45 protein-coding genes and 1 riboswitch (1 of these 46 running past the window's edge) are annotated in these 57,671 nt (G+C 66.4%); of the genes, 23 read left to right on the top strand and 22 right to left on the bottom strand.

What is annotated here, in order from left to right; translation table 11 throughout:
• The 3 genes in view from xylA to ACODS4_RS17540 are tightly spaced (at most 37 nt apart) and all read right to left on the bottom strand, a layout consistent with a single transcriptional unit that may run on beyond the window.
• Positions 1–590, bottom strand: partial view of a xylose isomerase gene (gene xylA / locus ACODS4_RS17550; RefSeq protein WP_488865906.1) — the beginning only. The gene continues 730 nt to the left of window position 1, outside the view; the window shows 590 of its 1,320 coding nt (coding positions 1–590); the start codon lies at positions 588–590; its stop codon lies off the left edge, out of view.
• Positions 587–2,044: a xylulokinase gene (gene xylB / locus ACODS4_RS17545; RefSeq protein WP_488865904.1), complete on the bottom strand. Its 1,458-nt coding sequence runs from the start codon at positions 2,042–2,044 to the stop codon at positions 587–589. Before xylB ends, xylA begins: the two co-directional genes overlap by 4 nt.
• Positions 2,045–2,081: 37 nt before the next feature.
• Positions 2,082–3,125 (bottom strand): LacI family DNA-binding transcriptional regulator, encoded by a 1,044-nt coding sequence (locus ACODS4_RS17540; RefSeq protein ID WP_488865902.1) that lies wholly within the window; start codon positions 3,123–3,125, stop codon positions 2,082–2,084.
• Positions 3,126–3,380: 255 nt separating this feature from the next.
• Between ACODS4_RS17540 and ACODS4_RS17535 the strand changes: the two genes are divergently transcribed.
• Positions 3,381–4,550, top strand: a complete 1,170-nt coding sequence (locus ACODS4_RS17535; protein WP_488865900.1) for an NnrS family protein — start codon at positions 3,381–3,383, stop codon at positions 4,548–4,550.
• A 20-nt stretch (positions 4,551–4,570) separates the two neighbouring features.
• On the opposite strand, the gene ACODS4_RS17530 is transcribed toward ACODS4_RS17535, so the two are convergent.
• From ACODS4_RS17530 to ACODS4_RS17510, 5 genes are all read right to left on the bottom strand, one after another.
• Complete coding sequence (locus ACODS4_RS17530; RefSeq protein WP_488865898.1) at positions 4,571–7,267, bottom strand: hybrid sensor histidine kinase/response regulator; 2,697 nt, start codon at positions 7,265–7,267, stop codon at positions 4,571–4,573.
• Entirely contained in the window at positions 7,264–8,112 is an 849-nt protein-coding gene (locus ACODS4_RS17525; protein WP_488865896.1) for a phosphate/phosphite/phosphonate ABC transporter substrate-binding protein, read from the bottom strand. The genes ACODS4_RS17530 and ACODS4_RS17525 overlap by 4 nt, the downstream gene beginning before the upstream one ends.
• 401 nt (positions 8,113–8,513) lie before the next feature.
• On the bottom strand, positions 8,514–11,588 hold the full coding sequence (locus tag ACODS4_RS17520) for a multidrug efflux RND transporter permease subunit (protein WP_488865894.1): 3,075 nt from the start codon (positions 11,586–11,588) through the stop codon (positions 8,514–8,516).
• A 10-nt stretch (positions 11,589–11,598) separates the two neighbouring features.
• Positions 11,599–12,831: an efflux RND transporter periplasmic adaptor subunit gene (locus ACODS4_RS17515; protein ID WP_488865892.1), complete on the bottom strand. Its 1,233-nt coding sequence runs from the start codon at positions 12,829–12,831 to the stop codon at positions 11,599–11,601.
• A gap of 2 nt (positions 12,832–12,833) precedes the next feature.
• Positions 12,834–13,568, bottom strand: coding sequence for a TetR/AcrR family transcriptional regulator (locus ACODS4_RS17510; RefSeq protein WP_488865890.1), 735 nt, complete (start codon positions 13,566–13,568; stop codon positions 12,834–12,836).
• Between the two features lie 279 nt (positions 13,569–13,847).
• Between ACODS4_RS17510 and ACODS4_RS17505 the strand changes: the two genes are divergently transcribed.
• The 3 genes from ACODS4_RS17505 to ACODS4_RS17495 all read left to right on the top strand — a co-directional run bounded on the left by ACODS4_RS17505 (position 13,848) and on the right by ACODS4_RS17495 (position 17,441).
• The gene (locus ACODS4_RS17505; protein ID WP_488865888.1) at positions 13,848–15,035 is read left to right on the top strand and encodes a urate hydroxylase PuuD; all 1,188 of its coding nucleotides are present in this window, start codon (positions 13,848–13,850) and stop codon (positions 15,033–15,035) included.
• Positions 15,036–15,068: 33 nt separating this feature from the next.
• The gene (gene guaD / locus ACODS4_RS17500; protein ID WP_488865886.1) at positions 15,069–16,430 is read left to right on the top strand and encodes a guanine deaminase; all 1,362 of its coding nucleotides are present in this window, start codon (positions 15,069–15,071) and stop codon (positions 16,428–16,430) included.
• 226 nt (positions 16,431–16,656) lie between these two features.
• A riboswitch (yybP-ykoY riboswitch) is annotated at positions 16,657–16,778 on the top strand.
• A 126-nt stretch (positions 16,779–16,904) separates the two neighbouring features.
• Positions 16,905–17,441, top strand: a complete 537-nt coding sequence (locus tag ACODS4_RS17495; protein WP_488866073.1) for a manganese efflux pump MntP — start codon at positions 16,905–16,907, stop codon at positions 17,439–17,441.
• A gap of 70 nt (positions 17,442–17,511) precedes the next feature.
• Here ACODS4_RS17495 and ACODS4_RS17490 read toward each other — a convergent pair whose 3' ends face one another.
• Both ACODS4_RS17490 and ACODS4_RS17485 read right to left on the bottom strand, forming a co-directional pair.
• Positions 17,512–20,637 (bottom strand): efflux RND transporter permease subunit, encoded by a 3,126-nt coding sequence (locus ACODS4_RS17490; RefSeq protein ID WP_488865884.1) that lies wholly within the window; start codon positions 20,635–20,637, stop codon positions 17,512–17,514.
• A complete protein-coding gene (locus tag ACODS4_RS17485; RefSeq protein WP_488865882.1) occupies positions 20,634–21,749 on the bottom strand; it encodes an efflux RND transporter periplasmic adaptor subunit in 1,116 nt (371 codons plus the stop codon). Before ACODS4_RS17485 ends, ACODS4_RS17490 begins: the two co-directional genes overlap by 4 nt.
• A 95-nt stretch (positions 21,750–21,844) precedes the next feature.
• Here ACODS4_RS17485 and ACODS4_RS17480 point away from each other — a divergent pair, with 95 nt between their 5' ends.
• From ACODS4_RS17480 to tssG, 13 genes are all read left to right on the top strand, one after another.
• On the top strand, positions 21,845–22,522 hold the full coding sequence (locus tag ACODS4_RS17480; protein WP_488865880.1) for a TetR/AcrR family transcriptional regulator: 678 nt from the start codon (positions 21,845–21,847) through the stop codon (positions 22,520–22,522).
• An 83-nt stretch (positions 22,523–22,605) separates the two neighbouring features.
• On the top strand, positions 22,606–23,157 hold the full coding sequence (locus ACODS4_RS17475) for a helix-turn-helix domain-containing protein (protein ID WP_488865878.1): 552 nt from the start codon (positions 22,606–22,608) through the stop codon (positions 23,155–23,157).
• A gap of 197 nt (positions 23,158–23,354) precedes the next feature.
• Positions 23,355–23,870, top strand: a complete 516-nt coding sequence (locus tag ACODS4_RS17470) for a hypothetical protein (protein ID WP_488865876.1) — start codon at positions 23,355–23,357, stop codon at positions 23,868–23,870.
• A gap of 69 nt (positions 23,871–23,939) precedes the next feature.
• Positions 23,940–25,301, top strand: a complete 1,362-nt coding sequence (gene tssK, locus ACODS4_RS17465; protein ID WP_488865874.1) for a type VI secretion system baseplate subunit TssK — start codon at positions 23,940–23,942, stop codon at positions 25,299–25,301.
• A 26-nt stretch (positions 25,302–25,327) separates the two neighbouring features.
• Positions 25,328–26,164, top strand: coding sequence for a DotU family type IV/VI secretion system protein (locus tag ACODS4_RS17460; protein WP_488865872.1), 837 nt, complete (start codon positions 25,328–25,330; stop codon positions 26,162–26,164).
• A gap of 3 nt (positions 26,165–26,167) precedes the next feature.
• Positions 26,168–30,418 carry a type VI secretion protein IcmF/TssM N-terminal domain-containing protein gene (locus ACODS4_RS17455; protein ID WP_488865870.1) on the top strand — a complete coding sequence of 1,417 codons (4,251 nt, stop codon included), beginning with the start codon at positions 26,168–26,170 and terminating at the stop codon, positions 30,416–30,418.
• Positions 30,415–31,581 carry a type VI secretion system protein TssA gene (gene tssA / locus ACODS4_RS17450; RefSeq protein WP_488865868.1) on the top strand — a complete coding sequence of 389 codons (1,167 nt, stop codon included), beginning with the start codon at positions 30,415–30,417 and terminating at the stop codon, positions 31,579–31,581. The genes ACODS4_RS17455 and tssA overlap by 4 nt, the downstream gene beginning before the upstream one ends.
• Positions 31,582–31,709: 128 nt before the next feature.
• On the top strand, positions 31,710–32,261 hold the full coding sequence (gene tssB, locus ACODS4_RS17445) for a type VI secretion system contractile sheath small subunit (protein ID WP_488865866.1): 552 nt from the start codon (positions 31,710–31,712) through the stop codon (positions 32,259–32,261).
• Positions 32,262–32,348: 87 nt separating this feature from the next.
• Positions 32,349–33,836, top strand: a complete 1,488-nt coding sequence (gene tssC, locus ACODS4_RS17440) for a type VI secretion system contractile sheath large subunit (RefSeq protein WP_488865864.1) — start codon at positions 32,349–32,351, stop codon at positions 33,834–33,836.
• A 115-nt stretch (positions 33,837–33,951) separates the two neighbouring features.
• The gene (locus ACODS4_RS17435) at positions 33,952–34,452 is read left to right on the top strand and encodes an Hcp family type VI secretion system effector (RefSeq protein WP_488865862.1); all 501 of its coding nucleotides are present in this window, start codon (positions 33,952–33,954) and stop codon (positions 34,450–34,452) included.
• Between the two features lie 9 nt (positions 34,453–34,461).
• Positions 34,462–34,929: a type VI secretion system baseplate subunit TssE gene (gene tssE / locus ACODS4_RS17430; RefSeq protein ID WP_488865860.1), complete on the top strand. Its 468-nt coding sequence runs from the start codon at positions 34,462–34,464 to the stop codon at positions 34,927–34,929.
• Positions 34,919–36,742 carry a type VI secretion system baseplate subunit TssF gene (gene tssF, locus ACODS4_RS17425; protein WP_488865858.1) on the top strand — a complete coding sequence of 608 codons (1,824 nt, stop codon included), beginning with the start codon at positions 34,919–34,921 and terminating at the stop codon, positions 36,740–36,742. Before tssE ends, tssF begins: the two co-directional genes overlap by 11 nt.
• Positions 36,706–37,827 (top strand): type VI secretion system baseplate subunit TssG, encoded by a 1,122-nt coding sequence (tssG, locus tag ACODS4_RS17420; RefSeq protein WP_488865856.1) that lies wholly within the window; start codon positions 36,706–36,708, stop codon positions 37,825–37,827. The genes tssF and tssG overlap by 37 nt, the downstream gene beginning before the upstream one ends.
• 6 nt (positions 37,828–37,833) lie before the next feature.
• On the opposite strand, the gene ACODS4_RS17415 is transcribed toward tssG, so the two are convergent.
• Positions 37,834–39,570 (bottom strand): ABC transporter ATP-binding protein/permease, encoded by a 1,737-nt coding sequence (locus tag ACODS4_RS17415; protein ID WP_488865854.1) that lies wholly within the window; start codon positions 39,568–39,570, stop codon positions 37,834–37,836.
• Between the two features lie 99 nt (positions 39,571–39,669).
• On the bottom strand, positions 39,670–40,599 hold the full coding sequence (yddG, locus tag ACODS4_RS17410; protein WP_488865852.1) for an aromatic amino acid exporter YddG: 930 nt from the start codon (positions 40,597–40,599) through the stop codon (positions 39,670–39,672).
• A gap of 127 nt (positions 40,600–40,726) precedes the next feature.
• Between yddG and ACODS4_RS17405 the strand changes: the two genes are divergently transcribed.
• Positions 40,727–41,698, top strand: coding sequence for a glutathione S-transferase family protein (locus ACODS4_RS17405; protein WP_488865850.1), 972 nt, complete (start codon positions 40,727–40,729; stop codon positions 41,696–41,698).
• Here ACODS4_RS17405 and ACODS4_RS17400 read toward each other — a convergent pair.
• Together ACODS4_RS17400 and ACODS4_RS17395 are read right to left on the bottom strand one after the other, a co-directional pair.
• The gene (locus ACODS4_RS17400; RefSeq protein WP_488865848.1) at positions 41,686–42,060 is read right to left on the bottom strand and encodes a hypothetical protein; all 375 of its coding nucleotides are present in this window, start codon (positions 42,058–42,060) and stop codon (positions 41,686–41,688) included. The genes ACODS4_RS17405 and ACODS4_RS17400 overlap by 13 nt on opposite strands.
• A 98-nt stretch (positions 42,061–42,158) precedes the next feature.
• Positions 42,159–42,542: a response regulator gene (locus tag ACODS4_RS17395; RefSeq protein ID WP_488865847.1), complete on the bottom strand. Its 384-nt coding sequence runs from the start codon at positions 42,540–42,542 to the stop codon at positions 42,159–42,161.
• A gap of 212 nt (positions 42,543–42,754) precedes the next feature.
• Here ACODS4_RS17395 and ACODS4_RS17390 point away from each other — a divergent pair, with 212 nt between their 5' ends.
• Positions 42,755–44,734 carry a PP2C family protein-serine/threonine phosphatase gene (locus ACODS4_RS17390; protein WP_488865845.1) on the top strand — a complete coding sequence of 660 codons (1,980 nt, stop codon included), beginning with the start codon at positions 42,755–42,757 and terminating at the stop codon, positions 44,732–44,734.
• 104 nt (positions 44,735–44,838) lie between these two features.
• Positions 44,839–45,930 (top strand): bifunctional DNA-binding transcriptional regulator/O6-methylguanine-DNA methyltransferase Ada, encoded by a 1,092-nt coding sequence (gene ada / locus ACODS4_RS17385; protein WP_488865843.1) that lies wholly within the window; start codon positions 44,839–44,841, stop codon positions 45,928–45,930.
• Positions 45,931–45,933: 3 nt separating this feature from the next.
• On the opposite strand, the gene ACODS4_RS17380 is transcribed toward ada, so the two are convergent.
• The 8 genes from ACODS4_RS17380 to hpxZ all read right to left on the bottom strand — a co-directional run bounded on the left by ACODS4_RS17380 (position 45,934) and on the right by hpxZ (position 53,738).
• Positions 45,934–46,605, bottom strand: coding sequence for a cysteine hydrolase family protein (locus ACODS4_RS17380; protein WP_488865841.1), 672 nt, complete (start codon positions 46,603–46,605; stop codon positions 45,934–45,936).
• Positions 46,606–46,637: 32 nt separating this feature from the next.
• Entirely contained in the window at positions 46,638–48,179 is a 1,542-nt protein-coding gene (locus ACODS4_RS17375) for an ABC transporter ATP-binding protein (RefSeq protein WP_488865839.1), read from the bottom strand.
• Positions 48,176–48,859, bottom strand: a complete 684-nt coding sequence (gene biuH / locus ACODS4_RS17370) for a biuret amidohydrolase (protein WP_488865837.1) — start codon at positions 48,857–48,859, stop codon at positions 48,176–48,178. The genes ACODS4_RS17375 and biuH overlap by 4 nt, the downstream gene beginning before the upstream one ends.
• A 53-nt stretch (positions 48,860–48,912) precedes the next feature.
• Complete coding sequence (locus ACODS4_RS17365; RefSeq protein ID WP_488865835.1) at positions 48,913–49,839, bottom strand: ABC transporter permease; 927 nt, start codon at positions 49,837–49,839, stop codon at positions 48,913–48,915.
• Position 49,840: 1 nt separating this feature from the next.
• A complete protein-coding gene (locus tag ACODS4_RS17360; RefSeq protein ID WP_488865833.1) occupies positions 49,841–50,923 on the bottom strand; it encodes an ABC transporter permease in 1,083 nt (360 codons plus the stop codon).
• 58 nt (positions 50,924–50,981) lie between these two features.
• On the bottom strand, positions 50,982–52,109 hold the full coding sequence (locus ACODS4_RS17355; RefSeq protein WP_488865832.1) for a BMP family ABC transporter substrate-binding protein: 1,128 nt from the start codon (positions 52,107–52,109) through the stop codon (positions 50,982–50,984).
• A 354-nt stretch (positions 52,110–52,463) separates the two neighbouring features.
• A complete protein-coding gene (locus ACODS4_RS17350; RefSeq protein ID WP_488865830.1) occupies positions 52,464–53,183 on the bottom strand; it encodes a GntR family transcriptional regulator in 720 nt (239 codons plus the stop codon).
• A gap of 117 nt (positions 53,184–53,300) precedes the next feature.
• Complete coding sequence (hpxZ, locus tag ACODS4_RS17345) at positions 53,301–53,738, bottom strand: oxalurate catabolism protein HpxZ (RefSeq protein ID WP_488865828.1); 438 nt, start codon at positions 53,736–53,738, stop codon at positions 53,301–53,303.
• 184 nt (positions 53,739–53,922) lie between these two features.
• Here hpxZ and ACODS4_RS17340 point away from each other — a divergent pair, with 184 nt between their 5' ends.
• The 3 genes from ACODS4_RS17340 to atzF are packed head-to-tail and all read left to right on the top strand — an operon-like array spanning position 53,923 to position 57,410.
• Positions 53,923–54,144, top strand: a complete 222-nt coding sequence (locus tag ACODS4_RS17340; RefSeq protein WP_488865826.1) for a DUF4089 domain-containing protein — start codon at positions 53,923–53,925, stop codon at positions 54,142–54,144.
• Complete coding sequence (locus tag ACODS4_RS17335; RefSeq protein ID WP_488865824.1) at positions 54,141–55,553, top strand: AtzE family amidohydrolase; 1,413 nt, start codon at positions 54,141–54,143, stop codon at positions 55,551–55,553. The genes ACODS4_RS17340 and ACODS4_RS17335 overlap by 4 nt, the downstream gene beginning before the upstream one ends.
• A gap of 39 nt (positions 55,554–55,592) precedes the next feature.
• Entirely contained in the window at positions 55,593–57,410 is a 1,818-nt protein-coding gene (atzF, locus tag ACODS4_RS17330; RefSeq protein WP_488865822.1) for an allophanate hydrolase, read from the top strand.
• Positions 57,411–57,671: the final 261 nt, after the last annotated feature.

Genomic DNA, 57,671 nt, shown 5'->3' with positions numbered 1-57,671 from the left:
TCATAGCCCTCCCGTCCGCCCCACAGCACGTAATTTTCCCCGCCCAGCGCGTGTGTGGCCTCCAGCGCGGCGCGGACCTGACCGGCGGCGTGAACGAACACCGCCGGGTCGGGGTTGGTCGCCGCCCCGGCCATGTAACGCCGGTGCGAGAACAGGTTGGCGGTGCCCCACAGCAGGCGGACCTTGGTCTCCTCCATCTTGCGATGGAACAGGTCGGTGATCGCCTTCAGATTGTCGGTGGTTTCGGCCAGGGTCGCGCCTTCCGGCGCGGCGTCCAGATCGTGGAAGGTGAAAAAGGGGATGTCGAGCAGCCGGAACATCTCGAACGCGGCGTCGGCCTTGGCGCGGGCGGCTTCCATCGGATCGGCCATGTGCATCCAGGGCCGCAGGAAGGTTTCCCCGCCGAACGGGTCGCCGCCGGGCCAGCAGAAGCTGTGCCAATAGCAGGCGGCGAAGCGCAGATGGTCTTCCATCCGCTTGCCCAGCACGACGCGGTCCTTGTCGTACCAGCGGTAGGCCAGCGGGTCGCGGCTGTCGGGGCCTTGATAGGTGATCGGCGCCAGATCGCCGAAGAAGGGGGCGGACGTCACGAAGCGTACTCCTTGGCAAGCGGATAAAGCCGGCGCCAGCGTTCCCAGGCCGAAGCGTAGGCGGCGGCGCGGGCCGGATCGGGGGTGAAGGATTCCAGACGGCGGGGTTTGCGGCAGACGACGCCCGGCGCTTCGCCGGTCGCCGCCATCCGCCCGAGATGCGCCGCGCCCAGCGCGGCCCCGACCTCGCCGTCCTCAATGCGGTGAACGGTGACGCCCAGGACGTCGGCGCAGATTCGCGCCCACAGGCGGGAGCGTGAGCCGCCGCCCGCCAGATCGATGGAGGCGGGGGCGGTCCCCGTGGCGTTCAGCGCCATCAGATTGTCGCGCGCGGCGAAGGCGACGCCCTCCAGCACCGCCTGAACGAGGGCGTTCCGTTCGGTGTCGGCCCCCAGACCGGCGAACAGGCCGCGCACGGTCGGGTCGTTGTGGGGGGTGCGCTCGCCCGACAGATAGGGCAGGAAGGCGACAGGGGAGGGGCCGGACACCGCGTCGCCCAACGGCGCCAGCAACTCAGCCTCGGGCGCGCCAAGAACGGAGGACGCCCAGGCGAGCGAGGCCGCCGCCGACAGCATCACCCCCATCTGGTGCCAAACCCCCGGCAGCGCGTGGCAAAAGGCGTGGACCGCCGAGGCCGGGTTGGGCAGATAGCGGTCGGTCGTCGCCCACACCACGCCCGACGTGCCAAGGCTGAGAAAGGCGTCGCCCGGCGCCGTGGCGGCCAGCCCGACCGCGCTCGCCGCGCAATCCCCGGCGCCACCGGCGATCACCGGCTGCGTCTTCATCCCCCAGCGGCGGGCCAGATCGGCGGGCAGCCGCCCGACCGCGTCGGAACCCTCGGCCAGATCGGGCATGTGGGCGCGGGTCAGCTTGCCCGCCGCCAGCAGATCGTCGGACCAACCGCGCCCGGCGACGTCGAGCCACAAGGTGCCGGAGGCGTCGGACATGTCCTCCACCATCGCGCCGCACAGACGCCAGCGGACATAGGCCTTGGGCAGCAGCACCTTGTCCACCGCCGCGAAAACCTCCGGCTCATGCTCCGCTGCCCACAGCAGTTTAGGCGATGTGAAGCCGGGCATGGCGATGTTGCCGCTGACCGCGCGGAAGTCGGGCAAGGCTTGCTCCAACGCGGCGCATTGGGCGAAGGACCGCCCGTCGTTCCACAGGATCGCCGGGCGCAGCACGTTGCCCGCCCGGTCGAGCAGTGTGGCGCCGTGCATCTGGCCGGAAAAGCCGACGCCGACGACCTCGGCCACCGCGTCGGGCCAACCGGCGGCCAACTCGTCCACCGCCGCGACGGCGCCCGTCACCCATTGTTCGGGATCCTGTTCGGACCACAGCGGGTGCGGGCGCAACACCGTGCAGGGGCGGGACGCGCTGGCGACGACGGCCCCGTCGGCGTTCACCAGAACCGCCTTGACGCTGGATGTGCCGATGTCGATGCCAAGAAACATGAGGCTTGCGGCCTTTCGTGCCGGAGAGAGGGGGTGGTTAAGGCAGATTGTCGCGCAGAATGACCTCGACGCGGATTTGCTCCTGCGCCGGAAGGATGGGGCGGTCGGACACCAGGGCGCGCAGCACCCGCGCCATGGACCGCGCCTCATGCCCCGGATCCTGAACGACCAGGGCGGCGAAGGTTCCGTCGAGCAGCAGGCGGCGGCTGTCCGGGGTCAACTCATGCCCGACGCACAGGATGCGGCGGGCGGCCCCGGCGTCGGTCAGCGCCGCGCCGATGCCCGCCGCCCCTTCGCCGGTGTTGTAGAGCGCGACCAGATCGGGGGCGTCGGCCAACAGGCGGGCGACCAGCGCCCGGTTTTGCTGGGGATCGTCGCGCCCCTCGACCGGCGGCAGCAGCGACAGGCCGGGATGCTCCTCGGCGATCACCTGCCCGAAGCCGAACAGCCGTTCGGCGTGGTCGCGCAGCGCGGCGGATCCGGTGACGACGCCGACGCGCCCGCTCCGCCCGCCCAGGAAACGCCCGATCAGCGACCCCGCCGTGCGCCCCGCCGCGATGTTGTCGATGCCGACGTAATGCGCCCGGCGCGAGGACGGCACGTCCGACACCAGCGTCACCACCGCCATGCCCGATTCCACCAGATCGTCGATGGCGGCGCGGATGCGGGGATGGTCGAGCGCGACCACCGCCGCCCCTTCAAACCGTCCGGTCAGGGCGGCGAGTTCGGCGGCCAGCGTGTCGGCGTCGAACACGTTGGTTTCGATGATCTCCACCGCGATTCGCCGGGCGCGGAACCACGCGGCTTGGGCGCGGATGTTGTCGGCGATGTCCGCCATGAATCGGTTGTCGCCGCGCGGCAGCAGCACGGCGAAGCGGCAGGGGCGGCTGCGCGCCAACTCCGCCGCCGCCGCCAGCGGATGGAAATTCAGCCGCTCAATCGCGTCGTTCACCTTGCGCGTGGTTTTGTCGCTGACCCCCGGTCGCCCGTTGATGACGCGATCCACCGTGGCGAGGCTGACCCCCGCCGCCGCCGCCACATCCTTCAAGGTGGCGTTTGATTGAAAATCTTGACTGTTCATGACGCGGATCATTCCGCAAAATTTTGATGTGCGCAACTCAAAAAATTGATCGATAAAAATCATTAAAAACCATATACTTGAGTGTTCATAGATGGAATGTCGTAGGTCATCTATGACGTGCGTCCATCAGACTCGGGGCGGGTCGGTTGGGCGCCGCCGCGCGCCTGGCTTGACGTTCGTCGCTTGACGTTCGTCAAGGCGCGGTTGGCGCAACGGGCCGCAGAGTGGCGCGACCTTGATTGGAAAGTGACCGCGATGCCCCGTCCGCCCATCCTGTTCCACTATGGCTTCCGCCCCTTTTTTCTGCTGTCCGGTCTGGCCGCCTGCGGGTTGCTGGCGGCGTGGCTGGGCGTTCTGTTGACCGGGGAGTGGCCCGACGGACCGATGGGGGCGAGCGGCTGGCACGCGCATGAGATGCTGTTCGGCATGATCGCCGCCGCCATCGCCGGTTTCCTGCTGACCGCCGTGCCAAGCTGGACCGGAACCCGCGCGGCGTCCGGTTGGCCGCTGATCGGCTTGAGCGGCTTGTGGTTGGCCGGGCGGGTCGCGCTGTTCCCCTGGACCGGCGCGCCGCCCCTGTTGGCCGCGCTGCTGGATTTGGCTTTTTTCCCGGTTCTGGCGGTGGTGTTGGCCGGTCCCTTGATGCGGGCGGGGAAGGCGCGCAACAGCGCCTTTCTGCTGCTGCTCGCCCTGCTGTTCACCGCCAACCTGCTGATTCATCTGGAATGGCTGGAATGGGTCGAAGATGGCGTCGATCTGGGGCTGACGCTGGGGTTGGGCGTGGTCTTGATGATGGCGACGGTGATCGGCGGGCGGATCCTGCCCGCCTTCACCCGCAACGGCTTGGGCAAGACGGGCGGGGACGTCACCTCCTGGCCGTGGGTGGAGCGGGCGACGCTGGGGTTGACCCTGGCGCTGATTCCGGTGGGGATGTTCGACGCCGACGGCGGTCTGTTCGGTGGGCTGGCTCTGGCGGCTGCGCTGGCGCACGCTTGGCGGCTGGTCGGGTGGCGCGGCTGGCGGGCGTGGCGGCAACCGATTCTGTGGGCGCTGCATCTGGGCTATTTGTGGATTCCGGTGGCGCTGCTGTTGAAGGCGCTGCACGCGCTGGTCGGGATTCCGGCGGCGGCGGGCGTGCATGCCTTGACCATCGGCGCCTTCGCCACGCTGATTCTGGCGGTGATGAGCCGGGCCTCGCTGGGCCACACCGGGCGGCGGATCGTGGCGGCGCCGCTGACGGTGATGGCCTACGCCCTGCTGACGTTGGCGGCGGCGGCCCGCACGGCGTCGCCCTTGCTGCCGGTGGATTGGGTGTGGCCCAGTCTGCAAGGAGCCGGGCTGGCGTGGTTGGCCGCTTTCGTTCTGTATCTGGTGGTTTACGCGCCGATCCTGCTGGCCCCGCGCGCGGACGGTCAACCGGGGTGAGCGACCGTTCCGATCAACGTTCAGGCGGTTGACCGGACCGCTGTTTTCATGGCGACCAGCGAGCGGTCGAACAGGTCGGACAGCCGGTCAACCGTGTCGAGCACGGCGGCGGAGGGGGCGTTTTCAAGCTCTTTGGCCAGATTGCCAACCGCCGCCGCGCCGAGATTCAGCGCCATGCCTTTGAGAGTGTGGGCGCTGCGGTTGTGCGGTTCACCCGCGCGGGCTTGGGCGATCATCGCGTCGATGGTGATTCGGCCATTCTCGGCAAAGCCGGACAGGGAGCTTTCCCAATCCTCCGGCTCCAGAACCTCCATCAGGATGTCGATCTGCTCGTGATCGAGAAGAGCATCGTCAGTGGATGGCGCGGGCGCGACGGTCGGGGGCATGATCGCATCGTCTTTCGCAAGAGACGCGGCGGGAGGACGCTGGGTGGTCCCCGCCAACACCATGGTCATTTCAGCAAACAGAGTGATCGGGCGCAAGGGCTTGGTCACGAAGCCGTTCATTCCCGCCGACAGGCATTCCGGGCGCGAACTGCCCGACGCGTGGGCGGTCAAGGCGATGATCGGCGTCTGGCCGTGTGGGGCGGGCAGGTCGCGGATGCGACGGGTGGCGGTCAGACCGTCCATGCCCGGCATCTGGATGTCCATCAGGATCAGGTCAAAATCCTGCTCGCGCGCCAGACGGACGGCGTCGCTTCCATTGGCGGCCAACGCCACCGTGTGGCCGGAACGCTCCAGAATGCCGCGCACGATGTCGCGGTTCACGTCGATGTCGTCAACGGCCAACACGCGCAGCGGCGGCAGGGCGGCGTTGCGGGCGGCTTCGGTCACGCTGGGTTCCACCAACCGCAAGGCTGACGGATCGCCGATCCGGGCGACGATGGAAAAGCGGAAGACGCTGCCCCGTCCCGGCGCGGTTTCAACCCCGATGACGCCGCCCATCATGATGCACAGGTCGCGACAGATCGCCAGCCCAAGGCCGGTGCCGCCGTAACGCCGGGTGATGGAGTTGTCGGCCTGGGTGAAACGGTCGAACAGCGAGGGGACGGCCTCCGGCGCGATGCCGATGCCGCTGTCCTCCACCTCGAACTCCAGCAGGAAGCGCCCATTGTCGCGATCCTCGCCCCGTCGGGCGCGCACGGACACGGATCCCTCTTCGGTGAACTTCACCGCGTTGCCGACCAGATTGAACAGGATCTGGCGCAGCCGGGCCGGGTCGGTGACGATCACCTCGGGGACCGACGGCATCATGCGGGCGTTGAGGGTGACGCCCTTTTCGGCGGCGCGCGGGCGCAACACGTCGAGCACGCTTTCCACCAGTTGGGCGGGCGCGCAATCGGCCTCCTCCAGCTCAATCCGGCGGGCCTCCAATTTGGACAGGTCGAGAATGTCGTCCAGCAACCGCAGCAGACTTTCCGCCGACCGGCGGGCGACGTCGGCCAGTCGTTTGTCGTCCGGTCCCAGATTGCTGTCGCCCAACAGGGTTAGATTGCCCAACACGCCGTTCATCGGGGTCCGCAGCTCGTGGCTGACGGTGGCGAGGAATTCGGTTTTGGAACGGCTGGCGGCCTCGGCCTTGTCCTTGGCCTCGATCAGTTGTTGGGCGGCCAGACGGGGTTCGGTGACGTCGACGCACAGCCACAGCTTGCCGATGGTCGCCCCCCCGCCGTTGCGCACCGGGACGTTGTGCCAACGGACGATGCGCCCGTCCGTCAAGGTCATCTCGCGCCGCTCGTCATCGTCGATGGCGGAGAGATCCAACGCGTCGGCGTCGCGTGGGGCGTTTCCGCCGTCGCTCAACGCGTCGCTCAGCTTGGCGCCGACGGGCGTGCCGCCGATGGCGAACAGCACGGCGAAGGCTGGGTTGGCGTAGACGATTCGTCCGTCGCTCCCGGCGAACAACACGCCGAAATCCATGGCCGACAGCAGGGCCGACAAGCGCGCCCGTTCCTGCTCAACGTCGCGGGCCAGCGATTCCTGTTCATCCAGCGCGATGGTCAGTTGTTCGACCCGTTCGCCAATGGCGCGCGACATGGTGTTGAAGGCGGCCCCCAACCGTCCGATGTCGTCGTTTCCTTCCAGCAGGGCCGCCGGGGCGTAATCGCCCGCCGCCACCCGTTCGCTGGCGCGGGTCAAGGACGACAGATGCCGGGTCAGCCACAGACCCAGCAAAGTCAGCAGGCCCGCCGACAGCAGGATTTCCGACAGGGCGATGGCGACGCCCTGGAGCAGCAGGTCTTTGCGCGCCGCGACGATGTGTTGGAGTTCCAGGCCGAACTGGACGCTGCCCAACCGTTGCCCGGCCAAGGCCACCGGCGCCGACACGTCGTAGCGGGCCGCGCCGTCCTTTGGCTCCAGCGTCAGGGTCTTTTCCGGCGCCGGCAACGCCCGGTCGCGCGGCCAGCCGCTGATGGCGACCAGCTTGCCGCCGCTGTCTTTGACCGCCAGATACTCGACCCCGCCGCCCGACCGGCTTTCGTCCAGCACCGCCTGAAGCGTGGCGTAATCGCGCTGGGCCAAGGGGGCCACCAGGGCGGCGTTGAGAACCGGCGTCACCTGATCGGCGTGCAACTGCGCCTGTTCGGTCAGGCTGCTGTAGAGAAGGCGGACGCTGTTGGCGACCAGCAGCGTCAGCATCACCGTTTCAACCGCCATGGCGGCGGCCAGCATGCGCCCACGCAGGGTCTTCCAAGGCGCCAGACGGGACAGGATCATGGTTTGGCCTTAAGAACGCGGCGCACCTCGTCGGCCAGCGGCTCCATCGCGGCCAGTTCGGCGTCGGAAACCTCACGATAACCGCCCAACGCGTTGGTGTCGAAATAGGCTTTTCCCTCAGTGGTCGCGCCAAACGCCAACAGCGCGTCGTGGATTTTGTCGAACAGCGCCGCCTTGCGCGCGTTCAGCAAATAGACCCGCCCGGCCATCGCCGGGCTTTCGGCGATGGTCGTCAGCTTGGCCTGAACCTCGGGCGCAAGTTTGTGACGGTTGGCCAAGGACATGAAACCAGCGGTCGCTTCACCGGACAGCACCAGTTGCGCCAGGCTGTCGGCGGCGCTGACATAACGGATCTGGACGTTGGGCACGGCCTTGTCCTTCAGCCAATGTTGCCCCCACAGCGTCACCAGAGACGACGGGCTTAGCCCCAGAACGGTGGAGTCACGCAGTGATTCGGCGGTGTCGCGCCCGCTGCCCGCAGCGGCGATGACCACGCCACGGAAATCGGCGGCGTAGGTCAGCAGCGGGCGATAACCGGCGTCGCTCGTCAGCAATTGCGCCTGATGGCCGGTGGTGACGGCCATGTCGTAATCCTGTTCCAACGCTCGCTTGGCGAAAGCCGTGAAGTCTGGGGCGGTGATGATTTCCACCGGCTGCCCGACGGCGGCCTCCACGGCTTGGCGGACAGGCTGATACTGTTCGATGATGACCCGCGCGCTGGTGTGCGGAGCGATGCCGATGCGGAAGGGCGTGGCGTCCTGCGACCAGGCGGCGGCAGAGGCAAGCAGCGTGGCCAGCATGCCAATCACAGCCAGGGCGACGGGGAGAAATGGGCGCATGGGCATCGACAGGGCGCTTTCCTGCAAAAGGGAACCCGACTTGCGCGCTGCGGATGGCCGTTGCTGATGGCAACCCCTGGGCGCAACGCGCCAAGCTCATAGCATGACATTTATTGTGGAGATAGCGACAATGGAATTTTAAACGCTCTTCCTCAATCGTGGAAAGGATTGGTCGATTTCGTTGAAACAAATATTTTCGGGTCTCTTCAAAAATGTCCAATAAGAGGGAAAAATATCGGGAAATTCGGCGGATCATTTCTGAAAAACATTTCGTGCGCTTTTGCTGTCCACCCGTGATGTGGTTTCCGGCCAGAGGGCCGTCAAATTTCCAAAAGCGTGGCTGCGCAAAAAAAGCCCTTCTCCCGATTGGGGAGAAGGGCTTTTGAGGGAAACGCCGAATCTTTGCGTTACGACAGGGCGGTGAGTTCCGCCGCGCGTTGGGTTCGCGTGGCCGCGTGGTGGTCCTTGGCCAGCACGGTGTAGACGGCGGGCAGCACGAACAGGGTGAACAGGGTGCCGATCATCATGCCGGCCACGATGACGAGACCGATGGAGAAGCGGCTGGCGGCGCCCGCCCCGGCGGCGGTCAGCAGCGGCACCAGACCCACCACCATCGCCGCCGTCGTCATCAAGATCGGACGCAGGCGGACGCGGGCGGCGTGTTCGATGGCGGTGCGGCGGTCCACCCCCTCGTTGATCTGCATTTCGCGGGCGAATTCCACCAGCAGAATGCCGTGCTTGCTGATGAGGCCGATCAGCGTCACCAGACCAACCTGGGTGTAGATGTTCATGGTGGCGAGGCCGAAGAACAACGGCAGCAACGCGCCGCAGATCGACATCGGCACCGAAATCAAAATCACCAGTGGGTCGCGCAGCGACTCAAATTGCGCGGCCAGAACCAGATAAATGACGATCAACGCGAAGGCGAACGTCACCATCAATTGGTTGCCTTCGGTCACATACTGGCGCGATTCCGACAGATAGGCGTGGTTGAACCCGGCGGGAAGCTGGGCGCGCGCCTGCTCTTCCAGGAAATCCACCGCTTGGCCGATGGTGACGCCGGGCATCGGCACGGCGGAGAAGGTGGCCGAGGGCAACTGGTTGTACTTGTTCAGCGCGTTGGGTTCGGTCGCCGTTTCGATCGACACCACGGTGGAAATCGGAATTTGCGCGCCCGATCCGGTGGCGACGTAGAATTTGCCGAGATCCTCCGGGGTCAGACGCTGGGCGCGCGGCACCTGAGGGATCACTTCGTAAGAGCGGCCATTCAGGTTGAAGCGGTTGACGTAGTTGCCGCCGACCATCACCGCCAGCGTGTCGGAAACCGACTTCATCGACAGGCCAAGATCCGCCGCCTTGGCGCGGTCGATCTTCAGTCGGATCACCGGGCTGTCATATTGCAGATCGCTGTCGGTGACGATGAACATGCCGCTTTTGTTGGCTGCCTCCTTGATGCGCTCGATCGCGTCGAAGATGGTGCGGTAATCGCCGGAACTGGAAATCACCATCTGCACCGGCAGACCGCCGGTCGAGCCGGGCAGGGCGGGCGGGGACACCAGGAAGACGTTGACGCCGGTGATCTTGTTCAACTCGGCCTGCGCCAGCGGCTGCAATTGTTTGGCCGTGCGGGTCCGCTCGTCCCATGGCTTCAGGATCATGCCCGCGAAGCCCTGCGTCAGCGTCGGCAGGCCGGTCAGGATGAAGCGGGTGTCGGTCTCAGGGAACGCCTTGAAGGCGTCGTCCAGTTCTTTGCCGAAGCTGTCGACGTAATCCAGATTGGCGTATTGCGGCGCCTTGGAAATGCCGAACAGGATGCCCTGATCCTCTTCCGGAGCCAGTTCGCTCATGGTGTTGGCGAAGAGATAGCCGACGCTCAGCAGAACGCCGAACGCGAACAGCAGCGTCGCCGCACGGTAGTTCAACATGCCGTCCAGACGGCGGACATACCAACCCGACAACCGGTCAAAGCTGCGGTCCAGGAAGGCGGCGAAGCGCCCCTGATCGCCATGGCCGGTCAGAATGACCGAGCACATCATCGGCGACAGGGTCAAGGCCACCACGCCCGACACGATCACCGACGCGGCGAGCGTGAAGGCGAATTCGCGGAACAGCGCGCCGGTCAAACCGCCCAGAAAACCGATGGGGGCGTAGACGGCGGCCAGCGTGATGGTCATCGAAATGACCGGGCCGATGATTTCCCGCGCCCCGATGATGGCGGACGCGACGGGTGATTTTCCCTCCTCCAGATGGCGATGGACGTTTTCCACCACGACGATGGCGTCATCGACCACCAGACCGATGGCCAGCACCATGGCCAACAACGTCAGCAGATTGATCGAGAAGCCCAGCGCCAGCATGAAGGTGCAGGCGCCGATGATCGACAGCGGAATCGTCACGATGGGGATCAACACCGACCGGAAAGATCCCAGAAACAGAAAGATCACCACGATGACGATGGCCACCGCCTCGACCAACGTCTTCACCACCTCGTCGATGGAGGATTGGATGAAGCGGGTGCTGTCATAGACGATCTCCATCGTCATGTTGGGCGGCAGATTGCGCCGCAACTCCGGCACCATTTTCTGGATGGCGGCGACGATGTTCAGCGGGTTGCCGGTCGGCGTCGAATCCACGCCGATGAAGATGGCCTGTTGGCCATTCATGGCGACGCTGGCGTTGAAGCTTTGCGCGCCCAACTCCACCGTGCCGATGTCGCGCAGACGGACCAGCGCGCCGTCCTTGGCCTTCACCACCATGTCGCGGAATTGCTCGACGTCGGTCAGGCCGGTGTTGGCGGTGACGTTGGTGATGACGAACACGCCCTTGGTTTGGCCGGGGGCGGACTGGTAGTTGTTGGCCACGATGGCCGCCGACACGTCGCCGGGGGCGATGCCGCGCGCGGCCATCCGCACGGGGTCGAGCCAGACGCGCATGGCGAAGGTTTGCCCGCCCAGGATCTGGGCGCGGGCCACCCCGTCCACCGTCGCCAGATTGGGCTGGATGACGCGGGTCAGGTAATCGGAGATCGCGGCGCCCGACAGTTCGGTGCTGGCGAACCCCATATAGAGGATCGAGGTCGATTCGCCGGTCGATTTCAGGATGACCGGGTCGTTGGCCTCTTTCGGCAATTGGTATTTGACTTGGTTGACCTTGGCCATCACGTCGGTCATCGCGACGTTCGGGTCGAAATTCAACCGGATGTGGGCGGTGACGACGCTTTGCCCCTGGGTCGAGGAGGAGGTCAGGTAATCAATGCCTTCCGCCGACGACACCGCCTGTTCGATGGGCGTGGCGATGAAGCCCTGCATCAGGTCGGGCGACGCGCCGGGATAGGCGGTGGTGACGGTGATGACCGTGTTTTGAAGCTGGGGATATTGCCGAATCGGCATTTCCAGCAAAGCGCGCAAGCCAATCAGCAGGATCAGCAGGCTGACCACGACCGACAGAATCGGGCGGCGGATGAAGAGATCGGTGAACTTCATGACGCCAACCTCAATTTTGCGGCAGGGACGACGGCGCGGTCAGCGCCTGGCTGTCCGACACCGTGATCGCCGCGCCGTTCGACAGCTTCAACTGTCCCGACACGACGACGCGGTCGCCCGGCTTCAACCCGTCGCGGATCTCCACCCGGTTTTGCGTGCGGTCGCCGACCTTCACCGGGTGGCGTTGAACCACCAACTGTTCCTTGCCGTCGGGCGTTTTTTCAGTCACGGCGACGAAGACGGAATCGCCATACACCGTGTAATCGATGGCGGTTTCCGGCACCGTCAGCGTGTTGTCCTGCGGCGGCAGCACGACGCGGACGTTGGCGAACATGCCCGGGCGCAACGCCCGCTCGCGATTGTCGAGCGTCGCCTGGACCTTGACCGCGCGGGTGTCGGCGCTGACCTGAGGTTCGATCGTGCTGATCGTCGCCTCGAAATCGCGACCGGGCAGCGGATCGGCGTTCAGCAGCAGTTTCTGCCCAATGGACAGCTTGGGCAACGCCTGTTCCGGCAGGGAGAAATTGACGTAAAGATGTTTGAGGTCCGTCAAGGTCACGATGGTGGCGCCCGCCGTCACATAGTCGCCGACGTTGATCTGACGAATGCCAAGCTCGCCGTCGAACGGCGCCTTGATGAGCTTTTGCCCAATCAACGCCTGGGTGCGCTTCATGTTGGCGTTGATCTCGTCAAGCTGGGCCTGATACTGGTCGACGTTGCTTTGCGGCGTCGCTTGGCTGCGGCGCAGATCGCGGTAACGCTCCAGATTCAGTTCGGCCAGACGGGCTTGCGCGCGCTGGGCGAGTTGGTCGGCCTGCTCGGTCGAATCGTTCATCTGCACCAGCGGGTCGCCGGTCTTGACCGAAGCCCCCGACTCGAACGGAATCTGCATGACCCGCCCGGCGACCTCTGGGGCCACCGTCACCTGACGCGCGGCGACCAAGGTGCCGATGGCGGTCAAATATTTCGGCACCGATTGGACCGTCGCCGGCGCCAGGGAGACCGGGGTGGGCGGCGGTTTGTTGTTGGCGAAGAAATCGGCGATGGCCTTGGCGCGGAAGCTGTTGAAACCGTAGAGCGCGCCCCCCAGCAGGACGAGCACGATCAAGGTGATGACCAGCCGCACGGCCAGGGCGCCGCGCCGGACCGGCGGGCGTTCGCCAGGACCGCCCGTCGCATGGCCCGGAGAGGCCGCCGGATGGCCGAACGACGTTTCGGTCTTGGGGGAATTGTCGAAGGTCACGGTCAGTTGCTCCGAATCAGATCGGTTTGGTCGGGTGTTGCGCCAGGCGCGCACATGGGATCGAAAGGCACGAAAGGGAAGCGGGAATTTTTTTCCTGCGCGGCAATGGCGTCGTCGCGCAACCCAAGCCCGCGCAGGATGAACCAGATGGTTTGCCGCGCCAAGTCCATCCGGTCGCCGTTGTAGGGAACGAGTGGACGACCTGACAGGCAAACGGACGCCAACCCCAAGCTCAGATGGTCGGCCAACCACAGGCCGTTTTCCGCGACGACCGGCCCGTCGGTCAGATCGCCAGCGGCGGCGGCGGCCTTCACGGCGGCGGTGAAGGTTGGCATGAAGCGTTCCTGCAAACCGTCATAGACCTGCCGCATGAACTCCCCATCCTCCAGCAGGCTGAGCATGGTCAGACGATGGCGGGTCCGTTCTTCGGCGTCGTCAGGCAACTCGACGACGAAATGCCGAACCAACCCCTGAATCATCTGAACCAGCGCGGCGGTGGAGGCGGGCAGGGCGACCAGCCGGGCGTATTCGGGATCCTCGTCGATGCAGGTGAGGAAGATCGCCTCATACAGCGAGGCCTTGGAGGGGAAATGTTTGAAGATCAACGCCTCCGACACCCCGGCGGCCTGGGCGATCTCTTTCGTTGTTGTCGCGGCGAAACCCTTGCGGGCGAACAACGGCAGGGCGCTGTCGAGAATCGCCTTGCGGCGGTTGGCGCTGGTGAGACGGGGGGCCATGGATTGAGTCGCCGTTCAAGATTTGGCACAAGTAAGCACTTACTTACTAACTTGGAAGGAGGTTTACCGCAGCAACCAAGCGCTGTCCAGGGTCTTTTCGCGGCTGGTTGGTTCGACGGAGCGGCGGCGAGGATCCTGCGCGCCATTCTTCGTCATTCTTTGAAGCTGTTGGAAACGCAGGCCCGGTTTCCCATGGGGCGGAAAAGCCCGTACTCTGCTGACAGGAAGACCCGCCAACCCGTTCCGACCCAACCCGTTCCGAATAGGAGAGCGCGCGCGATGGAACCCATCCTGTGGGAGTGGATCAACACGATGGCGCGGTGGCTGCATGTCATCACCGCCGTCGCCTGGATCGGATCGTCCTTTTACTTCATCCATCTCGACGCCTCGCTGAAGCGGCGGGAGGGCGCGCCGCCCGGCACGGCGGGGGACGCCTGGCAAATCCACGGCGGCGGCTTTTATCATATGACCAAATACATGGTCGTCCCGCCCCACATGCCCGACGATTTGACCTGGTTCAAATGGGAATCCTACGCCACCTGGATGAGCGGCTTCTTCTTGATGGTCGTGCTTTATTACCGGGGGGCCGATCTGTTTTTGATCGACCAGGATGTGTTGGCGCTGGCCCCTTGGCAGGCCATCGGCGTCAGCGCCGGGATGTTGGCGCTGGGTTGGCTCGCCTATGACCGGATGTGCAAGTCACGGCTTGGCCGCAACGATGTGGCGCTCGCCGCGACGGGCTTCGTCCTGCTGGTGGCGACGGCTTGGGCGATGACGCGGGTGTTCAGCGGGCGCGGGGCGATGCTGCAAATGGGCGCGCTGATGGGCACCATGATGGCGGCGAACGTCTTCATGCTCATCATCCCCAACCAGCGCAAGACGGTCGCCGCCCTGATGCGCGGAGAGGCGGCGGACCCGGCGCTCGGCAAACAGGCCAAGCAGCGCTCGCTGCACAACAATTATCTGACGCTGCCGGTCATCTTCCTGATGATCTCCAACCATTACCCGCTGGTGACGTCCACCCGGTACAATTGGGTGATCGTCGCCCTGGTGCTGGTGGTCGGCGCGGCGGTCCGCCATTTCTTCAACAGCCAGCACGCGGGCAAACCGTCGCCCTGGTGGACCTGGGGCGTCGCCGTCGCCGGGATGTTGATCGCCGTCTGGCTCAGCGGTTTCGGCCCGGAGAAATCGGTCAAGGTCGGCGCGCTGCCCGTCACCACGGCGCAGGTCGAGGAGATCGTGCTGTCCCGGTGCAGCATGTGCCACGCCGAAACCCCGGTGTGGGACGGCATCGCCGCGCCGCCGCGCGGGGTGGTTCTCGACACACCCGCCGCGATCCGCCGCCACGCCGAACAAATCCGCGTCCAGGCGGGTTTGAGCCGCGCCATGCCGCCCGCCAACGTCACCGGCGTCACCCCCGACGAACGCGCCGTTCTGGCCGCGTGGTCGGGCGCCGCCGCCCGCTGATCGCTTTGGGATTTTCGCCTTGGGACTTTTGCCGTGAACGCCACCGACCGCTCGCCCGCTCCGCCCCGTTTCGCCGCCCTGCGCGGACGTCTGCTCAGCTTCCGGCGCGCGCCGACGGGGCCGGGGGACGCCGACAGTCATGATTTTATCCCTGACGGGCTGTTGCTGATCGCCGATGGCCGCATCCAAGCCGTCGGGGCCTACGCCGATGTGAAAGACCAAATCCCGGCGGGGGCGGCGGTCGATCATCATCCTGACGGCTTGATTCTGCCCGGCTTCATCGACACCCACATCCATTTCCCGCAAACCCAGGTCATCGCCTCCTACGGCGCGCAACTGTTGGATTGGTTGGAAAAATACACCTTCATCGAGGAGCAGAAATACGCCGACCCGGCCCACGCCGCCGCCGGAGCGCGCTTCTTTCTGGACGAGCTGCTGCGCAATGGCACGACCACGGCGGCGGCCTATGGCTCGGTGCATCCGCAATCGGTGGACGCCCTGTTCGCCGAGGCCGAACGGCGCGGCGCCGGTCTGATCGCCGGAAAGGTGATGATGGACCGCCACGCCCCCGCCGCCCTGACCGACAGCGCGGAACGCGGCTACGCCGACAGCAAGGCGCTGATCGAACGCTGGCACCGGCGCGGGCGGCAGCGTTACGCGGTGACGCCGCGCTTCGCCATCACCTCGACCGAGGCGCAGTTGGAGGCGGCGGGCGCGCTGTTGCGCGAGCATCCCGGCGTTCACATGCAAACCCATCTGTCGGAGAACCTTGACGAGATCGCCACCGTCCGCCGCCTGTTCCCGACCGCGCGCGACTACACCGACGTGTACGACCGTTTCGGCCTGCTCGGCCCGACCTCGCTGTTCGGCCATTGCATCCATCTGTCGGAGGATGAGATGCGCCGCCTGTCCGAAAGCGGCTCGGTCGCCGTCTTCTGTCCAACCTCCAACCTGTTCATCGGCAGCGGGCTGTTCGACCGGGCGGCGCTGTCGCGGGCGGATCGCCCGGTGCGGCAGGCTTTGGCCACCGACGTCGGCGGCGGCACCAGCTATTCCATGCTGCGCACGGCGGGGGAGGCTTACAAGGTCTTGCAGATGCGCGGACAAAATCTGTCGGCCCTCGCCGCCTTCGATCTGATGACGCGCGGCAACGCGGCGGCGCTGGGCATGGATGATGAGATCGGGACGCTGGAGCCGGGGCGCTGGGCCGATCTGGTCGTGCTCGACGCGCGGGCGACGCCCGCTATGCGACATCGCATGAACGCCATCGACGGCGATCTGGAGGAGGAGCTGTTCGTCCTGATGACCTTGGGCGATGACCGGGCCGTCGCCCGCACCTATCTGCGCGGCGAAAAGGCTTACGACCGCACGGCGTCAGAGGATTGTCCTGATTGATTGGCAGGGCAATCGGGTGAAGGCTTGAAATTCCTTCATTAGGAAATTCGTCATCCCCGCGAAGGCGGGGATCCAGAGTTCGCAGAGAGAATCTGACCGAAAAGCCTGGATCCCCGCCTTCGCGGGGATGACGGAAAATCCTCTATACAGGTTTATAGCCCTTCACCCGATTGTCCTGATTGATCGGTCAAAAGGGTTGACCAATCCCCCCACAGTCTGTAGGACTTCCCCCGTCATTGGGGAGTAGCCACCCTCCGGCAACGGTGAGGGGTTCGCGTCAACAGACTTGGCCGGTTCGGCGTTCGCCGCAACCGCCATGGCGCGCACAGTGGCCCTGCGGGGCCGACCAGGCGAGACCAGTGGTTCAGACCGCTCCGCAAGGCCAGCCGGAGTCCGTCTGAATCCACTGCGATTCGACTGGCCGAGGATTTTCGTGTGATTGGCACCTCCCTGGCGCTCGCCTTCAGCCTGTCGATGGATTCTTTCGCCGCCGCCCTTGGGCGCGGGGCCTGCCTGCGCCGTCCCGGTCTGCCCGAAGCGGTGAAGGTCGGCGTGGCCTTTGGCGTCTGCCAATTCGCCATGCCGCTGTTCGGCTGGTCGGTTGGCGTCGCCTTCGCCAATCTGGTCGAGGCGGTCGATCACTGGATCGCCTTCGCCCTGTTGCTGGCGGTGGGCGGGGCGATGATCCGCAACGCCTTTGGCGATGACGATGACGCCGAGGATTGCGGCCCGCCCGCCCGCAGCGCGCGCGCCGAATGGTTGGCGTTGATGACCACGGCGGTCGCCACCAGCATCGACGCGGCGGCGGTGGGCGCGGGGCTGGCGCTGGTCGATGTCGATATGGTCACAACGTCGCTGTTGATCGGCGCCGTCACCTTCGGCGTCGCTTTTGGCGGCGTGCTGATCGGTCGAGCGGCGGGGAATCGGATGGGCCGTTGGGCGGAACTGGCGGGCGGTCTGACCTTGATCGGCATCGGCGCCAAGATCCTGTTCGACCACACCATGGGCTGAGGGATTCTTGCAAACGGGTTCTGGACCGGCCTTGCGGGCAAGGTCGGTCCAGAACCCGCAGCGTGTCCGATCAATCTCCCATCGCCCCGTTCGGCACCGCGCCGCCCATGCCTTGCTCCTCCTCCGCCGTTTCCCGTTCGGCGCGCGGCACGCGGAACCACGCGGCGTAGAGCGCGGGGAGGAAGAAGATGGTCAGGACGGTGGCCCCCGCCAAACCGCCCATGATGGCGACGGCCATCGGCCCCCAGAAGACGCTCTGGGTCAGCGGGATCATGGCGAGGATGGCGGCGGCGGCGGTCAGCACGATGGGGCGGGCGCGGCGGACGGTCGCCTCGATGATGCTGTCCCACCGGGATTTGCCGCTGCGGATGTCCTGCTCGATCTGATCGACCAGAATGACCGAGTTGCGCATGATGATGCCCGCCAGCGCGATGACGCCCAGCATGGCGACGAAGCCGAAGGGCAGGTTGAACAGCAGCAGCGACGCCGTCACCCCGATCAACCCCAACGGCGCGGTCAGCAGAACCAGGAAGACGCGCGAGAAGCTTTGCAGTTGCAGCATCAGGGTCGTCACCATGATGAGCAGCATCAGCGGCATCATTGCGTTGATCGAATCCTGGCCCTTGGCGCTTTCTTCGATGGCGCCGCCCATGGCGATGGCGTAGCCGTCGGGCAGGGTGGCGCGCAGGGCGTCCAGCTCGGCGTTCAACTGGGTGCTGACCACCGGGGCTTGCAAGCCGCCGGTGACGTCGCCCTTGATCGTCATCGTCGTTTCGCGGGACCGCCGCCACAGCACCGGCTCTTCCAACTCATAACGCACGCTGGCGATCTGGCTGAGCGGCACGGCGGTGTTGCGGCTGGTGCGGACGTTCAATTCGCCCAGGCGGGACAGGTCCGCGCGCTCTTCCGGCGTGGTGCGCAGCATGACGCCGATCAACTCCGTGCCCTCGCGGTACTGGGTGACGGTCATGCCGTTCAGCAGCAGTTGCAGGGCGTTGGACAGATCCTGTTTGGTCACGCCCAGCGCGCGGGCCTTGGCGGTGTCCACCTCCAGCCGGACGCGCTTGGACAGCTCGTCCCAATCCAGATGGACGTTGGCGGTGTGCGGATGCGCGCGCATGGTGTCGCGCACCTGATAGGCGATCTTGCGGATGACCGCCGGATCGTCGCCGGTGACGCGGAACTGCACCGGATAGCCGACGGGCGGGCCGTTTTCCAAGCGGCTGATGCGAACGCGGGCGGCGGGGTAATCGGCCTCAAGCGTCGGCTCCAGCCGGTTCATGAAGACCTCGCGCTCCTTCAGCCCCTTGGTCATCACCATGAACTGGGCGAAGTTGGCGGTCTGCAATTGCTGGTCGAGCGGCAGGTAGAAGCGGGGGGAGCCGCCGCCGGTGTAGGCGACCCAGTAATCGACGTCGGGATCCTTGGCCAACACCGCTTCCAGCTTGCGCACCTCCGCCGAGGTCGCCTCGAAGGAGGAGCCTTCGGCCAGACGAACGTCGATCAGCAATTCGGGGCGGCTGGCGCTGGGGAAGAATTGCTGCTGGACATGGCCGAAGCCGACCAGCGCGGTGGCGAAGGCCGCCATCGTCACGCCGATGGTCAGCCAGCGCGCCCGCACGCAGGCGGCGATCATCCCGCGCAGGATGCGGTAGCCGCGCGTGTCGTAGATCTCCAGCTCATGGCCTTCGGCGATGACGTGCTTGGGCTTGGGCAGCAGCAGCCAGCCCAGATAGGGGGTGAAGATCACCGCGACGATCCAGGACAGCATCAGCGACAGCCCGACCACCCAAAAGATCGAGTTGGTGTATTCGCCCGCCGCCGAGGCGGCGAAACCGACCGGCACGAAGCCCGCCGCCGTCACGATGGTGCCGCTGAGCATGGGAAAAGCGGTGGATTCATAGGCGAAGGCCCCGGCCTTCAGCCGGTCCCAGCCCTGTTCCATCTTCACCACCATCATCTCCACCGCGATGATGGCGTCGTCCACCAGCAGCCCCAGCGCGATGATGAGCGCGCCCAGGGAAATGCGCTGCAAGTCGATGTGCAGAATCTGCATGGCGACCAGCGTCATCGCCAGCACCAGCGGCACGGCCAGCGCGACGACGATGCCGGTGCGCCAACCCAAGCTGACCAGACTGACCAGAATCACGATGGCCAGCGCCTCGGCCAGCGATTCCATGAATTCGCCGACCGAATGTTCGACGACGCGCGGTTGGTCGGCGATCTGCGCCACCTCCAGCCCGGCGGGCAGTTCCGCCTTGATGGACTCCATGGCGTGGTCGAGCTGTTCGCCCAGCCGCAGCACGTTGCCGCCCTTGGCCATCACCACGCCCAACCCGATGGCGTCGTGGCCCTTGTAGCGCAGGGTGTAGCGGCGCGGTTCGACATAGCCGCGCTTGACCTCGGCGACGTCGCCGATGGTCAGCATGCGCCCGTTCATCTCCACCGGAATGGCGCGCACCGCCTCGGCGGTGTCCAGGCCCATATCGACGCGAACGAAGACGCGCTGCGACCCGGTGTCCACGTCGCCCGCCGCCGCCACCGCGTTTTCCCGCTGAAGCGCCTGGATCACCGAATCCACCGGCAGGCCGAAGCTGGCGAGCCGCTGGCTGGAGATCTCGACATAGACGCGCTCTTCCTGCGGGGCGATGGCCTCGACCTTTTCGACGCCCGGCAGCTTGAGCAGGCGGACACGAGCCTGATCGGCGACCTTCTTCAATTGCGCGGGCGTGAAATCATCGCCCATGAAGGCGTAGATGGCGGAATAGACGTCGCCGAACTCGTCGTTGAAAAACGGCCCCTGAACCCCGTCGGGCAGGGTGTAACGGATGTCGCCGATTTTCTTGCGCACCTGATACCACAGGTCCGGCACCATCTTCGGCGGGGTGTAGTCCTTCAACTGAACGAAGATGACCGACTCGCCGGGCTTGGAGTAGCTGCGCGTCAGGTCGTAATAGGGCACCTCCTCCAGCTTCTTTTCGATGCGGTCGGTGACGAACTGTTCGACCTCGCGCGCGGTGGCGCCCGGCCATTGGGTTTGGACGATCATCACCTTGAAGGTGAAGGACGGATCCTCCGCCCGACCCAAATTCTTGTAGGCCAGCGCCCCCGCCAGCACGCTGGCCAGCATCATGAACAGCACGAGCGTGCGGTGGGCCAGCGCCCAGGCCGACAGATTGCCCCGGTGGTGATTCATCGCGTCGGCTCCGTCCAGGCGCGGACCTTCTGCCCGGCGTCGAGTTTGTGAACACCGGCGGTGACGACGCGTTCGCCGTTCTTCAGGCCGCTGGCGACGATGGCGAAATCCCCGGCGTAGGCGGCGACGGCGACCGGGCGCAGTTCCAGCGTGTCGGCAGGGGCGCCGACCACCCAGACGGCGGGCTTCTGGTCGCGTTGCGTCAAGGCGCTGATCGGCAGACGGGCGATCATGTCGCCCCGATCCAGCTTGGCGGTCAGGGTGGCGGTCATGCCCAATTGGACGCCGGGGGGCGGATCGGCCAACGCGATCTTGGCCTGGAAGGTGCGGGTGTTGACGTCGGCGGTCGGCGAGATTTCGCGCAGGCTTCCGGCGATGGCGCTGCCCGGCTGCGACCAGAGTTCAACCGACAGGACCCGCTTGGACAAGGTGGCGAGCTGCTGTTCGGGGATGTTGGCGACCGCCTCCACCTCGCCCAGCTTGGCGACGCGCAAGGCGGTCTGGCCCTGGGACACCACTTGGCCCGGTTCCACCAAAGTCGCGGTGACGACCCCGGCGGCGTCGGCGACCAGCGTGGCGTAGCGCGAGGCGTTGTTCAGCACGCGCAATTGCGCCTCGACCTCGCGGATGCGGGATTCGGCCTTGTCCAGCGTGGTCTTGCGGCGGTCATACTCTTGCCGGGTCGTCCATTCGCCTTGGCGCAGCGTGGCGTAACGGGCGAAATCGTCGCGCGCGTTGGCGGCGTCGGACTGGGCCGAGGCCAATTGCGCTTGCGACGCCTTGATCTGCAAGTCAAGATCGGTGGGGTCGAGCTTGGCCAGAACCATGCCGGGTTCGACGCGCGATCCCACCTCCACCAGCCGGGCGATGACCTTGCCGCCGACGCGGAAGCCGACGTCGGCCTCGACATGCGGGCGGATCACGGCGGGGTAACGCACGCTGTCGGTCGCCGGTTCCAAGGCCACGGTGGCGACCCGCACCGGGCGGGCCTGGGTTTCCGGTTGGGTGGCCGATTGGCTTTCGTTGCAGCCGCTCAAGCTTGCGGCGAGCAGAAGCGCGCCAACCGCCGCCGTCATTCCGCGCCCGATGATCCGCATGCGCCGACTGGTCATCACCTTTGCTCCCGCTGAACTAGACTGGACTGTACCGTACTGATAGACTCCTACGCCTGAGACACCCCTTCGTCAAGAGTGAACGGTACAGTTCAGTGCAGTCCAACGCAGCCCCGACGCCCATCGTCGCCGATCCGAAGACCACGCAGATTCTTGACGCCGCGCGCGACGTCTTTCTGGAGTTGGGGTACGCCGCCGCCACGATGGATCTGGTGGCGCAGCGGGCGCGCGTGTCCAAAACCACCCTTTACACCCGCTTTCCCTCTAAAGAAGACCTTTACACGGCGACGATCTCCAACGAGTGCGAGCGGCATGGCATGCGCTTCGCGCCTGAATCGTTCGACGGTCTGCCGTTGCGCGACGTTCTGATCCAGGTGGGCGGGCGCTTTGTCGAGCTGATCTGGTCGGAGCCGGCCATTCGTGTCCACCAATCGGTGATGGGGGAGTCGCTGCGGGTGCCCGAAGCCGCCCGACTGTTTTTCAAAGCCGGGCCGGAGCGGGCGACGGCGGCGTTGGTCGCCCTGTTCGAGCGGTTGGCCCAGCGCGGCCTGATCGACGTTGAGGATCCGGCCTTTGCGGCGGGGCAGTTTCTGGTGACGATGCAGGGCGGTCCCTATTGCGCGCTGGCCGTGAGTTTGGCGCCGCCGCCGTCGGCGGAGGAGCGAAACCAGTTCGTCGTCAAAGCGGTCGATCTGTTCATTCGGGGGGTCGCCCCGCCGAATGGCAAAAAGACCCGCAAGTGGTCCTTTTGCCCGATGAGCAAATCACGCTAGACTGTCAGCCGGTTGAAGCGTGACGTTGCGTTCCGCCCGCTCAGGCGGCGGACCGAAGACAAGCGGCGACGGAGGGGGCGGGAATGCAACGGGGCGACGGCGGTTACATGCGGGTCGTTGCCGGAATGCCCGACGCCAGCGAGCGGCTGCCGCCCAGCGCCGGACGCCGCCTGAAAGAGGAGGAGCGTCGCGCTTTGGTGGAGCGGCTGCGCCAGCAGGGCTGGAGCTATCGCCGCATTTCCGACGAGTTGAACATCAGTTACGCCACGGTGTCGCGCTGGCTCGATGGACCGGAAGCCGCCTCGCCGCCGTTGACGCCTTTGCCCCTCCGCTTGAGCGTCGTCACGGAGTCGGGAGCGTCGGCCTCCCGTCGTTCCGTCGCGCCGTCTCCGCCCGCGTCGGCTCTTCCCGTTGTGGTCGAGTCGCCGTCGCCGCTGTTGGAGCATCTTGTCGCTCAGAACCGTTTGCTGCTGCATCGGGTGGATCAACTCGTGACCGCCGAGGCCGCCCGCAAACAGGCGATGGATGACCTTGAGTTGCGTCTCGTCGCCAACATCGAGGAGCAGCACAAGAAATTGGGCGAGCGGCTGTTGGATTCCATCAAGTCCTTGTTGCGCAAGTTTTCTCGCGGTTGACCGATTGCGTCTTTCGGTGGCGGCGCGGGGTGGGCGCGGCGAATCGGGGCAAACTCCCGGGTGAAATTCTCCGCGTTAAAAATTGGCGGCGCCCATGGACTCTTCGCCGTTTCTTCCCTAGCCTTGGCTTCCGGGTTGGACGTGATCCAGCGGTGGCGGGTTCAACGATGGCCCAGGATTTGGGGGAGGGGTGCTTGGTGGTCCACGCCGTATTCCGACAGGCGCCCCGGCGCGGCGGCGGTTCGTTCCTGGCTTCGGCAATGGGGGCGACGCTGGGTTCCGCTGTCGCGACCTCGCTGCTGCTTGCCGGATGCTCGACGTCGGATCCCCGGATCAAGACCGAGACCATCGCCTTTGAGGTCGCGCCCAACGCCAACGCCGACAACGCCGTCGCGGTCGATCTGGTGCTGGTTTATGAGACGCCGTTGTTGGCCTCCTTCACAGATTTGGCCTCGACCGCCTGGTTTCGCAACCGTGACCAGTTGAAGCTCGCCAATCCGACCGGGATCGAGGTTCACTCTTTCGAGGTCATGCCCGGACAGAAGGGGCCGCGCTACAGCGTCAGCGGACGCGGCGAGGAAGCCGTCGGCGCTTTCCTGTTCGCCAGCTACGAGACGCCAGGACCGCACCGTGCGCGGATTGACGGTTTGCCCGACGTGTTGCTGCGGTTGGGGGAAAAGGATTTTTCCGTGGCGGCGCCCCCGCCCTCTTAAGCGCGCTTTCTCGATCCGTCCCCGCCGCGCGCCATTCCTTAAAATACGCATCAAAACAACCGAGACGGCATGAGCCAACCATCCCCCGATCCGATCCAGTGGTACGAGGGCATGCTGCTGACCCCGCAGCATTTCCAGCAATCCTGGCTGCGTCAGGACGCCGTGCTGCACTATCACTTGGCGCGGTTGTCGCCGTTCCACTACGGGGTGGGCCGCCTGAAGGTGGATCCGGCGATGCTGGTGGTCGGCGTGTTCCGCGTGCTGGCGCTGGAAGCGGTGCTGCCCGATGGGTTGGTGGTCTCTCACCCCAGCGATGGCGCGGGGGATCTTCAAATCAGTTTGGTCGGCCATGCCGACCAGTTGAAAGAGGCGCCGGCCACCATTCACCTCGTTGTGCCGGTCTATAAGCCCGGCGCGGCGGCGGGCGGCGAGTTGGCGCGTTTCCGGTCGGTCGATGGCGCGCCGGTGGTCGATGAGAACACCGGCGACAACGAACAGGCGATGCCCCGCCTGCGGCCCCGTCTGTCGCTGCTGATCGGCGACGAGGTTCCGCAGAAATACACGGCTCTTCCCATCGCCCGAGTCGCCTATCAGAACGAAGCCTTTCAGTTGACCGAGTATCAGCCCCCCTGTTTCGCGGCGGGAACCGACTCGGCGCTGACCGACGCCGGGCGGTCGCTGGCCAAGCGGCTGCGCGAAAAGGCCTCTTTCCTGGCGGGGCGCTTGCGGGCGCCGGGCGGCGCGATGCAGCCGTCGATGTTGGCCGACGCTCGCCACGCCGTGCAGTGCATGGTCGCCGGATTGCCGCCGTTGGAGGCGCTGTTGGGCGCCGGGCCGCTTCATCCGTTCGCGCTGCATAGGGCGTTGTGCGTGGTGGCCGGGCATGTCTCGACCCTGGGGCCGGGGCTGTTGCCGCCGCTGTTCGACCGCTACGATCACGCCGATCCGTTGGGATCGCTGCGCCCGGTGATTGAGTTCATCGAACGGATGATCGACACGGTCAGCGAAAGCTACGCCACCATTCGTTTCGCCGCCGACGAGGCCGGTTTCCGGTTGAGGATCGAAACGGCGTGGTTGGAGGGAACGACGGGGCTGCTGGTCGGTCTGCGGCTGGCCCCCGGCCAGACCGAGGCCGAGGCCGAATCCTGGATGAGCGACAGTTTGATCGCCTCGGCGGGAATCATGGGCGTTTTGCGGGAACGCCGCCTGCGCGGAGCCGTGCGGGGCCGGGTGGAGCGTGACGACCGGCTGGAGGTGACGCCCGAACGCGGCGTCCTGCTGTTCCGCATCACCGCCGACCCGTCCTTCATCGAGCCGGGGCAGGTTCTGGAAATCGCCAATCCTGGTGAACGCCAGGGCGTGCGACGCCCAGCGGAGATCGCTTTGTTCGTCGCGCCGCCGGGCAGCCGCCCGGCGGGCGGCCCGACCTGACCAGAAGACGGAAGGGGAGAGCCGCCGTGGACACGCCGACGCAAGGCCGGGACGACATCGATGGTCCGGAGCCGGGAACGGCCATCGCGTCGTTGCTGATGGGCAATCGCGGCGGCGACACGTTGCTGGCGCAGTTCGGCGATTTTTTTGCGGAGCTTCTGCGGTTGAAATACGCGCTGTCCGCTGGCCGTCTGGGTGGCGCGGAAGGGCTGAGTCCGGTTGATCTGGCCGGTCTGGTCCACCAGCGCCTGCGCATGATGTTGGAGGCGCAGGCCGTGCGCGCCCGCCATTGGGGCGGCGCCTTTGGCGAGGCGCTGTATCACGAGGCGCAATATGTCATGGCGGCGTTGGCCGACGAAACCATGCTGCTGCGCGTCAATTGGGACGGGCGGATGATCTGGCAGGATCGTCTGCTGGAAACCGCTTTGTTCGGCACGCGGGTCGCCGGGGAACGGGTGTTCGAGCGGTTGGACGCCTTGCTGGCCGATGGGCCGCGCGCCTCCTCCGATCTGGCGACCATCTATCTGGTGGCGCTGGCGCTGGGATTTCGCGGGCGTTGTTGGCGGGGGGAGGATGATGTCCAACTGGCCAGCTACCGCACCGCGTTGTCCCGCATCATCGCGCGCGAGGATCCCGGCGTCGCCCGTGAAGGCGGCCATCTGTTCGAGCAGGCTTACAGCAACGTCATCGAACGGGGGCGGGCGGTGCGCCTGCCGCATCTGCGTCCCTGGTACATGGTGATGGGCGTTGTTTTTCTTCTGTTCCTGGTCAGCAGCCACGCCTTGTGGATTTCGATGACGGCCGATCTCAACGACGCCCTTCTGCGCATTGAGCAGGCGGGCCATGACGTTCCAGGGGGCTGAGTGATGCGGCCCGCCATTGATCTGCCCTTTCTACTGGCTTATCCGCTGCTGTTCAGCGTTATTTTGGTGACGCTGGCGGTGTCTGTGCTGGCCCTGGTGGTTTGGCTTTTCCGCCGATCGGAGCGGATGGCCGAGGACGCCGCGCAGCAAAGCGAGAGCGTTGACGCGCCTAAGGGCTGGCGGCGGCTTCGTTTGATGGACACCCGCGCGTTGAGCGCCAGCTTCGCGGCGGCGATGCGCGGCCTGAAGGCGGCGGTGCCGGGATCGGGCTGGCGCTATGAAGCGCCTTGGGTGTTGCTGTTGGGCGATCATGGCGCGGGCAAGACCACTCTGGCGTCAGCCATTGGCCTCAGTCGGCCCTTTGATCTCGACACCGACCCCGAACTGGCCGCGCAGGGCTGTGGCTGGCATGTGTTTGAACGCGGGATCGTGCTGGACCCGGCGGGCTGCGTCCTGTGGGGCGACGAGGGGGCGAAGGGCAACGCAGCCGAGGCGGGGTGGCGCAAGCTTTTGGCGCTGCTGCTCCGCAACCGGGCGGAACGCGGCTTGGACGCGGTGGTGATCGCCATTCCCTGCACCGATCTGATCGGCCCGGACCGGCTGGACACCACCGCGCTGTTCGCCAAGGCGAAAAAGCTGCGGGGCCGTTTGCGTGAACTGCAACAGCAGTTGGGTTTGCGCCTGCCGGTCTATCTGGTCGTCACCAAATGCGACGCGATGCTGGGTTTTGGCAGCTTCTGGCAACCGCTGGCGGCGGAGCGCGGGGCGGAGATGTTCGGCTGGTCGAACGACCAGACGCTGGAAACTGGGCACAGTCCGCAGTTGGTTGGCGAGGCGTTCGAGGTGATCGGTCGGGAACTGCACCGGACCTTGATCGGCACGGCGGTGTCAAGCGGCGGCATCAGCGACATGGCGTTCCTGTTCCCGGCCGAATTCCAGAAGCTTGGTTTGCCGTTGACCCGATTGGCCGACGCTCTGTTTCGCGCCGACGCCTTCCAGGATCCGCATTTCTTCCGGGGCCTTTATTTCACCGGCGATGGCGGCGGGTTGAACGGAGGCGCGGAGCGCGCGCGCAGCGCCTTGCCCGTTCCATTGGCGATGGCCGGACCGGGGCCGCTGATTGACGACGCATCGTCCGCTCCGCCGACGGCGCAGCCAATTTTCGTCACCAGCCTGTTCAGCGACAAGATTTTCCGCGAAGGGCGGATTGTTCAACCAGCGCGGCGCAGTCTGGTCGTGCGCAGTCGGGCGGTTCGCAACATGCAGATCGCCACCGTCGCCCTGGCGGTGTTTTTGGCGTTGGGGCTGCGTTTTTCCGCCCGCATGGTCGATGTGGCGCAGCAGGATCTGGCGCAGCCCCTGACGGTGATCGAAAACGCCGACCGGATGATGAGTCAGGCGCGGTTGACGGGCGACACGCTCAACGCCTATCGCAAACTGCGCGACGTGGCGCCGCAGATTCTCGGCGCCTTCAAAACGGTGAGCGGGCGCGAGCTGCTGGTCCCCTTCATGCCCAGCTCCTGGTACAGCGGGCTGGCCGACGCGGTGAAGGGCGAGCTTGTTCAAGGGTTCCGGCTGGTCGTGCTCGATCCCATGCGGCTGGAGCTCATCAACCGTTGGAAGGGCGTGCAGGAGCGTTACGCCGGGCCGTTGCCGCCCGGCGCCGGGGATCTGGCGGCGTTCCAGCGGGTTCGCAATTATCTGGACGAGTTGGACCGCATCGCCAACGACGTCACCCTCTACCGCAACGCCAAGAAACTGCCGGTTCAGGATTTCGCCGCGTTGGTTTCGTCGCTGCTGGCGATTGATTTGGGCGCGACGTTGCGCAGCGATGAAAAGCTGTACGCGGATGTGATGAATGGGGTGGTGGTTCGTCCGCTCGACACCGAACAAAATCTGGCGCCGTCGCTGGAGACGTTGACCCGGCTGGCCAACGACGCGGACACGCTGACCAACCGGAATGGTCCGATGGTCCGCCCGATGAGCACCTTGGCCAGCGCGCTGGAGCGGGTCGAGTTGGCCCGTTTCGCCGCCGCCGATGGGGCCGGGGCGGCGCTTCAGGATCTCAGCGTCGCCTTTCAGGACGTGCAGGCCACTCTGGCCGATCCGGCCTTGCGCTGGCTTTTCGTTCGGCATCCCGACAGAGATCCCTTGTGGCAGCGGGTGCTGCCGCGCATCCGCAGCAACCTGTTTCTGGGCGACGCGGCGGCGGACAAGGTGCTGGGCATCGCCATCGACGACGTGGACGATCTGCGCAAGGCGCTGCTGTCGATCCGCACCCCGGTGATGGGGCCGTTGCTGGTGGAGGATGAGGGCGCCGACGGGTTGTTGCGGCTGTCTCCGCCCTTGTCCGGACTGGCGGCGGCCTTGCCTGAGATTTTGCGGTACGACTTCATGGCCGATCTGCCGGTCCGCCAGCCTGAAGTGTTGGGGATGCGGGGCGGCAGCATCATGTGGATGCCGGAACCGTTGGAAAAGGCGGTGCGTCAGTACCGCGCCTTTGAGGTGATGGAAGCCGGGCCGATGAGCCGCATTCCGGAAACGCTGCGCCCCATGTTGCAGGCGTTGGTGGCCCAGCGGCTGCAAGCCACGATGCTGACCGCCGTGGCTGAGGCCGAAGTGGTGGAGCGGCGCGGTCAGGATTTCCGTTTGACTTCGGATGAGACTGGGCTGTTGCGCGAGGTGCGCCAGTTCGCCCGCGCCGCCCGTCCAATGGGCGATCTGCTGGCCGCCTTCAGCCGACGCGGTTTTGAGCAAGGCTATTCCAGCGTCTCCACCATCATCAGCCAACATGTGTTGGGGATGCTGGAGCAGGCCGACCGGATCGCGGAAGAGGGCGCGCCTTATCTGCCCCTGAACGAGTTCAACGACTGGGACGGCACGCTGCCGATGAACGCCGAAGGCTGGCAGGCGCTGAGCGATGTCGAGGTCGCGCAATATCTTGACAACACGCGCGGGCGGTTTGATTGGCTGGGGACGGAAATCGCCACCCCGCTCATCAATTTCGCCTTGCGCGAACAGTTGCCAAGCAGCCTGCGCAGCGATCCACGCGTGACCAAGTGGCAGCGCATCCTGATCGAACAGCAACGCTACAAGGTGGGCAATCCCGGCAGTTCGCTGGCCATTCTGGAGCGTTACATCCGCTTTGATCTGGGGGAGACGGTCAAACCCGACAATTGCTTCGTGCAATTGGCCGGAGGAACGGGCGGCAGTTTTGGCGGCGGCGCCGATTTCTTCCTGCAACGACGCGACACGCTGCGGCGCATGGCCCTGGCCCAGTGCCAGCGGGTGGCGGCGCGCAGCACATCCACCGATTACGCCCGGTTGTCCGCCGACTTCAACAGCCTGCTGGGGGGGCGTTATCCGTTCGCCGATTATCAGGGAGCCGACACGCCGGAGGCCGATCTCGACGCGTTGACCGCGTTCTTGGAGCGGATGACCGCCGCCGAGCCGGGGATCCGGCGGGGGTTGGGCAACCCGACGCCGGGAAGCGCCGGGGCGCAGGCTCTGGAGTTTCTCAACCGCATGGCGGCGGTGCGGGAGTTCCTCACTCCGTTCCTCGGGGCGACGTCGGCGACTCCCGCCGGATACGACGTCGCCGCCGAGTTCCGAGTCAATCGACCGCACGAAACCGGGGGCAATCAGATCATTGATTGGACGGTGTCGGTCGGCGATCAGCGGTTGACGCGTGGCGGCGAGGCGAAATCCGCCCGTTGGACCCCGGGGTTGCCGGTGACGGTGACGCTGCGTTGGGCCAAGGACGCCCCGGTCCTCCCCTTGTCGATCCTTGGACCGGATGGGACGGTGGAGTCCGACCGGGCGATCAGTTTCGCCTTCGCCAACCGCTGGTCCCTGCTGCGTCTGTTGCAGGCCCATCGTCCACCGCCCGCCGATCTGCCCAAGTTGACCGATCCACAACCGCACACGCTGAAGTTTTCCGCCGACACGACAACCGTCGCCGTGCCTGGGCAGACGCCCAACGGGGGGGCGGGGGCCAGTCCGGCGGCGGGCAAACCGCTGGCGGGGGGACGAACCAGCGTCTTTCTGCGCCTGACGCTGAGCACGCCCAACCCCGATGGCAAAAGCAGAACGACGCGGGTGTTGCCGGTCTTCCCCTACGCCGCGCCGCGTCTGGACGCTGTTGGGCCTCGGGTCGCGCTGGATCCGACGGACGGTTATGAAGACATCTATGACGGGACCAAGGCGGTGCGTCTGGTGCCGCGCAAACCCGCGTTGCGGAAGGTCAAGCGATGAGCGCCGACACGCTGTCCCCGGTTGCGGGTGGTCCGTTTGATTTTACGGCGGCGTTGGCCCCGTTGCCGGGCGACTCCCCCGTCGGCCCGTCGCTGCGTTACGACCCGGTCTATGACGCGATTCGCGAGGCGCGGCGCCAGGACGATCCGACGCTTCCCGTTGGCGTCTGGCAGACGGCGGCCAAACGGGCCGATTGGGATTTGGCGATCCGACTGTGCCGTGACGCTCTTGACCAGCGGTCCAAGGATGTTCAGATCGCCTGCTGGTTGACCGAGGCGCTGGTCCATCGTCACGGCTTTTCCGCCTTGGGGCCGTCGATCCGTCTGCTCGCCGATCTGTGCGACGCCTTTTGGGACGAGGGGTTGCACCCGGACGTGGATGAGGGCGACGTCAGCGCGCGGGTCGCTCCGCTCGAATGGCTGAACGACAAATTGCCGACCTGGCTGCAAACCCTGCCGCTCACCCGGTCGGGCGGGCAGCCGCCGACGGGATATTCCTTCGCTGATTACGAGAACGCCCAACGGCATCAACTCGCCGCCGTTCGCGACCCGCGCGGCGTGGCGGTGGCGCTGGCCAGAAGCGGCGGGCCGACTCTGGCCGAGATCGAGGCCAGCGCGCAGGCCACCGCCGTGACGTTTCACCACGCCCAGCACGCCCGTCTGGCCGAGGCGCTGGTCGCCATCGACGCGTTGTCCGCCGTGCTGGACGATCATTGCGGGCGGCAGGCGCCGGGACTGGTCGGTCTGCGCGAGGGCTGCGTCGCGTTGCAAGGGTGGGTCGACACCATGCTGCGGGCAAAGGGAGAGGAACCGGAGATGACCCAGGCGACTCCGGTCGAGTCGGCGACCGTGGACGACATGGACCCCGACCTTCCTTCGGATCCGGCGTCCAAGGAGGAGCCGGTTTATGGCGCCGGGCCGATTCAGACGCGCGACGAGGCTTATTTCTGGTTGGCCGAGGCCGCTGATTTCCTCTTGCGCAGCGAGCCGCACAGCCCGACGCCTTACCTGATTCACCGGGCGTTGGGCTGGGCGAACATGCCGCTGCATGAAGTTTTGTTGGAGGTCAGCCGTGGACGAAACGATTTGTCCGCCGTCTTTGACTTTCTTGGTTTCAATTTCACCGAAATGTCGCAGCAGAATGGAGGTAAGTCCGGAAAATGAGTTGATCCGTCATGGGGATTATTCTTGTAACGGCGAGTAACCGCTTATAATCTTAGATAAATTCTCTCGTTATCGCGCCTGATAGTCTCGTTGGGCGTGCGTCGCAACATTTGGCAGAGGTCAACACTATGGCCGAGAGCACTCAGCACAAACTCAGCCGAGTCCGTCCGCCGCGCGTCCAGATCACCTATGATGTGGAAATCGGCGACGCCATCGAGAAGAAGGAGCTTCCCTACATCGTCGGCATCATGTCCGACCTGTCGGGCAAACCGGCGGAGGCTCTGCCGCCCGTCAAGGACCGCAAGTTCGTTGAGGTTGACCGCGACAATTTCCAGGACGTGTTGTCGTCGATCAACCCGCGCGTCGCGTTCCGCGTGCCGAACCGGCTGCAACCGGGCAGCACCGATTCGCTGAACGTCGAATTGCGCTTCAAGCATCTCGACGATTTCGGCCCGGTCGAGGTTCTTAAGCAGGTTCCGGCGCTGAAGCGGCTGTTCGAGGCGCGCTCGCGGCTGCGCGATCTGCTGACCAAGCTGGACGGCAACGACGATCTCGACGCCCTGCTGAAGTCGGTGATGGCCAGCACCGAGGAGTTGGCCGCGTTGAAGACGCAGCTTGCTGGTCCGACGACGGCGGCCCCGGCGGCGGCGGAACCCCCGGCGGAACCGGCGGCTGAGTGATCCGCTGACCACTGACCGGCCCATCGAGACAATCATGAGACGCCCCGAGGAGACAACCCGGCGGCATCCGCGTGAGGAGAGGATTCCATGGCTGACGAGACCGAGACCACAGGCGGCGGCGCGGCGGTGCAAACGCAAAACCTGTCAATCCTTGACCGCATCCTGGTCGAAGGCAAGCTGGCCCGCGACGAGACGCAGCGCGGCTACGCCCGCGATCTGGTGGATGAGTTCGTCAATTCGGTGCTGGAAGAGACCGGCGGCACGGTGCGGGGCGACGTGGTCGCGGCCATTTCCGATCGCATCGCCGAGATTGACGATCTGATTTCGCTCCAGTTGAACGACATTCTGCACCATCCCGATTTGCAGAAGCTGGAAGCCTCGTGGCGCGGCCTGGCCTATCTGGTGTTCAACACCGAGACGGGCAGCATGCTGAAGCTGCGCCTGATGAACATCACCAAGGGCGAACTGCTGAAGGACCTGGAAAAGGCCGTCGAGTTCGATCAAAGCGCGCTGTTCAAGAAGGTGTACGAGGAAGAGTACGGCACCTTCGGCGGCTATCCCTACAGCGTGCTGATCGGCGATTACGAGTTTGGCCGTCACCCGCAAGACATGGCGCTCTTGGAGAAGGTCTCCAACGTCGCGGCGGCGGCGCACGCGCCCTTCATCGCGTCGGCCAACCCGATGCTCTTCGACATGGGCAGCTTCACGGAACTGGGCGTGCCGCGCGACTTGTCGAAGATTTTCGAGAGCGCCGAACTCATCAAATGGCGCTCTTTCCGCGCCAGCGAGGATTCGCGTTACGTCACGCTCTGCTTGCCGCATGTCCTGATGCGCTTGCCTTATGGCCCGGACACCGTGCCGGTCGAGGGCATGAACTTCGTCGAGGACACCGACGGTCGCGAGCATGGCAAGTATCTGTGGGGCAACCCCGCCTGGATGCTTGGCGCGCGCATCACCGACGCCTTCGCCAAGCATGGTTGGACGGCGGCGATCCGGGGCGTCGAGGGCGGCGGCAAGGTCGAAGGTCTGCCGACCCACACCTTCCACACCGACGAGGGCGACATCGCCCTGAAATGCCCGACGGAAATCGCCATCACCGACCGCCGCGAGAAGGAGCTGAACGATCTCGGCTTCGTCGCGCTGGTCCATTGCAAGGGCACGGACTACGCCGCCTTCTTCGGCGGCCAGACCACCAACAAGCCCAAGCTGTACAACACGGCGGCGGCCAACGCCAACAGCCGCCTGTCCTCGATGCTGCCCTATATTTTGAACGCGTCGCGCTTTGCCCACTACATCAAAGTCATCATGCGCGACAAGATCGGCAGTTTCATGACCAAGGAGAATGTTCAGAGCTATCTGAACACCTGGCTCATGGATTACGTGCTGGGCAAGGACGACGCCGGGCAGGCGCTGAAGGCGCAATACCCGTTGCGTGACGCCCGCGTCGATGTGACGGACATTCCGGGCAAACCCGGCTGCTACAACGCCACGGTCTTCCTGCGCCCGCATTTCCAATTGGAAGAGCTGACCGCGTCCATCCGTCTGGTTGCCGAATTGCCGCCGCCTGCGGCGTAAGGCGTCTTCGTTCGACACCCCACGTCCCGATGTTTAACGGCGGGACGTGGGGGCGGCGCCCGCGTTGCGTTCCGGCGCGCCAGCACCCAGATCCGCCAACACGAGGGAGATCATCGTGGCCAGCAATATGTTCATCGCTTTCAAGACCCCGGACATCACGGGTGAAAGCCTCGACAGCAGCAACACCGGATCCATCCAGGTTCTGTCCTGGAGCCATTCCTTCAACCAGCCGACCTCGCCGACCCGCAGCTCCGCCGGTTCGGGAACGGTTGAGCAGGCCAACCACTCTGATTTCTCCTTCACCAAATACATCGACGCGGCGACCGACGATTTGCTGAAGATGTGCTGGAGCGGCAAGCAGATCGGCACCGCCACCTTCACCGCCTACCGTTCCGACGGCGACAACAAGGCGATCAAGTATCTGGAAGTGGTGATGACCGGCGTCGTCGTCTCCAACTTCTCGATCGGCGGCGGCACCGGCGACATTCCGGCGGAAACCATCACCCTCAGCTACAACTCGGTGCAATACACCTACATCCAGCAGAAGACGGCGGACGGCACGGCGGGTGGAAACCAGCCGGTCAAGCACGATCTCGGCGCGCAGACCGTTTCGTAACGGTCGGTCATGCCGGGGCCTCGGGCCACGCAGGGTGTCCGGGCGCCGTTGTTCGACCGTCTGGCCGCGTCCACCGGAACGGACGGGCGGCAGGATCCGCGACTGCTCGACCGGGACGGGCTGCTGGCCTCGATCCGGCGCGAATTGGAGCGTCTGTTGAACACGCGCACGCCGCTGGCCGCAGACCAACTGGGTCTGCGGCCACGCGGCGTCCTCGACTATGGCCTCCCGGACCTGTCGCTGTTCTGGCCTTTCGACGCCGACAGCGAAACCCGTCTGGTCGGGCTGATGACCAGCACGGTCGCGGCGTTCGAGCCACGCTTGTTGCGCCCGTCCGTGACGCTGGAACGGGTGGGCAACGAGCGGACGCGGTTGCGGGCGCATGTGTCGGGCGCCTTCGCGCTTGACGGCGTCGTCGAATCCGTCAGTTTCCCCATCCTGCTGACCGACAGCGCGGGGGATGGCGATGAGCGGTGACGACCGCAACGACCTGTTGGATTATTACCAACGGGAGCTGGATTATCTGCGGCACGAGGGCGCAAATTTCGCCGCGCGCTATCCGCGTGTGGCCTCGCGGTTGGATCTGTCTGGGGCTGAATCGCCCGATCCGCATGTTGAACGGCTGTTGGAGAGCTTCGCCTTTCTGACCGCGCGCATCCAGCGCACGCTGGATTCCGATTTTCCGCAAATCCCGGCGGCGCTGTTGGGGGTGTTGTATCCGCATTTGGTCGCCCCGGTGCCGAGCATGGCGGTGGCGCAGTTCCTCGTCGATCCCGATCAAGCCCGCGCCGCCACCGGTTTCACCTTGCCCGACGAAACCCCGCTGTTCGCCGAGGCGACCGACGGGTTGACCTGCCGTTTTCGCACCGCCTACCCGGTGGAGCTTTGGCCGATCGACGTGGCGGACGCCGCCATTCAAGCGGCGGCGGCCTTCCCGTTTCTCGACCGGCGCGGAGAGGTGGGCGCGGTTCTGCGGATCACGTTGCGCGGTTTGGGAAAGCTCAGCTTCGCCGACATGGCGCCCAAGCGGTTGCGGTTGCATCTCAGCGGCGCGGCGGCGGGCGTGCTGTATGAAACGTTGTTGAACGAGGCCTGCGGGGTGGTTGTCCGCCCGGTCGGCGCGTCCGCCCCATTGCGTGAGTTGCCAGCCTCCTGTCTGCGTCCGGTTGGTTTCGCGCCCGACGAGGATGTCTTGCCTTGGCCGCGCCATGCCCATCAGGGCTATCGGTTGATCCAGGAGTATTTTGTTTTCCCGGAAAAATACCTGTTCATCGACGTGGATGGGTTGGGCGACGGAGCCATGGCCAGCCTGGGCGAGGGCAAGGAGGTTGACCTTCTGGTGCTGCTGACCAACCCGCCGCGCCGTCCGGTTACGGTGGATCGCAGCGTGTTCCGGTTGAACTGCGCGCCCATCGTCAATCTGTTCCGCAAAACGTCGGAGCCGGTGCGGTTGGATCAGACCCAGGTCGACTATCGTTTGCCGCCCGACAGCTACCGCGAACGCTCCACCGAAATTCACTCCATCCTCAAGCTGTCGGCCAGTTCGGCTTATGAGGATGACAGTCGGGTGTTTCAGCCCTTCTATTCCTACGACCATGGGGCGCAGCGCGCTGACGCGCGGGCCTTTTGGACGGCGCGGCGCCAGCCGACCGGGCGGGCCGATCTGCCGGGAACGGATCTGATGCTGTCCTTTTTGGATCTGGATTTCAAACCGACCCGGCCCCCGGCTCAGGTCGTGTTCGCCCACACGCTGTGCACCAATCGGGGGGTGGCCGAGCAGATGCCGGCGGGCGCGCGGATGGAAATCGAGGTGGACGCTCCGCTGCAAGGGATTGTCTGCCTGACCAAGCCAACGCGCCAAGCCACGCCGCCGTTGGGGGGGCAAACCCTGTGGCGGCTGGTGTCGCACCTGTCCCTCAATCATCTGTCGTTGGATGGCGAGGCCGGGTTGGCGGCGCTGCGCGAGATCCTGCGCCTCTACGCCGCGTTCGATGACGCCACGGTGTCCGGTCAAGTGTCCGGCCTGTCGGCTCTGTCCAGCGGCCAAGTGGTGCGGCGGATTGGCGGGGAAGCCTGGCGCGGCTTTTGCCGGGGGACCGAAATCCGCCTGGAGTTGGATGAAGAGCGTTTCGTCGGCAGCCATCCCTTTTTGTTGGCGTCGGTGCTCAACCGCTTTTTTGGGCTGTACGCCGGGGTCAACTCCTTCACGCAACTGGCGCTGACCAGCCGACAACGCAACGGGATCTGGAAGACATGGCCCCCACTGGCTGGCGATCAGCCCGTTCTGTAATCGAGCAGTTGGCCATTGAGGCCCACCGCTTCGACGCGCTTCAGGCGATCAGCCTGATTGAGCGGTTGTGTCCAGAGGCGCGCAGCGTTGGCGATGGCAGCAACCCAGCGCATGAGGCGGTGCGCTTCCGCTCCAGCCTGACCACGGCCTTTCCAGCCAGTGACCTCAGCGCCGCGACGCCGCCCGGCCCCGGCGCCCCGCATTGGGAGGTGCTGGTCAATTTTCTGGGATTGGCCGGAGGATTCGGGCCGCTGCCCGCCCCCTTCACCGAAGCCATCATCCAACAGTTGCGGGCGGGCGACGCCGCGACCCGCGATTTCCTCGACATTTTCAACCACCGGCTGGTGTCGATCCTCTATCGGTCGCGGCGCCTGCACCGCCCGGCCCTGAGCCGGGAACGCCCCGACGAGGGACCGTTCGCCGAGCATCTCTACAGCTTGATCGGCCTTGGCACCCACGGCTTGCGCGGGCGTATGTCGGCGCCGGATCGGGCGCTGCTGAACCATGCCGGGGCGCTGGCCCAACAACCGCGCAGCCTGCACGGACTGGAACGCCTGTTGAACGACCATTTGGGCGTGCCGATCCGGGCGATTCCGTTGCAAGGGGGCTGGTTGACGCTGGACGACACGCAGATCACCCAGTTGGGGCGGCGCAACGCCGTTCTCGGGGATGGCGCGGTGCTGGGGCGGCGGGTGTGGGACCAGCAAGCGGCGGTGACGCTGGAGATTGGGCCGCTCGACCTGGATGGCTTCCGCGCCTTTCTGCCGGGCGGTCATGCGGCGCGAGCCTTGCGCGATCTGGCCGGGTTTTACGCCGGGGCGGGAACCGAGTTCCGTGTCCGTCTGCGGTTGCGCCCGGCTGCGGTTCCGGGAACCCGGCTGGTTGGTTCCAACCGGCTGCATCTGCAATCCTCTCGGATGTTGGCGGACCGACCGCGCGCGCTGGGCGTGCGGTTGGGCGGGGCGGGACGTTTGCTGACGAACGCGGCGACGCCGGACGCGCCGCGTCTGGGCTGGACCTCGTGGCTGACCACGCGGGCGCGGCCCGATGAGGGCGCGGTGACGCTGACCGCGCCGCGCCCCTGAACCGGGTTACGAAACGCTGACCAGAGCGCCGCCGCCGTTGGGCGCGCTGTTGGGGCGCACCGCGACATGACGGTTGTGGTGGGCGATCAGGCTGGCGCGGTGGCCGACGCTGACGATGGCGGTTGCGGGCAGCCGGTCGCGCAGCAGGCCGTACAACCGCTCCTCCGTCTCGGGATCACAGGCCGAGGTCGCCTCGTCAAGATAGAGCCAAGCGGGTTTTTGCAAGAGGGCGCGGGCGATGGCGACGCGCTGCTGCTCACCGCCGGACAGGCGTTGGCTCCAATGATCCTCCTCGTCAAGCCGGTCGGCGAAACCAGCCATGCCGACATCGACCAGCACGGCGCGCAACGTGGCGTCGTCGAACGCGTCGGCGTTGGCCGGGTAGGCGACGGCGGCGCGCAAGCTGCCAATCGGCATGTAGGGTTTCTGCGGCAGCGTCATCGACGCGGCGCCGACCGGCAACCGAACCTGCCCCTTGCCGAAGGGCCAAATTCCGGCGATGGCGCGCAGAAGCGTGCTTTTCCCTGAGCCGGACGCGCCGGAAATCAGCAGGCGTTCGCCGGGGGCCACGGTCAAGTCGGCGCCCAGCAGGGGGGCGCCGCTGGTCGGCAGCGCCAACGCCAACCCGTCAAGATGGAGGGCCGCGTCGTTTCCTTCGCGCCATTCAATTCCGGCGTGGCGGCTGTTGGCCGCACGCACGGCCTCGACCGCGTGGTGGAAGCCGACCAGACGGCTGGTCGTGGCGTGCCAATCGGCGAGGCTGGTGTAGGCGTCGATGAACCAGGACAGCGCGCCCTGCACCTGTCCGAAGGCTTGCGATGTCTGCATCAACGCGCCCAATGGAATGGCGCCGCTGAAATAACGCGGGGCGGCGACCAGCAAGGGGAAAATGACGGCGACCTGCCCGTAACCGGCGGTGAACCAGACCAGTCGTTTTTGCGTGCGCATGATCGCCCACCAGTTCGACACGACTTGCCCGAAACGGTCGGAGAAACGGTTGGCTTCCTGCTGCTCGCCGTGTTGCAAGGCGATGCTTTCGGCGTTTTCCCGCAGGCGAACCAGGGCGAAACGGAAGTCGGCCTCGTATTTCTGTTGGTCGAAGCTCAGCTTGGCCAGCGGTTTGCCGATCTTGTGGGTGATCCAGGTGCCGCCGACGGAGTAGACCAAAGCCACCCAGACCATGTAGCCGGGGATTTCCACGCCGAACAGGCTGGCGCCGCCCGACAGGCTCCACAAAATCGCCAGGAAGGAGACCAGCGACACGATGTTGGTCAGGAAGCCCAGCGACAGGCTGAGCGTCAGTTGCACGAAGCCCCGCAAATCTTCGGCGATGCGCTGGTCGGGGTTGTCGGCGCCGTTGCTGGTGAAGTTCAGCCGGTAGAAGGTCTGATTCTCCAGCCAATCGCCCAGATAACGCTCGGTCAACCAACGGCGCCAACGGATTTGCAGCATCTGGTTCAGATAGAGGCGATAAACCGCCACCGCGATGAAGACCAGGGCCAAACCGCCGAACATCAGCAGCGCGTCGACGAAACCGCCTTGGTTCTTTTCTTCCAGGGCGTTGAAGATGGTGGAATTGACCTGGGTCAGCCACACCTCGATGGCGACGGCGCCAAGGTTGAGCGCGACGATGGCGGCGAGCAGACCGCGCGCCGCCCATCGCTCCTCCGACGACCAATAGGGGCGGGTCAACCGCCAGACATCGCTGAGAAACGCACGAACAGCGGACAAGCGATCAAACATTGGACGAGTTCTTTCACGCAGCGGCGCAGCAAACCGGGGCGACGACAAGGCGCCATCCTTATTATGACCTTGGTACGACGCGCACGCAAAAAATCGTCGTTACTTTTTGCGGATAACGTTCCAACTGGCCAGCAAGGCGCCGCCGCCAATCAGGGCGCAAGCGGCCCACACGGTCCAACCGCCAACCGCTTGCCCGGTGACGATCAGCAACAGCGTGGACGCTGGCGGAACGGCGTAGGACAGCACGCCGAGCGCCCGTATGTCGCCGCGTTTCATGCCGTGATCCCACAGGAAAAAGGCCAGCCCGTCCGGTCCGACCCCCAGCGCCACCAGGGCCAGCCACGCCCAACCCTGCGGCATGACAGTCGTTTCCAAGACGAAATGACAAGCCAACCCCAACAGCGCTGTCACCAGACAAAAGCCGCTGACTGCTTCGGTCGGAACGTTTCCGAAACGACGGGATAGAACCGAATAGCCGCCCCAGATCACCGCCGCCGCCAGGGCCGAGGCGTAGGCCCACAGATGATCCCCGGCCAGCGACAGCCCGCCGCCACGCCCAATGACGATCAGCGCCGTTCCCGCCAAGCCGCACAGCGCGCCCAGACTATGAGCGGGTTTCAGACGCTCCCCCGGCAACAGGGCGGAGAACAGGACGACGCACAGCGGCCACAGGTAATTCAGCAAATTGACCTCCACCGCCGCGTCGGGCGCAAGGTGGAAGGCCAGGAAATAAAAGGCGTGATACCCGAACAGCCCAGCCACCCCGACCAACCAGACCGGCCAAGGCTGGCGCAACACGCCGATCACGTCGCGCCCGCGCAACAACCCGCCGACGCTCCCCGTCAGAAAGGCCAGTCCGAAGGTGGTGGCGATCATCTGGAAGGGCGGCAGGCCGCTGGCCAGCGTGGTCAGCAACCCCGCCGACGCCCACAGCAGGATCGCCACCGATCCAACGGCGGTGGCGCGCTGAATGTCGGAGGAGGAGCGGGCGGCGGGCAGGGCGGCGGCGGGGAGAGCGCTGGCGGTCATTGCGGTTGGATAGCCGGGCCTTTGGCGGCGCACAAGATCGCCATCGTCACGTCTGGGTTGCCAAAAAGCTTGCGCGCCCTGCGTCCCAATGCTCCGCTGGGGCGGCAACGCGAAAGGGGTGAGGACCATGGGGCTGATGATCGAGGGTCGCTGGCACGACCAGTGGTACGACACCAAAAGCACCGGCGGCGCGTTCGTCCGCACCGAGGCGCAGTTCCGTGACCGGATCACGGCCGACGGCTCCGGCCCCTTTCCGGCGCAGGCCGGGCGCTACCACCTGTTCGTTTCGCTGGCCTGCCCGTGGGCGCACCGGACCTTGATTTTTCGGGCGCTCAAGGGCTTGGACGCGGTGATCGGCGTCAGCGTCGTTGATCCGCTGATGCTGAGCGAGGGCTGGGCGCTGCCTGCGCCGGACCCGATCACCGGCGCGACGCGCCTCTTCGAGGTCTACGCCAAGGCCAAACCGGACTACACGGGCCGGGTGACGGTGCCGGTCCTGTGGGACATGGCGACCGGGCGCATCGTCAACAACGAGTCGGCGGAGATCATCCGCATGCTCAACAGCGCTTTTGACTCGATCACGGGAAATCATGCCGACTATTGCCCGGCGGATCTGTTGGAGGCGATCGACCAGACCAACGCCTTCGTTTATGACCGCGTCAACAACGGCGTTTACAAGGCCGGTTTCGCCACGGCCCAGGACAAGTATGAAGCCGCCTTCGACGCCTTGTTCGCCGCGTTGGACGAACTGGACGCGCGGCTGTCCAGTCAGCGCTGGCTGGTCGGCAATCGGTTGACGGAGGCGGATTGGCGGCTGTTCACCACGCTGGTTCGTTTCGACGCCGTGTATGTCGGCCATTTCAAATGCAACCAGCGACGGATCGCCGATTACCCAAACCTGTCGGGCTATCTGCGCGATCTTTACCAAATTCCCGGCATCGCCGCGACCGTCGATTTCGGCCACATCAAGCGGCATTATTACGGCAGCCACCCCACCATCAACCCGACGGGAATTGTCCCGAAGGGGCCGATTCTGGAGCTGGACGCGCCGCATGGGCGCGAGCGGCTCGGCCCCAGCTTTGAGGCTCAGGGCTTGTAACAGCGGGCCATGTCTTCGGGGCTGCCCATCGCTTCACATTGGTAGCCGTTGGAGAATTTGAAGCGCAGCGGCCCGGTTTTGCGAACGCTGACCACGGTCTTGCCCTCGCCATCCTCGAACGCCACCCAGGCGGTGGCGTCGAAATGGGTCTTCAAGCCGTTGCTCAAAGTCACGCGGCCCTGTTTGTCTTTGCGCACCTGAACGCCGCTGCTGAACAGCAGGTTCGGGCCGTCGTTCTTGGCGGCCAACCCATTGGTGCAGTTGACGCCTTCCGGCATGACCGCGACGCATTCATAGGCGTTGGGCTGACCGGCGGTCAGCACCATGGCGTAAACGGCGACTTCCAGGATGTTCATGGACATGACGACCCGTCCGACAATGAGATGACGGGCATAATGGTGGGAGAGGTTCGGTTACGAAAACAATAATAATGTGGATCAGGATGTTTTCTTGCGCTGGCTCATTCGCCCAGCAGCTTCGTCAACTTGTCGGCCAACGAGGCGGTGGTCACGGGCTTGACCAGATATCCGGCGGCCCCGGCGCGCAGAGCGGCCATCACGATGTCGGATTCATTGTGTTTGGTCAGCATGATGACCGGCGCGTCGGCGCACAGGGCGCTGTCGCGTGACCGCAGGCTTTCCAGAAAGGCCAAGCCGTCCAGCGGCGCCATCTCCACATCGCACAAGATCAGATCGAACGCCACGCGGTCGCAGCGGGCCAGCGCCTCAGCCCCGTCCGCCGCCTCCGCCACAAACCCGACGCCCAGTTGCCGCAAGAGCCGCAAGGTGGCGGAGCGGGCGACGATTTCATCCTCGACCACCAGGATGGAGCGTGACGCGAACATTGCGGGCGGCCTCTCCAACGATGACAACCAAACATTCCTATGAGTGTAGCGGTTTCATCGCCCAAACAAAACAACTGGCGCCATGGGCGGCCGAGTTGATTTTCTCATAGAATTGATCCACCAGGGTCCGAGATCGCCCCCGCGCCTGGACTTGTGCGTCGCACCTCGGTAGAAGCGGTGAGAGAACAGGCACGAAGGGCGGGCGATTTCCCATGACGTTTCAACAACGTTTGATCCTGCTGGTGACGGGACTGGTGCTGATGGCGGTGGTCGCGATCACCGCCGCGCTGGCCTGGACGACGCAGGGCGCCCTGTCCGAGCGGATTGAAAGCGATGGCCGGATGACCGCCGGTTTGCTGGCCCGCGCCGCGAGCCAAACGCGCGACATCCCGCGCGAGGTGGAAATCCTGCTGGGTGAACGCCTGCTGTCGGAAGCGACGTTGACCGCCCATCTGGTGGCGCTGGCCGAAAGCGCCAAACTGCCCCCCAAATCGATTTCCGAGCGGTTGAAGCAGATCGCCGAGTTGGGCGGCCCGGATGAAATGTGGATCACCGACAATCGGGGCCGCGCCTATCTGCACAATCTGCCTGGCCCCGACCCGCTGTTTGGCCAGGATTTCAAAGGGCAACCGCGCCACGCCGCATACACTGGCTTGTTGAACCGCAACCCAACCTCGTTGATTTCCGACGCGGCGGTCGAGGGCGGCAAGCTGATGAAGTTCGCCGGGGTCGCCGGGGTGGACAAAGCGCGCATCGTCCAGGTCGGCGCCGACGTCAAACGTCTGGCCGACATCGCCAAGAAAGCCGGGCCGGATGGGTTGATCGACGCCCTGTTGGCCAGTCGCGCCGTGGAAGCCGCGTGGCTGCTCGACCGTGACGGCCGGGTGGTGGCGCGGGGCGCGGTGATTGGCGAGACGGGCGGCGGTCCGTTGTCGGCGGCGGGAACCGACGCGGCGAAGGCGGCGGCGGTGGACGGCGGCGACGTTCGCGTCGTCAACGACGGCGACAGCGTGTTGGCGCTGGCCCCGATCAAGGCCGGAGCCAGCGGGCAGGGCGTTCCCGCCGTGGCCGTGGTCCGTCTGCCCGCCGGGGAGGCGGCGCTGATGCTGCGCCGTCAGTTGAAGATCGGCGGGTTGCTGGGCGTCGTGGCGTTGTCGCTGGGCATCTACAGTTCGGTGCGCTTCGCCCGTCGCCAGATGGCTCCCATTGAACGGTTGAGCGAAGCGGTGGCGGCGGTCGAGGCCGGGCGATTCAACCCCTTCACTTTGAACGAAGCGACCGAGCGCGACGACGAATTCGGGCGGCTGTCGCGCGTTTTCCGCAGCATGGCGTTGGAAGCCACGGCGCGCGAAGAGACGCTGGACTCCCAGCTTTTGATGCGCAGCGCCGAGTTGGAGACCAAAAGCGAAAAGCTGAGCGCCGCCGAACATCTGATCGAGGGAGAGCAGCGCGCCGCCCGCGACGTGCAGGCGAATCTGCTGCCGCGTCAGCTTCCCGCCGGTCGCGACAGCCAATATTTCGCGGCGTTGGTTCCCGCCGACATGGTCAGCGGCGATTTTTACGACGTGATCGAACTGGACGAGCGCACGGTGTTGCTGGTCACGGTGGGGGTGTCGGGCGGTGGGGTTCCCGCCGCCTTCTTGATGCTGATGGTGCGCGGGGCGATCCGTGAGTTGGCCCGTCCGGGCGTCTCGCCCGCCGCCATTCTGGCGGGCGCGAACGAACGGATGGGCAGCGAAAGCCCGTTTGACGGTTTCGCCACAGCCTTCGTCGCCGTCTATGACCGGGTGACGGGCAGCCTGCGCCACGCCGCCGCCGGTCTGCCAGGGGCCTGCCTCATTCTGGCCGATGGCGCGGTGGAGCTGTTGATCGAGGCGGGCGGCCCCGCTTTGGGCGTGCGCAAGACCGCGCCCTACGCCGAGGCGACGACGGTGCTGAATCAGGACGACACGCTGTTCCTGTGCACCGATGGCGTTCTGAACACCACGGACGCCCAGCGCACGCCCTTCGCCGCCGAACGGTTGGGAGCCGTGCTTCAACAAGGCCGGGTGTTGTCCGCCCGCGACCGCGCCGAGATGGTGCTGCGCGCGGTCGAGGCGCACGCTGGTCCGGATGGGGTGAGCGGCGATCTGCTCTGTCTGGTGCTGCGCCGTCTGCTGCCCGTCGCGGTCGATGGCGAGGCGCAGGCGTAATTCGACCGCAAGGGGCGGGGTGTTCGGCGGGACGCGCGCGGGCAGACTTCCAAGCGTCGTCAGCCCCGGCGGTTCGGGGCTGACCTTGGTGAAGGAACCGTGTCATGAGCCAGCCGCCGCCTTTTCCGTCCGATAAAACCGGTGAAAGCTCGGACGCCGAACGCTGGGAGGCCGTGCGGCGGCGGGACCGCGCGGCGGATGGCCGCTTCGTCTACGCCGTGGCGACCACCGGGGTTTATTGCAAGCCATCCTGTCCGTCGCGCCCGGCCAAGCGGGAAAACGTCAGCTTCCACCCGACCAACGCGGCGGCGGAGGCGGCGGGATTCCGGCCTTGCAAGCGTTGCCGCCCAACCGAAAGCGGCGCCGACGACCGCCACGCCGACGGGGTGGCCCAAGCCTGCCGCCGGATCGAACAGGCGGCGCGCGACGGCGACCCTACGCCGACCTTGTCGGAACTGGCGGCGCTCAGCGGCCTGTCGCCCTTCCATTACCACCGGGTGTTCAAGGCCATCGCCGGGGTGACGCCGAAGGGCTTCGCCAACGCCTGCAAGGCGGCGCTGGCCCGCCAGGGGTTGGCGCAAGGCCGGGCGGTGACGGAAACCATCTATGACGCCGGTTATTCGTCGTCCAGCCGCTTTTACGACGGGGCGACGGAGCGGTTGGGAATGCGCCCGTCGGATTACCGGGCGGGCGGGCGCGGGGCGGAAATCCGCTTCGCCATCGCCGCCTGTTCGCTGGGCGACGTGCTGGTCGCGGCCACCGACAAGGGGGTGTGCGCCGTCCAGTTCGGCGACGATCCGCAGCGCTTGGCGGAAGCGCTCCAGGACCGTTTCCCCAAGGCGCGGCTGGTCGGCGGCGACGCGCGGTTCGAGGCGATGGTGGCGGCGGTGATCGGCGTGATCGAACGCCCGGCGCAGGGCTGCGATCTGCCGTTGGACATTCAGGGCACCGCGTTCCAGCACCGGGTGTGGCAGGCGCTGCGCGCCATTCCCGCAGGCTCCACCGCCAGCTACGCCGACATCGCCCAACAGATCGGCCAGCCCAAAGCCGTCCGCGCCGTCGCGCGGGCCTGCGCCGCCAACCCGACCGCCGTCGTCATCCCCTGCCACCGGGTGGTGCGCGCCGACGGCGCCCTGTCCGGCTACGCCTGGGGCGTCGAACGGAAACGGGCGCTGCTGGACCGCGAGGGGGCGTGACGGTCAGGGGAGGGGAGGCAGGGCCGCCAACACGGCGTCGCTGGACGCGGTCCAGCCGACGATGCCGCCCTGGGCGCGGATCATCGCCAGGGTGGCGGCCTTGAAGTCCGGGAAATAGCTGTCGGTCGCGTCCTCCACCAACAGGCATTCATAGCCCCGGTCGTTGGCCTCGCGCATCGTGGTTTGCACGCACACCTCCGTGGTGACGCCCGCGAAGAGCAGATGGGTGACGCCCAGTTCGGTCAGTCGTTCGCGCAGCGGGGTGGCGTGGAAGGCGCCCTTGCCCGGCTTTTCGATCACGATTTCGCCGGGCAGCGGGGCCAGTTCGGGAATGATGGCGGCGCCGGGTTCGCCCGACACCAGAATGCGGCCCATCGGCCCGGCGTCGCCGATGGTCAGCGGGCCGCGCCCCCGCTCCAGCTTGGACGGCGGGCAGTCGGACAGGTCGGGGCGGTGGGCCTCTTGCGTGTGGATGATCGGCAGCCCACGGGCGCGGAAGGCGTCGAGCAGGGCGCGGGTCGGCGCGATGGACGGGGCGAGGCGGCGGACGTCGTTGCCCAGCGCCTCGCCAAAGCCGCCCGGCTCCAGAAAATCACGCTGCATGTCGATGACGATCAGCGCCGTCCGGCCAAGCGGAAATTCATAGGCGTAGGGCAGGGCGTCGATGGTCAGCATGGTTGGCGGTCTCCAAGGGGAAGGGGGGCGGGTCAGTGACCGGCCATGCAGCGCCCGATCACCGTCAGGTCGGCGGCGGCGGGGGTGGTTTCGTGGACGATGACGCCGCGCGACATCACCACCAGCCGGTCGGACAGCTCCAACAGCTCGTCGAGATCCTCGCTGACCAGCAGCACGGCGGTTCCCCGGTTGCGCGCCTCGACGATCTGGGCGTGGATGTCGGCGACCGCCGCGAAATCCAGCCCAAACACCGGGTTGGCGGCGATCAGCACATCGACGTCGCGCGACAGCTCCCGCGCCAGAACGGCGCGCTGGACGTTGCCGCCCGACAGGGTGGCGATGGGCGCCTCCGGCCCAGTGGTCTTGACGCGGTAGCGGGCGATCAGGTCGCGCGCCGCCCGGCGCATCGCCGCCAGATCCAGCCACCAGCCGCCGCGCGCCAGCGGCGCCTCGTCAAAGCAACGAAAGGCCATGTTCTCGGCGACGCTCATGCCCGGCACGCAGGCGTTGCGCAGCGGCTCTTCGGGCAGGCAATGGACCTTGTGGCGGCGGATGTCGGCGCGGTCGGCGGCGTAAAGCTCGCCATGGACCCGCAGGCTGCCGCCGGTCGCCGTCCGTTGCCCGGCCAGCACCTGCACCAGCTCGACCTGTCCGTTCCCCGACACCCCGGCGACGCCGACGATTTCGCGCGCGTGGACCTGCAAATCAACCCCGCGCAGGGCGGGCATTCCGGCCTCGTCGTCGGCGCGCAACCCGGCGACGGCGAGCCGAACCTCGTCCGTCGGCGCGCCGTCGCGCGCGGCGGGTGCGGCGATGGCGGATTCGCCGATCATCAGGCGGGCGAGGCTGTCGGGCGTGTGGGCGGCGACCGACCCGGTTCCGGCCAGCTTGCCCCGGCGCAGAACGGTGACGTCGTCGGCGAAGGCCATCACCTCGCGGAATTTGTGGGTGATGATGAGCACGGTCAAACGCCCGGCCAGCGCCATGGCGCGGATCAGCCCCAACGTCTCGTCCGCCTCGTCGGGGGTGAGGACGGAGGTCGGCTCGTCCAAAATCAGGATGCGGGCCTTGAGGTAGAGCTGTTTGACGATCTCCGCCTTTTGCTTGTCGCCCGCCGCCAGCGCGGCGACCGGCGCGTCGATGTCGATGCGGAAGGGCATGGTGGCGAGAAAGGCGGCCAGCGCCGCCCGTTCCGCCGCCCAATCAATCACGGCGGGGACCGAGGCGCGGGCCATCACCAGATTTTCCAGCACCGTCATGCGCGGCACCAGGGTGAAATGCTGGTACACCATGCCCAGCCCATGGGTTTGCGCCGCGCGTGGATCGCCGATCACCACCTCGTGGTTGTCGACCAGCACCGCGCCGTCGTCGGGCCGGTAAAAGCCCATGACGCATTTGACCAGCGTGCTTTTCCCCGCCCCGTTTTCGCCGAGCAGGGCGTGGACGCTGCCGGGGCGCAGCTTGATCGACACGCAATCCAGCGCGGTGAAGGCGCCGAAACGCTTGGTCAGGGCGACGGCCTCCAGGGCGGGGGCGGTGATCTCGGCGGGCAGGGGGCGGGTCATCTCGTTCATGGCAGGGCCTCGATGAAAGCCGGGGACGCGCTGACCGACCCGAACACGCCGCCTTGCATCTTGACCATTTTGACGGCGGCGGCGTGGTTGCCGGGATCGGTCGCGCCGCAGCAATCCTCCAGCAACAGGCACTCGAACCCCCGGTCGTTGGCCTCGCGCATCGTCGTGTGGACGCACACGTCGGTGGTGATGCCGGTCAGCACGAGGTTGCGGACGCCGCGCGCCGTCAGGATCAATTCCAGATCGGTGGCGCAAAAGCTGCCCTTGCCGGGCTTGTCGATGATCGGTTCGCCGGGCAGCGGGGCCAGTTCGGGGATGATCTCCCACCCCGGTTCGCCGCGCACCAGAATGCGCCCGCATGGCCCCGGATCGCCGATCCCCGCGCCGATCCGTCGCGACCGCCAACGCTTGTTGGCGGGCAGGTCCGACAGGTCGGGGCGGTGCCCCTCGCGCGTGTGGATGACGGCGTAGCCCTTGGCCCGCATGGCGGCCAGCACCGCCTTGATCGGTTCGATCGGCGCGCGGGTCAGCGACAGATCATAGCCCATGGCGTCGACATAGCCGCCGACGCCGCAGAAATCCGTCTGCATGTCGATGACGATCAAGGCCGTGTTGGCGGGCGTCAGGGCGCCGTTGTAGGGCCACGGGTAGGGATCGGCGGGGATGAAGCGTTCGACCATGGCGGGCGGTCTCCTGAGGTCTGGTGTCGTGGTGTGAGCCTCGGGCGCGGGCGTCACCGCGTGACCGACAGCTCCGCCGGCGCGCCGGCCAGACGGTGGCGGGACGAGGAGGTGGCGATCATGATGGCGAGCGTCAGGACGTAGGGCGCGGCGTTGAACAGGTAATAACCCTGCGTCACCCCGACCGATTGCAGGGCCGGACCCAGCGCGCTGGCCCCGCCGAACAGCAGGGAGGCCCAGACGCACAGCATCGGATCCCAGCGGGCGAAGATCACCAGCGCCACCGCCGTGACGCCCTGGCCGCTCGACAGCCGTTCGTTCCAGCTTCCCGGATAATGCAGCGACAGGAAGGAACCGCCGACACCGGCCAGAAAGCCGCCGCAAGCGGTGGCGAGCAGGCGGACCTGGTTGATCTTGTAGCCCATGGCGCGGGCGGCCTCGGCGCTTTCGCCGACGATGCGCAGAACCATGCCCCAGCGGGTGTTGCGCAACCCCCACAGCAGCAGCGGGGCCAAACCCAGCCCGACGAGAAACAGCGCGTTGACCTGAAGGGCGGAGCGCACCTGCGCCGACCCGCTCCACCAGCCAAAGGAAATGGCGGGAAGCTGCGGCGCTTGCGGTTGAATGAAGGGCTTGCCCAGGAAGAAGGCCAGCCCGGTGCCCAGCAGCATCAGGGCGATGCCGACGGCGATGTCGTTCACCCGTTCCAGCCCGCAAATCGAAGCGTGCAGCGCGCCGAAGGCGGTTCCCGCCAACCCGGCGGCGAGCACGCCCAGCCACGGGTCGCCGCTGCCGTAGGAGACGGCGTAGGCGGTCATCGCCCCCATCACCAGCGTGCCTTCCAGCCCCAGATTGATCCGCCCGCTTTTCTCGGTCAGGCATTCGCCCAAACTGACGAACAGAAAGGGGGTGGAAATGCGGATCGCCCCGGCCAGCACCGCCAGCGGCACGCCCCACCACCCCAGAGATCCATCATCCATGTCAGGCTTCCTTTGCGGCGGCGGGGAGGATTGGGGCGGGGGCGAACAGGCGGACGCGGCCCTGCATCGCCTCGCTGGCCAGCAGGACGACGAAGATGATGCCCTGGAACACCAGGACGGAAGCGTCGGGCAGGCCAAGCCGCCGTTGCAGCAGCCCGCCGCTGGCCCCGATGCCGCCGAACAGAATGGCGACCGGAATCACCGCCAGCGGGTTTTGCCGGGCGAGAAAGGCGACAAGGACGCCGGTGGAGCCGTACCCGGCGACCAGCGCGGCGTTGGCCCGGCCATGCACGGCGGCGACCTCGACCATCCCGGCCAGCCCCGCCGCCGCCCCGGCCAGCGCCGTGGTGACGATCAACAGCCGCCCGACCGGCAGCCCGGCCATCCGGGCGGCGCGCGGGTTGCCGCCGACCATGCGGGCGGCGAAGCCGAACACCGTCCGACTCATCAACACCCAGGCGGCGACGGCGCAGAGCACGCCCAGAACCAGCCCCCAATGCACGTCCATTCCCGGCAACGGGCCGATTTGATAGGCCTCGGCCAGCGGCGCCGTGGATGGCTTGTTGAGGCTGGCGGGATCCTTCAGCGGCCCTTCGACCATGTGGTTCATCACCGCGATGGCGATGTAGGTCAGCAGCAGGCTGGAGATGGTTTCGTTGACGCCGCGCCGGTGGCGCAGCGCCCCGACCCCGCCGATCAGCGCCGCCCCGGCGGCCATCCCCGCCAGCCCCATGGCTCCCATCACCAATGCGACCGGCGCGCCGTCCAGCGCCACCCCGGTGGCCGCCGCCGCCAAGCCGCCCAACACCAGCGCCCCTTCGCCGCCGATGACGACCAACCCAAGTTGGGCGGGCAGGGCGGTGCACAGCGCGGTGAGAATCAACGGCGCCGCCCGCGTCAGCGTGTTCTGCCAGGAGAACCAGGAGCCGAAGGCCCCCCGGTACATCAACTCATAAACCTCAAGCGGGTTGACGCCGACCAGCGCGACGAAGGCGCCGAACAGCGCCAGAGACGCCAGCAGCGCCGCCCCCGGCACGATCAGCGCGGTCAACAGCGCGGCGAGCGCGTTCATGATGCGGTCCATCGGCGGGACTCCGGCTGTTCTGCCCTCTCCCGCAATGGGAGAGGGCGAAGAGGTTGCGTCAGGCGAGGCTGCCGACCACGCCCTCGACCAGCCAATTCATCGATTCCAGGGCGATGTCGGTCTGGCCATGCTCCTTGCCCGCCGCGATCACGCTGTTGCCCTTGTTGTCCTTGATCGGCCCCTTGTAGATGACGAAGCTGCCATCCATGAATTTGGCCTTCACGGAATCCGCGTGCTTGCGGGCCGCGTCCGACACGGCGGCGCCGTAGGGGGAGGTTTTGATGATCCCCTCCTTCAAGCCGCCGCGCACGAGGTTGGGGATCTTGACCCCGCCTTGCGCCATCTTCACGTAATCGGTGTAGACCTTGGCCCAGTTCCATTCGGCCCCGGTCAGATAGCCTTTCGGGGCGAGCGTGGCTTGGCTGGCGTGGTAGCCGGTGCAGAAGACGCCGCGCTTTTCCGCCGTTTCGACGATCACCTTGGGGCTATCGACGTGGCAGGTGAGGACGTCCGCCCCCTGGTCAATCAGGCTGTTGGCGGCCTCGGCCTCCTTCACCGGCATGGACCAGTCGCCGGTGAAGATGACCGCCGTGGTGATCGTCGGATCGACCGAGCGGGCGCCCAGCGTGAAGGAGTTGATGTTGCGCAGCACTTGCGGGATCGGCTTGGCCGCGACGAAACCCAGCTTTTTGGATTTGCTGGAATAGGCGGCGACGATTCCGGACAGATATTGCGCCTCGTCGATGTAGCCGAAATAGCTGCCGGTGTTGGCCGGATGCTTGCCTGGAGTCCACAGCCCGCCGCAATGCAGAAAAGTCAGGTCGCCGTGCTTCTTGGCCTCTTTCAGCATGTGCGGGTCGAAATAACCGAAGGAGGTCGGGAACAGCAGCGACGCGCCGTCGAGATTTATCATGCTTTCCATGGTCTTTTCGACATCGACCGTTTCCGGCACCTTTTCCTCTTCCAGCACCTTGACGCCAGGCATCGCCTTGACGGCGGCGGCCCCTTCGGCGTGGGCCTGGTTGTAGCCGTAATCGTCGCGCGGCCCGACATAGATGAAGCCGATCACCAGATCCTTGGCCAGCGCCGACGTCCACGGCATTCCAGCCCCCAGCGCGCCCAAACCGCCGACGGCGGTCATCGTTTTCAAGACGGAGCGGCGGGAAAAACGCAGCGCGTTGCCCATGGTGAGTGTCCCCTTTTTCAAGTGAAGCTGGCTTGCCGGGGACTTCGCAAGCGCTGTGCCAGGAGACTGGATTGTTCCGAGATCGCCGGTTTCCGGGCGGATTGCATTCGAGAGGGGGCGGTTGCGGCGTGAGGCCGCGCCGCGATTGCCCAAACCCTGGTCGTTCGCCTGGAAACCGCCCTGATTTTCAGCAAAAACCATGGCCCGCTGTTCGCGGCGTCAGGGCGGAGGAGCGGAGATGTTCCATTTAATTTATTGATTTTAAAAGAAAATAGGGAATTTTTCAGCGGCTGTTCTCTGCATGCAGACGTGCATACAATACGGGCCGCGCATCTTGCGCCCCCGGAAACTCAGTCAGTTCGCAGACCGTCCGACATAGTCGGCGGACGCGCCGCCCACCGCCGTCACATGGACGCGCATGGCGTGATAGGCGGCTTCGCCGTCGCCCAACAGGATGGCGCGCACCACCGCGTCATGCTCCAACCAAGAGCGCGACAGACGACCGTCAAGGCGGAACTGGGCGCGGCGGAAGGGGCGCAGCCGTTGGCGGATCGCCTGGGCGGTCTCCGCCATGAAGTCATTGTGCGCCCCAGCGTAGATGGCCGAATGAAAGCGGGTGTTCAGGTTGTCGTAAGCCTCGCGGTCGCCGGATTCGGCGAGGGTTCCCGCCTCCGCGTGCAGGGCGGCCAGGGTTGCGCGTTCGGGTTCGGTCATGCGTCGGGCGGCGAAACGGGCGCACGCCGCCTCGATTTCGCCCATCACCTCGAACATTTCGGTCAGGCGTTCCGGGGTGATGGCGGTGACGATCACGCCCTTGTTGGGGCGAACCTGAACCAGCCCGGTGGCGGCCAGCAGCTTGAACGCCTCGCGCACCGGGGTGCGGGAGACGCCGAAGCGGGCGGCCAACTCCGTTTCGTCCAGCCGCACGCCGGGCAGCAAGCGTCCGTCAAGGATGTCGTCGGCCAACTGGCGGCGCAGCGTTTCCGCCAGCGTGCCGCGCGATTGGCGGTCGGTCGCTGGCGGGGCCGCGTCGTCGATGTCTTGATGCGGCCCCTGTGCGGTTCGCAGCATCATCGCGGGTGATTCCTTGTCCGTATAAAAGCGCGCGGGTTTGCCTCCCGTGTATACAGGAGCCGCCGCCCGCCAATCCAGAGGGCGTAAAAGCGCAAGCGGCGCGCGCGGGGCGGCGGCTCAGGCGGGCGGAGGTTCCGCGCCAATCGGCCCCAGGCTGACATGGGCGGCGACGATGCGCCAGCCCTCCGCCATCCGCACCCAGCTTTGGCTTTGCCAACCAACCCGCCCGGTGGCGACGCGGCGGTAGGCGCAGAGCGCGGTGGCGAAATTTTCGCCAAAGCTGGTGATGACCACCCGCTCCAACACCCGCGACAACCCGGCGACGTCGCGGTCGCGGCGAAAGGCGGCGATGGCGTCAAAGCCATAGGCCGGGCCGTCGGCACCGAAGCGCACCGTGCGGGGATCGCGCCAGAACAGGGCGTCGAGCGTGGCCACGTCGTTGCGCATCAGCGCGGCTTCATAGGCTTCAAAGGCTTCCGTCACCTCGGCCACCACGTCGGGACGGTTGACGTCGGGCGGGCAACTCTCGGATGGAAAGTGGATTGTCGCGGTCATGGCTCCTGTCTCCGTTCAATGAGCAAAGAGGGTGCAAGAGATCAAATTGCATGCAACACTGCATACAGATTAAGCGATGGGCTGTCACGCGACGTGGATTTCGCCGCTCTTTCCGCTGGTCCCGGATTTGCAATCCGTTTTGTCGTGCAAGGCCCATTCCGTTCTGTCCCGCCGGGAGTCCCCCATGAGCGCACCGCCCCCCGTCTTTGACCCGCTGGCCCATATGGAGGCTGTGGCCCCAACCTGCGGTCTGGTCATCGACCCGGCGCACAAGCCGGGGGTGGCGGCCTTTCTGACCTTGGCCCACAGCATGGCCACGGCGTTGCAGACCGCCCCGCTGCCCAACGACGCGCTGGATCCGGCCCCCGTCTTCCGTCCCGGCGTCTTCTATCCGGGTGAAGCGTGAGCGCCGCTCAAGCCGCCCTCGCGGGCGACGCGACCGGCATCGCCGAAGCGGTGCGCGCCGGAACCCTGTCCGCCAGCGCCGTGACCGAGGCGGTTCTCGACCGCATCGCCCGGCTCAACCCGCTGCTCAACGCCTTCACCGACGTGACCGCCGACCGGGCGCGGGCGGACGCGGCGGCGCTCGACGCCCGCCTTGCCGCCGGGGAAGCGGTTGGGCCGTTGGCCGGGATCCCGGTGGCGGTCAAGAATTTGCTGAACGTGCGCGGCCTGCCGACCCGCGCCGGATCCAAGATCAACCGCGAACGCCCGCCCGCCGCCTCCGACGCCGCGCTGTTGCAACGCCTAAGCCGGGCCGGGGCGATTCTGGTCGGCGGGTTGAACATGGGCGAATACGCCTATGACTTCACCGGGGAGAACGCCCATGACGGGGCCTGCCGCAACCCGCATGACCCGACGCGGATGACCGGCGGTTCGTCGTCCGGCTGCGGGGCGGCGACGGCGGCGGGGTTGGCCCCGCTGTCCTTGGGATCCGACACCAACGGCTCGATCCGCGTGCCGTCCTCGCTCTGCGGGATTTTCGGGTTGAAGCCGACCTATGGGCGCTTGACCCGCCACGGTTCCTTCCCCTTTTGCGACAGCCTGGACCATCTCGGCCCCTTCGCCCGGTCGGTCCGCGATCTGGCCCTGGTCTATGACCTGTTGCAAGGACCGGCGGAGGGCGACCACGCCTGCGCCGGGCGGGTGGTGGAGCCAACCCTCTCGGGCTTGAGCGCCGGGGCCGACGGGCTGCGCGTCGCCGTCGCCGGGGGCTATTTCGCGCGCGGCGGCCTGCCGGAGGCGCACGACGCGGTGGCGCGCGCGGCGGCGGCTCTGGGGGTTGAGCGGGTGGTCGATCTGCCCAGCGCCGCCTTGGGCCGGGCCGCCGCCTACATCATCACCAACGCCGAAAGCTCAGCCTTTCATCTGGAGCGGTTGCGGACGCGCGCCGCTGATTTCGATCCCGACACCCGCGACCGCTTCCTGGCCGGGGCGCTGCTGCCCGCCTCCTGGTATGTCCAGGCCCAGCGGGTGCGGCGCTGGCACCACGATCAAGCCATGGCTCTGTTCCAGGAGGTTGACGTGCTGCTCGCCCCGGCCACCCCCTGTGCGGCCCCGCTGGTCGGGCAAAAAACCATGGTGCTGGACGGCGTGGAACTGCCGGTGCGCCCGCACATGGGCCTGTTCACCCAGCCGATTTCCTGCATCGGCCTGCCGGTTTGCGCCGTGCCGATGGCGTTGCCGGGGGCCATGCCCATCGGCGTCCAGGTGATCGCCGCGCCCTGGCGGGAAGACCATTGCCTGCGCGTGGCGGCGGAACTGGAGCGGCGCGGCGTCGCCCGCGCGCCGCTGGCCGATCCAACGCTGTCTTAACCCATGCCTCCCCTTCCCAAAGCTCAGGAGTTTCCCCCGATGCAACCCATCTTCGGCGACGGCGCGGTTGGCAGCCTTGATTTCGCAGCGCTGGCGGACGGCTATCGCGCCGGGGTCTTCACCCCGACGGCGGTGGCGCAAGCGGTCTTGGCGCGAATCGCGGCGGCGGGCGAAGATCATGTCTGGATCAGCCGCGTTCCGTCAGACGCGCTGCTCGCCCGCGCGGCGGAGTTGACGGCGCTGACGGCGGCGGAGCGGGCCGCCCTGCCGCTGTACGGCCTGCCCTTCGCGGTGAAGGACAACATCGACGTCGCGGGTTTGCCGACGACCGCCGCTTGCCCGGAGTTCGCCTACAACCCCGACCGAACGGCGACCGCCGTGCGACGGCTGCTCGACGCCGGGGCGATGCTGATCGGCAAGACCAATCTGGACCAGTTCGCCACCGGGCTGGTTGGCGTGCGCTCTCCTTATGGGATTCCGCGCAACGCCATCGATCCGCTCTGCGTGCCGGGCGGGTCAAGCTCCGGTTCGGCGGTGGCGGTGGCGGTCGGGTTGGTCAGCTTCGCGCTGGGCACCGACACGGCGGGGTCGGGTCGGGTGCCCGCCGCCTTCAACAACATCGTCGGGCTGAAGCCGACCAAGGGGTTGGTCAGCGCGGCGGGGGTGGTTCCGGCCTGCCGCTCGCTCGATTGCGTGTCCATCTTCGCGCTGACGGTCGAAGACGCGATGGAGGCCCTGGCGGTGATGGCGGCGCCCGATCCGCTCGACGCCTACAGCCGCGCCGCGCCGACCGCGCCGTCCGCCCTGCGCGCGCCCTTTCGCTTCGGCGTGCCGCAGGATGAGCAGCTTCGGTTTTTTGGCGACGCCGAGGCCGAACGGCTCTACCGCGCCGCGCTCGCCCGTTTGACGGGGCTGGGCGGCGTGGCGGTGACGATCGACTTCGCCCCCTTCGCCGAAACCGCCGCCTTGCTCTACAGCGGCCCTTGGGTGGCGGAACGGACGGCGGCGGTCGGCGATTTTCTGGCGGCGCATCCAGACTCCGGCGTCCCCGTCACCCGCCGCATCATCGAGGGCGGGCGGGCGCGCGACGCCGTGGAGACCTTCCGCGCGTTCCACCGTCTGGAAGAGCTGCGCCGCGACATCGCGCCGGTGTGGGAAAGCATCGACGTCCTGGCCGTGCCGACCACCGGCACGATCTACACGGTGGACGAGGTGCTGGCCGATCCGGTGGCGCTCAACACCAACCTCGGCGCCTACACCAACTTCACCAATCTGCTTGATCTGTGCGGCATCGCCGTTCCGTCGGGCTTTCAGGCCGATGGCCGGTCGGCGGGCATCACCTTGATCGCCCCGGCCTTCCGGGAAACCGCCGTCGCGGCGGTCGCGGCGGCGGCCCACCGCGCCGCCGCTGTGACGTTGGGAGCCACAGGCGTGGCCACGCCGCCGCCGCGCCCCGTCACCTATGGAACGGAGCGGCTGATTCCCCTGCTGGTGCTGGGCGCGCATCTGTCCGGGCAACCGCTGAATCACCAACTGACCAGCGTGGGCGGGCGGTTGGTCGCCACGGCGCAGACCGCGCCCCGCTACCGCCTTTATGCGTTGCCCGGCCAACCCGCCCGCCCCGGCATGCTGCGGGTCGCCGATGGCGGCGTAGCCATTGAAGGCGAGATTTGGGAGCTGACGCCGGAAGCCTATGGCCGTTTCGTCGCCGCCATCCCGGCGCCGTTGGGGGTCGGCGCGGTGGAACTGGCCGATGGGCGTCGGGTCAGCGGTTTTCTGTGCGAGGCCGACGCCGTGACCGACGCGCCGGACATCTCCCATTTCGGCGGCTGGCGGGCCTACCGGGCGAGCCTCTGAACCGTCCTTCCGAAAAAAATGCGTTACGCCTGAAAAAAGGAGTTGCGTGGTGAAGTCGTCCCGCCTATAAAGCGCCTCCCGACGCGAACAGCGCCGACGCGGTCCGAACGGAGCGCGGGTGGCGAGGCGGCGGGGAGCCAGACAAACCGGCCAATGCGGCTCGGTCCTCTTTTGAGGGTTCGAGCGCGGCGTCTGTTTTGATCGTGGCGGGATTTTTGACAAGTGCATACCGTGTTGTGAGAAGGGATGCGCAGGCGGCGG

This window comes from Azospirillum sp. FG154 (assembly GCF_057809575.1).
Note: the sequence above shows the minus strand (reverse complement) of the source record. Positions and strands in the feature narration are given on the sequence as shown.

Coding starts and splice junctions, on each gene's coding strand:
- xylB (WP_488865904.1), bottom strand. CDS start 2,044: ATGTTTCTTGGCATCGACATCGGCACATCCAGCGTCAAGGCGGTTCTG.
- ACODS4_RS17540 (WP_488865902.1), bottom strand. CDS start 3,125: ATGAACAGTCAAGATTTTCAATCAAACGCCACCTTGAAGGATGTGGCG.
- ACODS4_RS17535 (WP_488865900.1), top strand. CDS start 3,381: ATGCCCCGTCCGCCCATCCTGTTCCACTATGGCTTCCGCCCCTTTTTT.
- ACODS4_RS17530 (WP_488865898.1), bottom strand. CDS start 7,267: ATGATCCTGTCCCGTCTGGCGCCTTGGAAGACCCTGCGTGGGCGCATG.
- ACODS4_RS17525 (WP_488865896.1), bottom strand. CDS start 8,112: ATGCCCATGCGCCCATTTCTCCCCGTCGCCCTGGCTGTGATTGGCATG.
- ACODS4_RS17520 (WP_488865894.1), bottom strand. CDS start 11,588: ATGAAGTTCACCGATCTCTTCATCCGCCGCCCGATTCTGTCGGTCGTG.
- ACODS4_RS17510 (WP_488865890.1), bottom strand. CDS start 13,568: ATGGCCCCCCGTCTCACCAGCGCCAACCGCCGCAAGGCGATTCTCGAC.
- ACODS4_RS17505 (WP_488865888.1), top strand. CDS start 13,848: ATGGAACCCATCCTGTGGGAGTGGATCAACACGATGGCGCGGTGGCTG.
- ACODS4_RS17495 (WP_488866073.1), top strand. CDS start 16,905: ATGGATTCTTTCGCCGCCGCCCTTGGGCGCGGGGCCTGCCTGCGCCGT.
- ACODS4_RS17490 (WP_488865884.1), bottom strand. CDS start 20,637: ATGAATCACCACCGGGGCAATCTGTCGGCCTGGGCGCTGGCCCACCGC.
- ACODS4_RS17485 (WP_488865882.1), bottom strand. CDS start 21,749: ATGACCAGTCGGCGCATGCGGATCATCGGGCGCGGAATGACGGCGGCG.
- ACODS4_RS17475 (WP_488865878.1), top strand. CDS start 22,606: ATGCAACGGGGCGACGGCGGTTACATGCGGGTCGTTGCCGGAATGCCC.
- tssK (WP_488865874.1), top strand. CDS start 23,940: ATGAGCCAACCATCCCCCGATCCGATCCAGTGGTACGAGGGCATGCTG.
- ACODS4_RS17455 (WP_488865870.1), top strand. CDS start 26,168: ATGCGGCCCGCCATTGATCTGCCCTTTCTACTGGCTTATCCGCTGCTG.
- tssA (WP_488865868.1), top strand. CDS start 30,415: ATGAGCGCCGACACGCTGTCCCCGGTTGCGGGTGGTCCGTTTGATTTT.
- tssB (WP_488865866.1), top strand. CDS start 31,710: ATGGCCGAGAGCACTCAGCACAAACTCAGCCGAGTCCGTCCGCCGCGC.
- tssC (WP_488865864.1), top strand. CDS start 32,349: ATGGCTGACGAGACCGAGACCACAGGCGGCGGCGCGGCGGTGCAAACG.
- tssE (WP_488865860.1), top strand. CDS start 34,462: ATGCCGGGGCCTCGGGCCACGCAGGGTGTCCGGGCGCCGTTGTTCGAC.
- tssF (WP_488865858.1), top strand. CDS start 34,919: ATGAGCGGTGACGACCGCAACGACCTGTTGGATTATTACCAACGGGAG.
- tssG (WP_488865856.1), top strand. CDS start 36,706: ATGGCCCCCACTGGCTGGCGATCAGCCCGTTCTGTAATCGAGCAGTTG.
- ACODS4_RS17415 (WP_488865854.1), bottom strand. CDS start 39,570: ATGTTTGATCGCTTGTCCGCTGTTCGTGCGTTTCTCAGCGATGTCTGG.
- yddG (WP_488865852.1), bottom strand. CDS start 40,599: ATGACCGCCAGCGCTCTCCCCGCCGCCGCCCTGCCCGCCGCCCGCTCC.
- ACODS4_RS17405 (WP_488865850.1), top strand. CDS start 40,727: ATGGGGCTGATGATCGAGGGTCGCTGGCACGACCAGTGGTACGACACC.
- ACODS4_RS17400 (WP_488865848.1), bottom strand. CDS start 42,060: ATGTCCATGAACATCCTGGAAGTCGCCGTTTACGCCATGGTGCTGACC.
- ACODS4_RS17395 (WP_488865847.1), bottom strand. CDS start 42,542: ATGTTCGCGTCACGCTCCATCCTGGTGGTCGAGGATGAAATCGTCGCC.
- ACODS4_RS17390 (WP_488865845.1), top strand. CDS start 42,755: ATGACGTTTCAACAACGTTTGATCCTGCTGGTGACGGGACTGGTGCTG.
- ada (WP_488865843.1), top strand. CDS start 44,839: ATGAGCCAGCCGCCGCCTTTTCCGTCCGATAAAACCGGTGAAAGCTCG.
- ACODS4_RS17380 (WP_488865841.1), bottom strand. CDS start 46,605: ATGCTGACCATCGACGCCCTGCCCTACGCCTATGAATTTCCGCTTGGC.
- ACODS4_RS17375 (WP_488865839.1), bottom strand. CDS start 48,179: ATGAACGAGATGACCCGCCCCCTGCCCGCCGAGATCACCGCCCCCGCC.
- biuH (WP_488865837.1), bottom strand. CDS start 48,859: ATGGTCGAACGCTTCATCCCCGCCGATCCCTACCCGTGGCCCTACAAC.
- ACODS4_RS17365 (WP_488865835.1), bottom strand. CDS start 49,839: ATGGATGATGGATCTCTGGGGTGGTGGGGCGTGCCGCTGGCGGTGCTG.
- ACODS4_RS17360 (WP_488865833.1), bottom strand. CDS start 50,923: ATGGACCGCATCATGAACGCGCTCGCCGCGCTGTTGACCGCGCTGATC.
- ACODS4_RS17355 (WP_488865832.1), bottom strand. CDS start 52,109: ATGGGCAACGCGCTGCGTTTTTCCCGCCGCTCCGTCTTGAAAACGATG.
- ACODS4_RS17350 (WP_488865830.1), bottom strand. CDS start 53,183: ATGATGCTGCGAACCGCACAGGGGCCGCATCAAGACATCGACGACGCG.
- hpxZ (WP_488865828.1), bottom strand. CDS start 53,738: ATGACCGCGACAATCCACTTTCCATCCGAGAGTTGCCCGCCCGACGTC.
- ACODS4_RS17340 (WP_488865826.1), top strand. CDS start 53,923: ATGAGCGCACCGCCCCCCGTCTTTGACCCGCTGGCCCATATGGAGGCT.
- atzF (WP_488865822.1), top strand. CDS start 55,593: ATGCAACCCATCTTCGGCGACGGCGCGGTTGGCAGCCTTGATTTCGCA.